This is a genomic window from Meridianimarinicoccus aquatilis, assembly GCF_004358675.1.
Lineage (GTDB): Bacteria > Pseudomonadota > Alphaproteobacteria > Rhodobacterales > Rhodobacteraceae > Meridianimarinicoccus > Meridianimarinicoccus aquatilis.
In genome coordinates, this window is sequence record NZ_SMZO01000019.1 from 1 (window position 1) to 56316 (window position 56316).

The 56316-nt window shown below is 58.5% G+C and carries 57 protein-coding genes, 4 tRNA genes and 1 pseudogene (1 of these 62 only partly in view); 16 read left to right on the forward strand and 46 right to left on the reverse strand.

Features of this window, described 5'->3' with window-relative positions:
- Positions 1-28: 28 nt before the first annotated feature.
- The 16 genes from tnpC to E2L05_RS09950 form a co-directional block, all read right to left on the reverse strand.
- Positions 29-1627, reverse strand: a complete 1599-nt coding sequence (gene tnpC / locus E2L05_RS09875) for an IS66 family transposase (RefSeq protein ID WP_133342750.1) — start codon at positions 1625-1627, stop codon at positions 29-31.
- A gap of 62 nt (positions 1628-1689) precedes the next feature.
- Complete coding sequence (tnpB, locus tag E2L05_RS09880; protein WP_208016246.1) at positions 1690-2037, reverse strand: IS66 family insertion sequence element accessory protein TnpB; 348 nt, start codon at positions 2035-2037, stop codon at positions 1690-1692.
- The gene (tnpA, locus tag E2L05_RS09885) at positions 2034-2402 is read right to left on the reverse strand and encodes an IS66-like element accessory protein TnpA (protein WP_133342751.1); all 369 of its coding nucleotides are present in this window, start codon (positions 2400-2402) and stop codon (positions 2034-2036) included. The genes tnpB and tnpA overlap by 4 nt, the downstream gene beginning before the upstream one ends.
- A gap of 95 nt (positions 2403-2497) precedes the next feature.
- Positions 2498-3301, reverse strand: a complete 804-nt coding sequence (locus E2L05_RS09890; RefSeq protein WP_133342752.1) for an alpha-glutamyl/putrescinyl thymine pyrophosphorylase clade 3 protein — start codon at positions 3299-3301, stop codon at positions 2498-2500.
- A gap of 11 nt (positions 3302-3312) precedes the next feature.
- Complete coding sequence (locus E2L05_RS09895) at positions 3313-4389, reverse strand: thymidylate synthase (RefSeq protein ID WP_133342753.1); 1077 nt, start codon at positions 4387-4389, stop codon at positions 3313-3315.
- Positions 4390-4474: 85 nt separating this feature from the next.
- Positions 4475-5620 carry a Shedu anti-phage system protein SduA domain-containing protein gene (locus E2L05_RS09900; RefSeq protein ID WP_133342754.1) on the reverse strand — a complete coding sequence of 382 codons (1146 nt, stop codon included), beginning with the start codon at positions 5618-5620 and terminating at the stop codon, positions 4475-4477.
- 123 nt (positions 5621-5743) lie between these two features.
- A tRNA-Phe gene (locus tag E2L05_RS09905) sits at positions 5744-5818 on the reverse strand.
- 76 nt (positions 5819-5894) lie between these two features.
- Positions 5895-6086, reverse strand: a complete 192-nt coding sequence (locus E2L05_RS09910) for a DNA gyrase inhibitor YacG (protein ID WP_133342755.1) — start codon at positions 6084-6086, stop codon at positions 5895-5897.
- Positions 6083-7117: a ribonuclease E/G gene (locus E2L05_RS09915; RefSeq protein ID WP_133342756.1), complete on the reverse strand. Its 1035-nt coding sequence runs from the start codon at positions 7115-7117 to the stop codon at positions 6083-6085. Before E2L05_RS09915 ends, E2L05_RS09910 begins: the two co-directional genes overlap by 4 nt.
- Positions 7114-7740: a Maf family protein gene (locus E2L05_RS09920; protein WP_133342757.1), complete on the reverse strand. Its 627-nt coding sequence runs from the start codon at positions 7738-7740 to the stop codon at positions 7114-7116. Before E2L05_RS09920 ends, E2L05_RS09915 begins: the two co-directional genes overlap by 4 nt.
- 10 nt (positions 7741-7750) lie before the next feature.
- Positions 7751-7969 (reverse strand): translation initiation factor IF-1, encoded by a 219-nt coding sequence (gene infA, locus E2L05_RS09925; RefSeq protein ID WP_011455993.1) that lies wholly within the window; start codon positions 7967-7969, stop codon positions 7751-7753.
- A gap of 114 nt (positions 7970-8083) precedes the next feature.
- On the reverse strand, positions 8084-8545 hold the full coding sequence (locus E2L05_RS09930) for a UPF0262 family protein (protein ID WP_133342758.1): 462 nt from the start codon (positions 8543-8545) through the stop codon (positions 8084-8086).
- The gene (gene hisD, locus E2L05_RS09935; protein ID WP_133342759.1) at positions 8542-9852 is read right to left on the reverse strand and encodes a histidinol dehydrogenase; all 1311 of its coding nucleotides are present in this window, start codon (positions 9850-9852) and stop codon (positions 8542-8544) included. The genes E2L05_RS09930 and hisD overlap by 4 nt, the downstream gene beginning before the upstream one ends.
- A gap of 73 nt (positions 9853-9925) precedes the next feature.
- Positions 9926-10405 (reverse strand): DUF2948 family protein, encoded by a 480-nt coding sequence (locus E2L05_RS09940; RefSeq protein ID WP_133342760.1) that lies wholly within the window; start codon positions 10403-10405, stop codon positions 9926-9928.
- Entirely contained in the window at positions 10402-11667 is a 1266-nt protein-coding gene (murA, locus tag E2L05_RS09945) for a UDP-N-acetylglucosamine 1-carboxyvinyltransferase (RefSeq protein ID WP_133342761.1), read from the reverse strand. Before murA ends, E2L05_RS09940 begins: the two co-directional genes overlap by 4 nt.
- Before the next feature lie 5 nt (positions 11668-11672).
- Positions 11673-11852 carry a hypothetical protein gene (locus E2L05_RS09950; protein ID WP_133342762.1) on the reverse strand — a complete coding sequence of 60 codons (180 nt, stop codon included), beginning with the start codon at positions 11850-11852 and terminating at the stop codon, positions 11673-11675.
- Between the two features lie 204 nt (positions 11853-12056).
- Between E2L05_RS09950 and E2L05_RS09955 the strand changes: the two genes are divergently transcribed.
- Positions 12057-12131 (forward strand) — tRNA-Thr (locus tag E2L05_RS09955).
- 253 nt (positions 12132-12384) lie between these two features.
- On the opposite strand, the gene E2L05_RS09960 is transcribed toward E2L05_RS09955, so the two are convergent.
- Complete coding sequence (locus E2L05_RS09960) at positions 12385-13305, reverse strand: GNAT family N-acetyltransferase (RefSeq protein WP_165971729.1); 921 nt, start codon at positions 13303-13305, stop codon at positions 12385-12387.
- A gap of 92 nt (positions 13306-13397) precedes the next feature.
- Here E2L05_RS09960 and E2L05_RS20760 point away from each other — a divergent pair, with 92 nt between their 5' ends.
- Positions 13398-13556: a hypothetical protein gene (locus tag E2L05_RS20760; RefSeq protein ID WP_165971730.1), complete on the forward strand. Its 159-nt coding sequence runs from the start codon at positions 13398-13400 to the stop codon at positions 13554-13556.
- 18 nt (positions 13557-13574) lie between these two features.
- Here E2L05_RS20760 and tyrS read toward each other — a convergent pair whose 3' ends face one another.
- The gene (tyrS, locus tag E2L05_RS09965; RefSeq protein WP_133342764.1) at positions 13575-14828 is read right to left on the reverse strand and encodes a tyrosine--tRNA ligase; all 1254 of its coding nucleotides are present in this window, start codon (positions 14826-14828) and stop codon (positions 13575-13577) included.
- Between the two features lie 50 nt (positions 14829-14878).
- Here tyrS and E2L05_RS09970 point away from each other — a divergent pair, with 50 nt between their 5' ends.
- Positions 14879-15997, forward strand: coding sequence for an anhydro-N-acetylmuramic acid kinase (locus tag E2L05_RS09970; protein ID WP_133342765.1), 1119 nt, complete (start codon positions 14879-14881; stop codon positions 15995-15997).
- Positions 15998-16056: 59 nt separating this feature from the next.
- On the opposite strand, the gene E2L05_RS09975 is transcribed toward E2L05_RS09970, so the two are convergent.
- The 6 genes from E2L05_RS09975 to gltX form a co-directional block, all read right to left on the reverse strand.
- Positions 16057-16683: a VPLPA-CTERM sorting domain-containing protein gene (locus E2L05_RS09975; RefSeq protein ID WP_133342766.1), complete on the reverse strand. Its 627-nt coding sequence runs from the start codon at positions 16681-16683 to the stop codon at positions 16057-16059.
- A 221-nt stretch (positions 16684-16904) separates the two neighbouring features.
- Positions 16905-17951 carry a flagellar motor switch protein FliG gene (locus tag E2L05_RS09980; protein ID WP_243721934.1) on the reverse strand — a complete coding sequence of 349 codons (1047 nt, stop codon included), beginning with the start codon at positions 17949-17951 and terminating at the stop codon, positions 16905-16907.
- Positions 17952-18076: 125 nt separating this feature from the next.
- Positions 18077-18235: a chitin-binding domain-containing protein gene (locus E2L05_RS20765; protein WP_164686466.1), complete on the reverse strand. Its 159-nt coding sequence runs from the start codon at positions 18233-18235 to the stop codon at positions 18077-18079.
- A 70-nt stretch (positions 18236-18305) separates the two neighbouring features.
- Complete coding sequence (gene purB / locus E2L05_RS09985; protein ID WP_133342767.1) at positions 18306-19613, reverse strand: adenylosuccinate lyase; 1308 nt, start codon at positions 19611-19613, stop codon at positions 18306-18308.
- Between the two features lie 202 nt (positions 19614-19815).
- Positions 19816-21111 carry a citrate synthase gene (gltA, locus tag E2L05_RS09990; protein ID WP_133342768.1) on the reverse strand — a complete coding sequence of 432 codons (1296 nt, stop codon included), beginning with the start codon at positions 21109-21111 and terminating at the stop codon, positions 19816-19818.
- An 89-nt stretch (positions 21112-21200) separates the two neighbouring features.
- Entirely contained in the window at positions 21201-22604 is a 1404-nt protein-coding gene (gltX, locus tag E2L05_RS09995; RefSeq protein ID WP_133342769.1) for a glutamate--tRNA ligase, read from the reverse strand.
- 140 nt (positions 22605-22744) lie between these two features.
- On the opposite strand from gltX, the gene E2L05_RS10000 reads away from it, so the two are divergent.
- Positions 22745-25084 carry a ComEC/Rec2 family competence protein gene (locus tag E2L05_RS10000; protein WP_243721935.1) on the forward strand — a complete coding sequence of 780 codons (2340 nt, stop codon included), beginning with the start codon at positions 22745-22747 and terminating at the stop codon, positions 25082-25084.
- Here E2L05_RS10000 and lexA read toward each other — a convergent pair.
- The 6 genes from lexA to E2L05_RS10030 form a co-directional block, all read right to left on the reverse strand.
- Positions 25048-25740, reverse strand: a complete 693-nt coding sequence (gene lexA / locus E2L05_RS10005; protein WP_133342771.1) for a transcriptional repressor LexA — start codon at positions 25738-25740, stop codon at positions 25048-25050. The two genes, E2L05_RS10000 and lexA, sit on opposite strands and share 37 nt — an antisense overlap.
- Before the next feature lie 104 nt (positions 25741-25844).
- Positions 25845-27020 (reverse strand): molybdopterin molybdotransferase MoeA, encoded by a 1176-nt coding sequence (locus E2L05_RS10010; RefSeq protein WP_133342772.1) that lies wholly within the window; start codon positions 27018-27020, stop codon positions 25845-25847.
- A 4-nt stretch (positions 27021-27024) separates the two neighbouring features.
- Positions 27025-27513 (reverse strand): cyclic pyranopterin monophosphate synthase MoaC, encoded by a 489-nt coding sequence (moaC, locus tag E2L05_RS10015; RefSeq protein WP_133342773.1) that lies wholly within the window; start codon positions 27511-27513, stop codon positions 27025-27027.
- On the reverse strand, positions 27513-28313 hold the full coding sequence (gene trpC, locus E2L05_RS10020; RefSeq protein WP_133342774.1) for an indole-3-glycerol phosphate synthase TrpC: 801 nt from the start codon (positions 28311-28313) through the stop codon (positions 27513-27515). Before trpC ends, moaC begins: the two co-directional genes overlap by 1 nt.
- Positions 28310-29332, reverse strand: coding sequence for an anthranilate phosphoribosyltransferase (gene trpD / locus E2L05_RS10025; RefSeq protein ID WP_133342775.1), 1023 nt, complete (start codon positions 29330-29332; stop codon positions 28310-28312). Before trpD ends, trpC begins: the two co-directional genes overlap by 4 nt.
- On the reverse strand, positions 29329-29910 hold the full coding sequence (locus E2L05_RS10030; protein WP_133342776.1) for an anthranilate synthase component II: 582 nt from the start codon (positions 29908-29910) through the stop codon (positions 29329-29331). The genes trpD and E2L05_RS10030 overlap by 4 nt, the downstream gene beginning before the upstream one ends.
- Positions 29911-30030: 120 nt before the next feature.
- Here E2L05_RS10030 and E2L05_RS10035 point away from each other — a divergent pair, with 120 nt between their 5' ends.
- On the forward strand, positions 30031-31188 hold the full coding sequence (locus E2L05_RS10035; protein ID WP_133342777.1) for a hypothetical protein: 1158 nt from the start codon (positions 30031-30033) through the stop codon (positions 31186-31188).
- Between the two features lie 18 nt (positions 31189-31206).
- Here E2L05_RS10035 and trpE read toward each other — a convergent pair whose 3' ends face one another.
- The 5 genes from trpE to fabI form a co-directional block, all read right to left on the reverse strand.
- Positions 31207-32712 (reverse strand): anthranilate synthase component I, encoded by a 1506-nt coding sequence (gene trpE, locus E2L05_RS10040; RefSeq protein ID WP_133342778.1) that lies wholly within the window; start codon positions 32710-32712, stop codon positions 31207-31209.
- On the reverse strand, positions 32709-34550 hold the full coding sequence (locus E2L05_RS10045) for a peptidylprolyl isomerase (RefSeq protein ID WP_133342779.1): 1842 nt from the start codon (positions 34548-34550) through the stop codon (positions 32709-32711). Before E2L05_RS10045 ends, trpE begins: the two co-directional genes overlap by 4 nt.
- A 79-nt stretch (positions 34551-34629) precedes the next feature.
- Positions 34630-35130 (reverse strand): xanthine phosphoribosyltransferase, encoded by a 501-nt coding sequence (gpt, locus tag E2L05_RS10050; RefSeq protein ID WP_133342780.1) that lies wholly within the window; start codon positions 35128-35130, stop codon positions 34630-34632.
- A 13-nt stretch (positions 35131-35143) separates the two neighbouring features.
- Entirely contained in the window at positions 35144-35758 is a 615-nt protein-coding gene (locus E2L05_RS10055) for a LysE family translocator (protein WP_133342781.1), read from the reverse strand.
- Positions 35755-36561 carry an enoyl-ACP reductase FabI gene (gene fabI / locus E2L05_RS10060; protein WP_133342782.1) on the reverse strand — a complete coding sequence of 269 codons (807 nt, stop codon included), beginning with the start codon at positions 36559-36561 and terminating at the stop codon, positions 35755-35757. The genes E2L05_RS10055 and fabI overlap by 4 nt, the downstream gene beginning before the upstream one ends.
- Before the next feature lie 131 nt (positions 36562-36692).
- Here fabI and pdxH point away from each other — a divergent pair, with 131 nt between their 5' ends.
- The 5 genes from pdxH to E2L05_RS10085 all read left to right on the forward strand — a co-directional run bounded on the left by pdxH (position 36693) and on the right by E2L05_RS10085 (position 38955).
- Positions 36693-37298: a pyridoxamine 5'-phosphate oxidase gene (gene pdxH / locus E2L05_RS10065; RefSeq protein WP_133342783.1), complete on the forward strand. Its 606-nt coding sequence runs from the start codon at positions 36693-36695 to the stop codon at positions 37296-37298.
- A gap of 149 nt (positions 37299-37447) precedes the next feature.
- Complete coding sequence (locus E2L05_RS10070; RefSeq protein ID WP_394346549.1) at positions 37448-37996, forward strand: cold-shock protein; 549 nt, start codon at positions 37448-37450, stop codon at positions 37994-37996.
- The gene (locus tag E2L05_RS10075) at positions 37993-38463 is read left to right on the forward strand and encodes a DUF192 domain-containing protein (protein WP_133342784.1); all 471 of its coding nucleotides are present in this window, start codon (positions 37993-37995) and stop codon (positions 38461-38463) included. Before E2L05_RS10070 ends, E2L05_RS10075 begins: the two co-directional genes overlap by 4 nt.
- A gap of 46 nt (positions 38464-38509) precedes the next feature.
- Positions 38510-38586: transfer RNA gene (locus E2L05_RS10080), tRNA-Pro, on the forward strand.
- Positions 38587-38871: 285 nt separating this feature from the next.
- Positions 38872-38955 (forward strand) — tRNA-Leu (locus E2L05_RS10085).
- 216 nt (positions 38956-39171) lie between these two features.
- On the opposite strand, the pseudogene E2L05_RS21080 reads toward E2L05_RS10085, so the two are convergent.
- Positions 39172-39966: pseudogene (locus E2L05_RS21080) on the reverse strand (helix-turn-helix domain-containing protein); the annotation flags it as partial.
- A 494-nt stretch (positions 39967-40460) separates the two neighbouring features.
- Between E2L05_RS21080 and E2L05_RS10095 the strand changes: the two are divergent.
- A complete protein-coding gene (locus E2L05_RS10095; protein ID WP_133342786.1) occupies positions 40461-41255 on the forward strand; it encodes a DUF2189 domain-containing protein in 795 nt (264 codons plus the stop codon).
- Between the two features lie 521 nt (positions 41256-41776).
- Here E2L05_RS10095 and E2L05_RS10100 read toward each other — a convergent pair.
- Complete coding sequence (locus E2L05_RS10100; RefSeq protein ID WP_243721936.1) at positions 41777-42070, reverse strand: class II fructose-bisphosphate aldolase; 294 nt, start codon at positions 42068-42070, stop codon at positions 41777-41779.
- Positions 42071-42811: 741 nt separating this feature from the next.
- Here E2L05_RS10100 and E2L05_RS10105 point away from each other — a divergent pair.
- Entirely contained in the window at positions 42812-44917 is a 2106-nt protein-coding gene (locus tag E2L05_RS10105) for an amidohydrolase family protein (protein WP_243721937.1), read from the forward strand.
- Between the two features lie 263 nt (positions 44918-45180).
- Positions 45181-45618 (forward strand): hypothetical protein, encoded by a 438-nt coding sequence (locus E2L05_RS10110; protein WP_133342788.1) that lies wholly within the window; start codon positions 45181-45183, stop codon positions 45616-45618.
- Positions 45619-45624: 6 nt separating this feature from the next.
- On the opposite strand, the gene E2L05_RS10115 is transcribed toward E2L05_RS10110, so the two are convergent.
- From E2L05_RS10115 to E2L05_RS10150, 8 genes are all read right to left on the reverse strand, one after another.
- Complete coding sequence (locus E2L05_RS10115) at positions 45625-46176, reverse strand: hypothetical protein (RefSeq protein WP_133342789.1); 552 nt, start codon at positions 46174-46176, stop codon at positions 45625-45627.
- Between the two features lie 112 nt (positions 46177-46288).
- Positions 46289-47587, reverse strand: coding sequence for a branched-chain amino acid ABC transporter permease (locus tag E2L05_RS10120; protein WP_133342790.1), 1299 nt, complete (start codon positions 47585-47587; stop codon positions 46289-46291).
- The gene (locus tag E2L05_RS10125) at positions 47584-48594 is read right to left on the reverse strand and encodes a branched-chain amino acid ABC transporter permease (protein ID WP_133342813.1); all 1011 of its coding nucleotides are present in this window, start codon (positions 48592-48594) and stop codon (positions 47584-47586) included. Before E2L05_RS10125 ends, E2L05_RS10120 begins: the two co-directional genes overlap by 4 nt.
- On the reverse strand, positions 48594-48959 hold the full coding sequence (locus E2L05_RS10130; protein WP_133342791.1) for a hypothetical protein: 366 nt from the start codon (positions 48957-48959) through the stop codon (positions 48594-48596). The genes E2L05_RS10125 and E2L05_RS10130 overlap by 1 nt, the downstream gene beginning before the upstream one ends.
- Complete coding sequence (locus E2L05_RS10135) at positions 48959-49351, reverse strand: hypothetical protein (protein ID WP_133342792.1); 393 nt, start codon at positions 49349-49351, stop codon at positions 48959-48961. Before E2L05_RS10135 ends, E2L05_RS10130 begins: the two co-directional genes overlap by 1 nt.
- 3 nt (positions 49352-49354) lie before the next feature.
- Positions 49355-50068: an ABC transporter ATP-binding protein gene (locus E2L05_RS10140; protein ID WP_133342793.1), complete on the reverse strand. Its 714-nt coding sequence runs from the start codon at positions 50066-50068 to the stop codon at positions 49355-49357.
- Positions 50069-50141: 73 nt separating this feature from the next.
- The gene (locus E2L05_RS10145) at positions 50142-50930 is read right to left on the reverse strand and encodes an ABC transporter ATP-binding protein (RefSeq protein WP_133342794.1); all 789 of its coding nucleotides are present in this window, start codon (positions 50928-50930) and stop codon (positions 50142-50144) included.
- A 76-nt stretch (positions 50931-51006) separates the two neighbouring features.
- On the reverse strand, positions 51007-52197 hold the full coding sequence (locus E2L05_RS10150) for an ABC transporter substrate-binding protein (protein WP_133342795.1): 1191 nt from the start codon (positions 52195-52197) through the stop codon (positions 51007-51009).
- Positions 52198-52369: 172 nt separating this feature from the next.
- On the opposite strand from E2L05_RS10150, the gene E2L05_RS10155 reads away from it, so the two are divergent.
- On the forward strand, positions 52370-53479 hold the full coding sequence (locus tag E2L05_RS10155; RefSeq protein ID WP_133342796.1) for a PQQ-dependent sugar dehydrogenase: 1110 nt from the start codon (positions 52370-52372) through the stop codon (positions 53477-53479).
- 100 nt (positions 53480-53579) lie between these two features.
- Complete coding sequence (locus E2L05_RS10160; RefSeq protein ID WP_133342797.1) at positions 53580-54161, forward strand: hypothetical protein; 582 nt, start codon at positions 53580-53582, stop codon at positions 54159-54161.
- On the opposite strand, the gene E2L05_RS10165 is transcribed toward E2L05_RS10160, so the two are convergent.
- Entirely contained in the window at positions 54158-55147 is a 990-nt protein-coding gene (locus tag E2L05_RS10165; protein ID WP_133342798.1) for a GlxA family transcriptional regulator, read from the reverse strand. The two genes, E2L05_RS10160 and E2L05_RS10165, sit on opposite strands and share 4 nt — an antisense overlap.
- 257 nt (positions 55148-55404) lie before the next feature.
- Here E2L05_RS10165 and E2L05_RS10170 point away from each other — a divergent pair, with 257 nt between their 5' ends.
- Positions 55405-56316, forward strand: partial view of a class II 3-deoxy-7-phosphoheptulonate synthase gene (locus tag E2L05_RS10170; RefSeq protein WP_133342799.1) — the 5' portion only. 459 nt of this gene lie beyond the right edge of the window; the window shows 912 of its 1371 coding nt (coding positions 1-912); its start codon is at positions 55405-55407; its stop codon lies off the right edge, out of view.

Below are 56316 nucleotides of genomic sequence, written 5' to 3' on the forward strand. Positions count from 1 at the left end.
AGCGTAACCGCCCGATTGATACCACGGTTTAGGCTGACCCCCAGTTCCAAGGCATCAGTTCGTCGATCCGGTTGATTTTGTGATCGTGGATGCGGTCGAGGACGTCGGCAAGGTAGGCTTGTGGATCGATGGCGTTCAGCTTTGCGGTTTCGATGATCGTCATCGCACGCGCCAAAGTTTCCGCCCCGGTGTCAGCACCCGCAAAGAGCCAGTTTTTGCGCCCAATCCCGATCGGGCGCATGGCACGTTCTGCCGCGTTATTATCGATAGCCACGCGACCATCCTCAAGGAACAAACAGAACGACGGCCAACGGCTCAGACCATAACGAAAGGCTTTCGCCAGATCGCTCTTGCCGGGGATCCGCGTCAGCTGTTGTTCGGCCCAGAGTTTGAAGGCCTCAACCTTCGGTTTGCTCAGCTTTTGGCGTGCTGCAAGGCGCGTATCAGCTGATTGACCTGCGATTTCGCGCTCGATGTCATAGAGCTTCCCTATCCTGTCGAGGGCCTCACGAGCGATCTGTGACTTGTCCGACGCCCATACATCATGGAAGTCGCGACGCAGATGCGCCCAACAGGCGGCCTCCTTGAACTGACTGTTGCCGTCAGGGCCTTTCTCATACAGCGCATTGAACCCGGCATAGGCGTCTGCCTGCAAGATACCGCTACTGTTTTGCAGGTGCTGGCGGACATGTTCGCCTTTTCGGTCAGGGGCAAAGTAATAAACCGCCCCCGGCGGCGCTGTGCCCGCCCATGGTCGCTGATCACGGACATAGGCCCAGATACGGCCCTGTTTCACGCCTTTACCCAACCCCTTATCGCGTCGCGCACGGTCCAGCACCCGGATTGGCGTGTCATCTGTATGCAGCAGATCACTTGCCATGATATGCGCCTCGACCCGCTCAATGATGGGCCGGAGAACCTGCATCGCGCGCCCACACCAATCGACCAGCGTACTGTCTGGAATGTCAGCCCCCATACGCGCGAAGATTTCGTTCTGTCGGTAAAGCGGAAGATGATCGTCAAATTTCGAGACCAAAACATGCGCCAGTAGATTGGGCCCCGCCATGCTGCCCGGGATCGGGCGGCTGGGTGCGGGCACCTGCACCATCTTTTCGCAGCGGCGGCAGGACTTCTTGATGCGGGCAATCTCGATCACCTTGAGCTGCGCTGTGATCATATCGAGCAGTTCACTGACATCCTCACCAACGATCCGCAGATCACCGCCGCAATCGGGGCACGCGGCACCGGGATCAAGCTCGCGGCGCTCACGCGGGGTCGTGTCCGAGACACGCGGGCGACGGCGGGGTTTATTCTCAACCGGCTCGGATGCAGCAGAAGATGGTGCGTCAGCCTCATCTTCATCAAGCGGTGCGTCTTCCGCCTCAGCGACCGCGACCAGTAGGTCTTCCAGCGCCAACTCAAGCTGTTCAATCTCGCGCTCGATCTTTTCCGAGCTTGCACCAAACGCCTGTTTCTGCAGCTTTGCGATCCGCAGCCGCAAGGCCTGTACCAATTGATCATGGGCCCGCAGTGTCGCCGATATCTTGGCATTCTCCGCCTGCAAAGTCGCAATCATCGCCTTCAAACGAACGGGGTCATCTGGCAGGTTTTCAGTATCAATCAGCATGGCGCAAATTACCAAAACTTACAGTAAAACACTATATAAATAAGCAATATCAGATAGATAAATCAACCAACGCGGGCCGGTGGCGCACCCCAATCTGGCCTACGCCAATCGATCCCCTCCCACAGCATCGCCAGTTGCGCCGAGGTCATCCGCACAGCCCCATCCTGGGCGCTTGGCCATGGAAACCGCCCCCGCTCCAGAACCTTGTAGTAAAGACAAAAGCCCTGACCATCCCAGTACAGCAGCTTTAACCGATCACCCCGTCGTCCACGAAAGGCAAACACCGCGCCACTTGCTGGCTTCTGGCGCAACACGTCCTGCGCCAAGATCGAAAGGCCCGCGATGCCCTTCCTCATATCCGTCACCCCACAGGCCAGATAAACCCGAACCCCGGTTCCCGGACCGATCACGCGGCTTCCACCGCCCGGATCAATCGCGTCAGCGCGGCTGCTTCCACGCCAGTATCAAATCGCAAGCAACGTCCATTGTTCAAGGAAAGCTCCACCGCAGACGGCGGTGTGGGCTCCGAGGCTGATGACACTACGTCTGCAACATGGAAATCAATTGGTAGAAAAACTGCGCCCTCGCCGGTGGGCCAAAGCCCCTTCTTCTTAAGCTCATGCCGCCATCGGTAAATCTGCTGGCGCGTCACATCGTGCCTATGCGCAACATGCGTGACCGTCGCCCCGTCAATGCCGACGGATGAAACAATCGCCAACTTGTCATCATCATTCCAGCGCCGCCGCCGCTCAAAACCAAGGACCTCGCCCCGCATGACACCCTCCGCATAAGACACGTCACTAACGACGTCGCTATGCACGTATCTTAAACCATCACGCCAAAATTAGGCAGGCGGTGCCAATCGGGCGGTTACGTTATAGCATGTTCTCGATCACCAAAGAACAAGAACCGCGCCCCTGCCAACGGCCCCGTCGCCTTGTCCAAATAAACACTTCCGGGGGCAATTGGGGCCAACTGAAGCTTGCCCAGCATCGTGAGAAAGTCGAACCTACCAAGTCGTCCACCGCCGAAGCCAAAAACACTTGTCATGGATTTGTATAACGCATCGAATGTTGCGTGAGGCTCTTGCCCAACTCTTGCATGGGTGGCTACCAATCGGTCTTGAAAACCCCCAAATTCGGTTTGCCACTGATAGTAAGTACGAAATGTCCTTGCTATCGCATCCGGCCTTTTACTTTGGAATTTTCGGTGATTTGAGAACTTTCGAGTAGCAATACCACCTGCGTTTGCCACCAGCATGTTTTCGAATGCTACTGGGTCGGCACCATAAGTTGCAAATGACCAAACAGGTCCCGCTTGGAATGATCCATAAACATCTTGGGCAAACGCCCATTCGTCCACCGAATGTTTGCCGAAGTGAGTAAGGATAAATGTTAGCCAAATCGCTTCATCAAGCTGCCCTTGTCGATGGTAGTGAAGTGATCCTCTAACTGGGTCGAAAATATCCGAATGAGGATCGCATCTGGCCGGACTAACTCCCTGCATTATCAAGGTTTCAGTATATGAAATTCGACGAAGACTAGAAATGATCTGTTGTGCCCAACAATGTCTCCGCTGGGCAGTTGCTATGCCGGGAAGGGGGCCAAACTGCGCATCAATCTCCGCTATTTTCCCAACAAACTCATTGATTCTGTTTTTGTGAATGCCGTTCATGCTTGGCTACCTTAACTTAGGTTCTCAAAAAGATCCCTAACGGGAGATTGTTTTTTATCGAGCCTGCCAAGGATGTATATTCGGTAGGTCGGTGAAATGTCCCTCATCATCTTTACAACTTTGCGTAGCTCAGACCTCTCGGTGCTGAGATCATCTCCGCGTTTCCTCATTTCTTCAAATATCTTGTGAATTCTGAAAAGCTCAATGAAGTCGCGCCAGTACGGATCGAGGTCAGCCGGTGCGGTGTGGTCGATGTTTCCGGTTCGGATTTTTTGCTCTGCGGCTTTTACGTGCTCTATACTGGACCAAGGGCTTCCAAGGGGCATCTCAGGCATTGGTGAAAAATCATGAAAACCCTCTCTGTAATAGGCTTTGGCACCTGACGTTGAGATGTTCGCCGGACGATCCTCCGTTGCTGTACAGTCATGATATAAATGTAGACTGGTCACTGAATGAGTGTACCTACCTAACCCAAAGCCCAGCTCGCGCGCTGCGATCTCTTGTAACATCGTAAACGCGAAAATGTCATGCGGAAGGCCGAAAAATGCATCGTTGGAACGCATGTGTGTGTGCATGAACAACTGCTTGTTCCTAACCGCGAATTGAATGGTGCAGGTGCACGGCTTGTCCCCGTTTTTCGGCTTTGCATCTGAATTGTCATATATCTGAACTAGGGCGTTTCTTGACCCTTCCCGTTCGCGCAGCGTACGGATTACTCGATCCCATTCACTGACACCATCGAGCTTCGCTTGAGCATTTTCACCGAATATTCTGGGCCCATAGGCACCGCTTGCTTTCACCTCATCTTTGATCATTTTGGGATAGTTAGGGATGTAGTGTTTGATGAAATCGACGCTATCACTACCGGACAAATACCAAAACAATTCACCAAGCGGACTAAAGGCTTTGGCCTTCGAGAATGAACGACTTAACCGCGCTCGTGGGTTCTTAAGCTCCAACAGCGCGCCAAAGGCCTCCGTACTATTGCCTTTGCTAGACTCGACCTGAAAGTTCCCTCGCCCATTTAGTAGCTGCTTAAAAACAGCCCTCATCAAATCATCAAGGCTATCTTCGCTTGCGTGGAACAATTTTACCAACCTCTTCTTAGGGTTGAATTTCTGCTTTGTTCCGCACAATTTCAAGAGGTAACTAAAGCAATTCCGTACCGTTGGCTCATGTCATTCTTTTTACACTTACGATCACCCCGTGTTCAGATACATTTTTCGAGACTCTTTTTGCTCGCTCCAAAAGCCAATCGAACCCAACAACCTTTATGCGGTGACGTGCTTCGTTTAGTGATGCCAATACCAACTTTTGGTCAGGCGTCAGAGTGTTCTCCAAGCCAACGATAACCAAGCAGTCTGGACTCGAAAATCCGGGAAACACGTTTCTCACGTTTCCGATATGGTCCAGCATGTATTTTCGATAGTCCGTCACTTGATGTTCAGCGTGAGTAACATCCGCAGAGGGGTGACCTGCTTTTGTGATCAGATTCTTGCTTGGACATTCGATCTCAACAACAAGATAGCTTCCGTCTGATCGCTTCACCACAAAATCCGGCTTCCGAGAGCCAAACAGATTTGGCTCTGGCCAAACCTCTATCGCCATAGGGTCTAGGAGTTGTGGGTTTGCCTCAAAGAAGGTTTGAAACACAGGTTCGCAGGAGCCGCAGTCATCAATCAAGTCCTGAAACTCGCGTAGCGTCTTTTCTCCAATTGAAAACCATCGACTCGCGACTGCTCTCACTATTTCCTTTGCGGCTTTGACGCTATCTGGTGACACCTGATGCCGAAAGAAAACTTGTGCAAGAGATGCCGCAAGATCATCTTCTCTTTCAATGGATAAAACCAATTCAACCAATTTCTTTCTGGCAGCCTCTTGTACACCACATGACGTTCCTCCCGCATCAATTACCCGTTGCCACAGTTCAGAACCCGACCCAACTTTCATTCTCATTGAAGGCGAAGCTGATGCTGCGGACGAGAGCACGTCAAAGGCGATAGTATGGTTCGAAAGGTTGGAAAGGTTCACAGCGGCCTGAGCTATTTCTTCAATTCCTTGCTCGCTCCAAAAAAGTAAGGCAGCAGCGGCGGGCTCCTTTAGTTCCCACTTATAGGTGATACCGCCATAGTCATCTTCAAAAAGGCGGCGAACCAAATTCATTGCCTGTGTCGTTCCTTGGTCCATACAACGGTTCAACAACGAACTTAGGGTTTGCGGGTTAGCCCCCCTTTCAATGAAATCATTGACTTCGTCTTCGAGCAAACCTGTGATCTCCCAAGAAGTGGCAACTTTGTTGACCGCGAAATACGCCAACATCTGAACACGCTATCCGACCTAGGGAAGAATGGGAAATGATACCCTAATGATACCCACGACAAAATCAGTCGTGCTTCAGGCGATCAAAATCACGCCTATTATATTGTTTTATTTATATAAAAGTGGTGCCCGGGGGCGGAATCGAACCACCGACACGAGGATTTTCAATCCACTGCTCTACCCCTGAGCTACCCGGGCATGGGGAACGATTATCGTTCGGGTCTGGGCGTTTTAGGCGGTCCCCGATCAGGTGTCCAGAGTACAAATCACAAAATCAGTGCCGTTTTTTCATGTCGTCGGTTTCGGTCGCCGCAACAATTTCATCGTCGTCTTCGTCGGTATGCGAGGCGGGGATGGAATAGCCGCCCGTAAGCCACTTCCCGAGATCTATATCCGCACAGCGGCGGCTGCAGAAGGGTCGGTATTGCTCTGCTGCTTCGGCTTTGTTGCAGATCGGACAAATCATGAGAGTGTCACACTGATTGGCAGTCGCTCGCGCTTCCGGCTCAGTTCGAAATGCCCCAACGGCGTCCAGCCGACAAGTGCGGTTTCAACGGGGCATGTGCGCAGGGCGGTACGGATGGTTTGCTCGAAGCTGCGTCGGTCCTTCTTTGCCATGGGAGCGAAATCTATGACGATCTGGCCACCAAGGCCGAGCAGGCGCAACGCGCGGGGCAGCTCACGGATCGCTGCGATGTTCGTTTTAAGGCCTGCGGCAAGGCTGGTGTCGTTTCCGGTATTCACATCCACGGCTACGAGCGCGCGGGTTGGCTCCACGTACATGTGCCCGCCGCCGGGAAGGGCGACCCGAGGCTGGCGCAATTCGTCAATAGCCTCTGCCGCGCCGTGCGTGTCAAAGCACCCAGGCTCCAGAATGACGTCGCTTGCGGCTACGTCTGACCAGTCCCGCCATGCCAAAAGGTCGGGCGTTGGCCCATCCAGCAAAAGCTCGGGACCGCCCTTCGTGGCGCCGCTTACCTGTAGGGCCAGATCAAGCGTATCGGCAAGATCGTCGGCGAGTGCGTCATCCTCGGCGGTTTGCGCGGCCGATCGAAGGATCACGCCGACCCCTTCGGGAAATTCAAACTCGTCCAGAACACTGCGTAGCCGTGCCCGCGCGTCTTCATCCTTGATGCTGCGGGAGAGATTGATGCCCGGTGCACCTGGCGTCACGATGCAATACCGGCTTTTGAACAAGACTTTGAGGGTTACAGGCACTGCTTTGCCCGGTTCAGCATAGCCGGTGACTTGCACCAGAACAGATGCACCTGCTGCAAGGTCTTGGCCCTGACGGGCAAAAGCGCTGCCCCCCGGAATCGACAGCATGCGCCCGCCAAGACCTTTCATAGGTCTGTCCACGCGCGCCCGATATATTGCGCCGGGGCGAGGGACGTCATCCGGCGGATCGATCAGGAGGTCGTCAAGCTGCCCGTCACGCATCAGCGCAGCAGCAGGTCGTCCCGCCAACGTATCGATCAGAATTTGAGATCCCTTCATGCCGCCACCCGTTGCCATACAGGAAAACCCGCCGCCGTGAGCAATGTGGCAGTTTCAGCCAAGGGCAAGCCAACGATTGCGGTGAACGATCCCGATGTCCATGGAATGAAAGCGCCGGCAGGGCCCTGAATACCATACCCGCCCGCTTTGCCCTGCCAGTCACCGGAGGACAGATAGGCGTTCAGTTCTTCGTCAGATAGAGATTTCATTTGCACTCGGCTTTCCACTTCGCGCTGCCATATGCGTGCGCCACGGCGAACACACACAGCAGTGATCACCCGGTGTCTTCGTCCCGATAGTGCCAAGAGGAACGACGCAGCTTCGCCAGCGTCAGCGGGCTTGCCCATGATGCGGCGTCCCATGGCCACGGTGGTATCAGCGCACAGAATGATATCGTCAGGGCCGGCGATCACAGCGGCGGCTTTCTCGCGGGCGATGCGCGCGCAATACACGCGAGGCACTTCGCCGACGCGCGGGTCTTCATTGATGTCAGGCGGTGTTATGGCGTCGGGCGTAATCCCAAGAACGCCCAGCAGTTCAAGACGTCGCGGGCTGCCGGAACCAAGAACAAGACGCGGTGCGACAGCCCCATCGGGCTGGGCCGGGGGCTGCAAGTCGCTCATCACGGCGCCTTTACTTGAAGCGATAGTTGATCCGGCCCTTGGTCAGGTCATAGGGGGTCATTTCGACCTGCACCTTGTCACCTGCCAGAACACGAATCCGGTTCTTGCGCATTTTTCCTGCCGTGTGTGCGATAATCTCATGGCCGTTCTCAAGCTCGACCCGGAATGTCGCGTTGGGCAGGAGTTCCTTCACGACGCCGGGGAATTCGAGCATTTCTTCCTTGGCCATGGTCACTCCGTTCTAAATCGCTCGCCACGCTGCGAGCACGCGACTAGATGCGCCAACGAGCGCAAATTTTCAAGGGGTAAAGCGCATAAACGCCAGATCCTGCAAGGATCAGGTTTATGCCGCCAGTGCGCAGACCAGCGTGAACAATCGCCTTGCTGTATCCTCGTCCAGCACTGCGTAATCGTCAAGGACAGTGATCAAGGTTCGGGCGCCCTCCAGATGGATTGCGCGACGCGCCTCGTCCAGCACTTCGATTTCGGCCGGCGGCTTTGAGCGCACTGCTTCATAATAACTTGCGCAAATCTGCGTGTAGTCTTTAACGATCTGCCGCAATTCGCCCAAGGTAACGGTGAACTGTGTCGCGGCAGAGCCATCTTCGCACTTCAGGTCAAACGTCAGCCGACTTCCAGCAAGTCCAAGGGCCAGTTGGTAAGGGCCGGCAGGGGCATGTTTCAACGCAAAATGATTTTCTTCGATCAGGTCAAAGATCGCGACATTCTGTTCCTGTTCAATTTCTGGGCTGGGCGCACGGCCGTCGCTGCTTTCAAGCGTGATCTGTGACAGTCTTTCGGTCATTCGGCGGCCTCGTTTAAGCGATTCAGTCTTGCGCGCACCGATAGTGCGTGCGCTTCAAGGCTCTCTGAAACAGCAAGCCGTTCAGCAGCCGGGCCGATGGCTCTCAGCGCGCCGGGTGTCATTCTTGCCAAAGTCGTCCGTTTGATGAAATCCATTACCGATAGCCCGCTCGAGAACCGGGCAGAACGCGCAGTTGGCAAGACGTGGTTTGGGCCGCCGATGTAATCACCAATGGCTTCAGGGGTCCATGCGCCAAGGAAAATCGCTCCGGCATGGGTGATTTTGGCGGCAAGCGCGTCGGGGTCAGCAACGCACAGTTCCAGATGTTCGGGGGCGATCCGGTCGCTAAGTTCAGCGGCCTCGGTCAAGTCGCGCACGGTGATAATTGCCCCAAAGTCGCGCCAGCTTTTACCGGCGATTGCTCGCCGTTCCAGTGTCTCAAGTCTGCGCGTGACGGCATCCGCAACAGCTTGGCCAAAGGCGGCATCGTCCGTGATCAGGATCGACTGGGCGCTTTCGTCGTGTTCGGCCTGACTCATTAAATCAACGGCGATCCAATCGGGATCATTGTCTGCATCGGCGATGACAAGAATTTCGGACGGGCCGGCGATCATATCGATGCCAACCTTGCCAAAGACCCGCCGTTTCGCAGCGGCGACATACGCATTGCCGGGGCCGGTTATTTTGTCGACGCCTTTGATCGTTTCGGTGCCATAGGCGAGGGCTGCAATCGCCTGCGCGCCGCCGATTCGGTATACGGTATCCACACCCGAAAGCCGCGCCGCTAACAAGACCAGCGGGTTTGAAACACCATCCGGGGTTGGCGCACAGATCACCAACCGGGGAACGCCAGCCACGCGGGCTGGTATCGCGTTCATCAGAACTGAAGATGGATAGGAGGCCAACCCGCCGGGCACATAGAGGCCAGCAGCCCCAACGGGTGTCCAGCGCCAGCCAAGTGTTGCCCCGCAAGCATCGGTCCAACTTTCATCCTCGGGCACTTGGCGCGCGTGATAGGCATGAATCCGATCAGCGGCCAGATGCAGCGCGGCACGATCATCATCGCTTACCTTGGCACAGGCTTCATCAATTTCGTCTTCTGAAAAAGCGAGCGTGTCCGGGGTCAATTCCAGCCGGTCAAATTTCGCGGTCAGTTCAATCACGGCGGCGTCGCCGCGGTTTCTGACATCTGCGATAATTTCGGCGACAGCGTCATCTACGTCCGGCGCATCTTCGCGTTTTGCCGTCAAAAGAGCGGCAAACTCCGTTTCAAACCCAGTATCCGAAGTGTCCAGAAATTGTGGCATGTGTTTTCCCTTTGCGCGGTGTTAACGCCCCGTTGCCGAAGGCTCAAGGGACGCGTTGCCGTAAGCTAGGCTTTCACCCGGTGTGGTTCGGGGCTTTTCCCGATGGGGCAACATAGGGTCGTGTGACGTCTGTCAACGTCATGTCCACACATTCGACCGACAGGCGGATCGCCCCGTCGCCCGCGAGGGTCAAGATAATGTCGCCAGCGCCATCTTCACCCGGCTCGTACGAGATGGATAAGAGCGAGAGCACCAAATCGCGATCAGCCCGGTCAATGCCAGTAGACGCGACCCGCAGAACATCGCCGATAACCAAAACAGACTGTACTCGTTCATACGCGCGCTTATGTTTCTCTGCACGTGGGCGATCTTCCCAACGGAAGCGGTTGAGCAACAGGGCAAAGCGCCGGGCGGGACGGTCCCAGGTCATTTCAGTGGATGGAAACACCGCATCCTGAACCAACGCCGAAACAATGGGCAAATCATCAGGGCCTTGCGCGATCAGGCGCAGGGGCGCTTCGGCACCATCTTCAAAGGTCGCGTCACCAGTCATTCGCTCACCCGTTCGATGCGCGCCCCGCACGCGCCCAACTTGTGCTCCACCCGTTCGTATCCGCGATCAAGGTGATAGACCCGGTTGACGACTGTCTCGCCCTCTGCGGCCAGACCGGCAAGGATCAGCGAAACGCTGGCGCGCAGGTCGGTTGCCATAACCGGAGCCCCCTTGAGGCGAGGGACGCCTGTGACCGTCGCGTGCCCCCCTTGCACGTCGATCAAAGCGCCCATGCGCATCAGTTCGGGGGCGTGCATGAAGCGGTTTTCAAAGATACGTTCTTCGAGGACGCTGGTGCCATCTGCGGTGCACATCAGCGCCATCATTTGAGCCTGCAAGTCGGTTGGGAAGCCGGGAAATACCTCTGTCACCACGTCGACGGCTTTGACCCGTCCGTTCTTGCGCGACACCCGAATTCCTTTTTCGGTTTCAACTATCTCGACGCCTGCTTCGTCCAGCTTTTCACAAAACGCCGTCAGCAGGCCCATTCGGCCACCGATCAATTCCACGGATCCGCCAGCAATTGCTGGGGCCAGCATGTAAGTGCCCAGCTCGATCCGGTCCGCGACGACCTGATGGGTTGCCCCATGCAGGCGGTCGACGCCTTCGATTGTAATGACCGGCCCGCCAGCGCCTTCGATCTGGGCACCCATGGCCATCAGAAGCTCGGCCAAGTCCACGATTTCAGGTTCTCTTGCGGCGTTTTCGATGACCGTTGTGCCCTTGGCGAGAACGGCCGCCATCAAGGTGTTCTCGGTGGCACCAACAGACGGGAACCGCATGGGAATCCTTGCGCCTTTCAGCCCGTTTGGGGCCTCGGCATGCAGATACCCATCGCGCAGTTCGATCGTGGCGCCGAGCGCCTCAAGTGCGGTGACGTGAATGTCCATTGGCCGGGCCCCAATCGCGCACCCCCCCGGAAGCGACACTACAGCCTGACCAGCGCGCGCCAGCAACGGACCAAGCACAAGATTGGAGGCGCGCATCTTTCGCACGATTTCATAGTCCGCGACATGGCTTGTCAACGCGTGGCTCGACAGTGCGACGACCTTGCCATCCTGCATTCGGGATACTTCGACGCCCAGCGACGCCAACAAATCGCCCATGGTGGCGATATCCGAAAGTCGCGGAGCGTTGGTCAGCGTCAAAGGCTCATCCGACAGCAATGTCGCAGGCATAAGGGCAAGGCACGCGTTTTTTGCCCCAGCAATCGGGATCGAGCCCGACAATTCGGCGCCGCCATGCACCACGATCTTGTCCATAGTGTTCAGTCCTTTGGGTCGGGAGTGGGGCGTCGTGCCCTGCGTTGCGACTTGCGCCGTGCGAGATTGGCGCGCAGCGCGGCTTTCAGCCGTGCGTCGCGGGCCGAGTGTTCCGGGGCTTTTGCGCGCGGTGGCGTTGGTTCGTCCGCCTCGTTGAGTGTATCGTCGTCCGGATCCTTCGTCATGACACTGTCCCTACCGCAGGGCTGCGCAGGGGTCCAGATGCTGCTGTGCAAGGTGCAATTGTGCGGTCACGCTGCCACGGCGGCGTGCAGTGGACTGCTGTCAGCACCGGATGCCTGAAAAATCCGATTTCCCGGTCATCGGGGCCTTGCACGGGCTGCGCTTTGCGTCTATCAGCCCTGCCACACCCGCCGATCAACGGCATGGCCGCAGTAGCTCAGTGGTAGAGCGCGTCATTGGTAATGACGAGGTCGGGAGTTCAATCCTCCCCTGCGGCACCATTTTCCAAAAATTTCAATCCAACGGTACATTAGTTACCATTGATTTGCTTATCTTCTCAGCAATTTGTCCACCTTTTTGCCTGAAGTCGGGCGCGTCATTGAACCATCTGATCTAGGGGGCATGGCGGCGCCCCCAAACACATCACGTTGTTCGGCAATCCACATTGCATGCACGAAGAGGAGCCCGACCAGGGTAAGGGAAGCCGCCCCCGCCTAAGGTCAGAAACGTCGCCTCAGAAACTTGTACGCCAAGCTAATGCCTCAGAAGGTGACGAAACCCTCTGTCTTCAAGGCCCATCGAAAGGGTCCCCATTAAACGAGTGCCGGGCGCGCTGATCCGCGTCGCTCCAAGCTGAACTGGTTTTGCCCCGGTTCCTAATTTGAAACGGGCGAGACCGGGTTGTGACTGTGTGTCGATCAGGTCGAGATCCATTGAGGTCACGCCCTGCCGTGCATGGTATTCCATGGCGTGCCACATCAGCAAATTATGAGCGTTCTTTGCTCGCGCTGTGTCGTTGGACCACCCGACATGATAACTTGCGCATGAGCCGTGGCGCAAAAATAGCATGCCCGCGATACGATCGGTCCCGATTTTTGCTGTAAAGACTGTTGCTGTGCCCGGCGAAGCGGCAGCCCAAGCGGCGGCGAAACTTGGTGGCAAGCGTCGATATCGACGTTCCCGCGACTGCGCAGCTTCTTCTTGTAGAAGCCAATGAGTGGTGTCCGCCGGTAGGGGGGATGCAGTCACGTCGAGGCCCCCGGCTTCGGCGCGCACCAGACGGTTGCGCCATTTTCCATGCAGGCTTGCCCGGCGGTCTGCGGGTGTGCCGCTCAGACACAGACGGGCCAGCGTCATTGGCGTCACCATCGGCAGAAGGTCTGTACCTTCCAAAGGATCGCCGCCCGCGACCGGATCTGGTGTCATGATGACAAAACTGTGGTCTTTGCGCAGATGTTCTAGCAAGAGCAAAAGGGCAGTACGGCGATCTTGGGAGGATAGGTTGCTGTGCCAAACCGGTCCGCGTGACACAAGCGCGGCACGGCCAAAAACGGGCCAGCGGCGCGACAGAACAAGCGCGCTTGCAAGCGGAGCGTGAGGTGCGCCAAGGGTCACCCACCGCGTTCGCCGACCAAGCGCGGCGCAAGCCAGTGCATAGGCCGGGTGTTGTTGCATTGGCACCGTGCCGGTCAAGTGCTGGTCAGGGCAGGGGCTGTCGTGCCATTCCATAGACTGGATTAACGCGATGCTTACTTAAGGTTGCGTTAATGACCGCTATGAAACGCAAAATGCCCCCCGTCCTCGGCGTGCGTGCCGCCCCACCACGGCCGACACTGGCAGGTACAATCTGGCTTGCTTGCCTGATTGCACTGCCAGTTTTTATTGTGCTTATGGTGGTGGAATGGATTGTACGTTGGCTGATCTGACTTGACCAAGCCGTCCTGCTATCCTTCGCGTGTCACCATTGCATGGCGCTTGCGTCCGGCGCTCAGTTTGATCGGGCTTGCAAGGGCACCTGCGTCAAGGACAAGCCCCGCGTCTGTCAACGGTGCATCGTCCATCCGCGCCCCGTTTTCCGCGATCAGGCGCTTGGCATCCTTGCCTGATTTCGCAAGCCCTGACCGAACCAAAAGCTGCACCACGGAAATACCATCGCCAATATCGGCCGCGCTGAGGGTGAGCGTTGGAAGATCGTCGCCCACACCGCCCTTTTCAAATACTTCGCGGGCGGTGGCCTCGGCCGCTTCGGCGGCGTCGCGCCCGTGCAGCAAACTGGTCACTTCGTTTGCGAGCAGGATCTTCGCGCCATTGATTTCAGCCCCTTCCAGCGCACCAAGACGGTCGCATTCATCCACGGGCAGCTCTGTATAAAGTTTGAGGAAACGACCCACATCCGCGTCGGTTGTGTTGCGCCAAAATTGCCAGAACTCGTATGGCGAAAGCATCGCGCTATCCAGCCAAACAGCGCCGCCAGCAGATTTGCCCATCTTGCGCCCGTCCGACGTGGTCAGAAGCGGCGAGGTCAGGCCATAAATCTCATTGTCCAGCACGCGGCGGGTCAGGTCGATCCCGTTCACAATGTTGCCCCACTGGTCCGACCCTCCCATCTGCAACCTGCAGCCGTAGCGGCGGTTGAGCTCAAGGAAATCATAAGCTTGCAAGATCATGTAGTTGAATTCGAGAAAGCTGAGAGACTGTTCTCTGTCGAGGCGTGACTTCACGCTCTCGAAACTCAACATGCGGTTGACGCTGAAATGCCGCCCAATGTCGCGAAGAAATTCGAGGTAGTTCAGGTTATCCAGCCACTCGGCATTGTTCAGCATCAGCGCGCCGGTGTCGCCTTCGCCGTAGTCGAGGTAGCGCGCAAACACGCGGCTCATACCATCGATGTTTGCGTCAATCTGTTCCGGCCCTAAAAGCGGGCGTTCGTCCGACCGGAACGACGGATCACCGACTTTGGTGGTCCCGCCCCCCATCAGCGTGATTGGCTTGTGGCCGGTCTTTTGCAGCCAGCGCAGCATCATGATGTTGAGCAAGTGCCCGACATGCAGCGAGGCCGCCGTGGCATCATAGCCGATATAGCAAGGGACCGTACCCTTCATCAGCGCGGCATCCAGCCCCTGCATATCTGTGCAGTCGGCAAGGAAACCGCGCGTGACCATCACGTTAAGAAATTCGGATTTCGGGTGGAAGGTCATCGGCGATCGGTCCATTCAGAAAAGGTGTCGCGCTTATAGGAGGATCGGGCATGAAGGGAAAGGCGTTGTTGGACGGCAAAAAACCAGTCTGGGCGGTGGGCACCATGTCCGGCACATCGTTGGACGGTGTGGATGCCGCGGCCATTCTGACCGATGGTGAAACGGTGACAGAGTTTGGACCAAGTGCCTACAGGGCTTATTCAGACAACGAACGTGGTGCTTTGCACGCAGCGCTTGGGGCGTGGCAGGGCGCACCGGGCGTCGATGCAGCGGCGGAAATTGTGGAAGCAGCCCACCGCGACCTGCTGCTGGACTTGCCGGGCGAAATGATCGGATTTCATGGGCAGACGTTGGCGCATGACCCCGGCGGGCTTGGAACTCATCAGGCGGGGGATGGGGCCGCTTTGGCGCAGGCGCTTGGGCGACCGGTTGTTTGGGACTTTCGGAGCGCGGATGTGGCGGCTGGCGGTCAGGGCGCCCCGTTGGCCCCGGCTTTTCATTTTGCCTTGGCTAAGTGGATCGGCGCACGCGGACCAATTGTGTTTTTGAATCTTGGTGGTGTCGGAAATCTGACATGGATTGACCCAACCTGTCCTGGTCCGTTTGAGCCGGGCGCCCTTTTGGCGTTTGACACGGGTCCGGCCAACGCGCCCCTAAACGATTTGATGAGGACCCGGCGCGGAGGTGAGATGGACAAGGACAGTGCGCTTGCTTTGCAGGGGATGGTGGATGACCGGGTGCTAAGCGCCTACCTGGCAAATCCATTTTTCAAACGGGTGCCGCCGAAAAGCCTTGATCGCGATGATTTTGGCGCGCTCCAAGAGGCTGTGTCAGAGCTGTCTGATGCGAATGCAGCAGCCACGCTGACTGAGGCCGCAGTGCAGGGCGTGTTGCGCGCAATGGATTGGTGTCCCCGTCCGCCCGGCCGTGTTTTGGTGACGGGTGGTGGGCGGCGCAATCCGTTGATGATGTCGCGACTGGGGGCCAGTCTCGTTTGCCCCGTCATCCCGGTCGAAGATGTTGGTTTGGACGGCGATATGCTTGAGGCGCAGGCTTTTGCGTTCTTGGCCATTCGTGTTGCTCGCGGGTTGCCCACATCAGGGCCGGGTACGACCGGGGTCGATCAACCCATCTGTGGTGGGCGGGTGAGCTTGCCGCATCAGCGTTGAACACAAAAACGGCCCGGCCGCGACGCGACCGGGCCCTTGAGCGTCGAAAGAAGACGCTTCTACGATTTGCGGCGCATGCGCAGGGCGATCGGTGCGGCAAGTCCGCCAAGCAACATCATGCCCGACATTGGCAGAGGCACGGCGCTTGTCTGCGGCGCTGGTACGCCAGCGTTGCCACTGAACAGAACGTCGCCGGATGTGTCAAAAGACAGGGCCCCAAGGCTGGTTGCAATATTGTTGAACTGGTTCAACGCAAACACTTTTGTACCTACCTGCGGTACGAAATCATCCTTCAGACTGCTCACAGCAGTTGAATCCACGAAGAAATCAAAGAGATCACCGCCTGTGGCTTGCCCAAAGAAGACCGCGTTGTTGCCGAAATTGTATCCGATACGGGTTTCGATTTCGAAGATTGCTGTGCCGAGAGAACCGATAGTGACCTGAGCTTTGTCCAGTGGGTTGAAGTTTTCCCCGCGACCGTAGTTGGAATAGTTTGAGTCGTCGCCGAAAAGCTCAATCAAAAACTCTGTGTCAGAGAAAGCTTTTCCGTCCAATGTCCCGGAACCGGTTCCCGAGATGGCAAAGTTGGCTGATGCGGCTTGGGCGGCCGGGGCAACCGCGGCGATTGCGATTGATGCGATTGCGACGGTTTTTGCGATGCGCGAAACAAAGGATGCGAAGATCATTGGAGTGTCCATTCCGTATTGTGAGGGTCGGTATGCAGTCACCCTAACGCATGCGCAAATATTGTATAACTCCCTATAAAGAAGACAAAAAATATAAATTAGGCAGGTTCTGTATGCGAAAGTACAGTGGGGCAATTCCTTAGGGGACGGGGGCTCTCAGCAATGGAAGTTCGAAAAATCAGATCATATGGAAATGCAGCCACACCCTAACCACAGAGGGTTCAGTCTTCTTGTTCGACCAAGCTTAACTCGCCGGCCTGTTCAAGATCTCTTATCGCGGCAATGACTTGGGCTTTCGCCTCTTCGCCCTCGGCAACCTTTACCTTGCCGCGGTCGCTCATATCTTCACGCAGTTGCGTGGCCATCCGTTGCGACATGTTTGCAAGGATGAAATCCGCGGCATCCCCATCAGTTTCATCGACGGATGCAAGTGCCGTAATCAGGACGGCCTGATCAATGGCGCGGGTCACTTTTGGAATGTCCCGCGGCTCAACACGTTCAGAGATATTTGCAAACGTGAAGATCGTCTTGCGCACTTGCGCCCCCAAATCTGCGTTCTCTTCGGTCAGGGCGGTCAGCATTCCTTCGCGCGTGTCCGACCGGGAAGAGTTCAAAATCGCGCCGATCCGGTGGACCGGGGCATCGTCAAAGGCGCGTGGGCTTTCTTCCGCGACCTGTGCGGCGATGGCATGGCCAATTGTGCGCACAGTATCCGGATCTGTGGTTTCCGTTCCAGACACGGCCAACGTGATCTGGCGGGCAAGGTCATTGGGGATCATGCTGAGCAGAACTGCCGACGTCGCGACGGGGAGCTTTGACAAAATGACCGCCGCGATTTCGGCGCTTTCACGCTGCAGGATGGCCGTCAAATCTTCCATCGGCAAGCGAGCGATCATCTCCCATGGGTCACCTTGAATGACGACACCAGTCTCGCGTCGGATCCGGCGTAAGTTGGTCGCGCTGAGGGCGCCATCAAGCATTTCCAGTGCCCCTTCAAGCCCGCCCGGAAAGGCGGCGCCCAGATCATTTACTTCTGCCATGAATTCCTCGATCACACTGTTCAGTGTCTCGCGGTCAATCGTGCGGATCGCGCCCATTTCGTGGGTCAGTTCAATCTGCATGGCCTCTGGCAATGCATCAAGTTGCAGTTGTGCGCCTTCTTTCAGCATAAGCCGAACGATGATCGCGGCCTTTTGCCGACGCGACAGGCGGGGTCGATGGGCGGCAACCGGAGTGGCGGGCGGCATGTTTGGCGTGGACTGGTTCAAGGGACTCTCCGCATTCTGCTGATACGGCGACGATGGCCTGAGTCTGTTTAACTGCCCGTTACCCTGAAACAAAAAACACCCCATCCTATCCGGATGGGGTGCTGTAATCCGAAATTGCGGATATTTTAGCCGACGGTTTGAACTTCGCAGCGTTGGGTATCGCTGTCCCACGCCGATCCCGGTGCACAGGAGGCGGCTTCGGTCTTGCCCCAGCTACAGGAAGCCAAGGCAATGCCCGGCGAAGCGGCCAGCACGAATGCCGTCAGTACGATCTTGGCCTTCATCTTAGTCTCCCTCTCGTTGTGTTGCCGTAACGAAAAGATAGCACAGAGCCGCCACCGGGCAAGTATGATGTCAGGACGTTCCGAAAACGCGCGCGAAAATCGTGTCGACATGCTTTGTATGATAGCCAATGTCGAACTTATCCTCGATTTCGGCAATGCTCATGGCGGCAGTCACGTCGGGATCCCCTTTCAGCTCTTCCATGAAGTCGCGGCCTTCTTCCCAGACCTTCATCGCGTTGCGTTGCACAAGTGTATAAGCATCCTCGCGGCTTACACCCTTTTGCGTCAAGGCGAGCAGCACGCGCTGGGAATGCACGAGGCCGCGGAACTTGTTCATGTTCGCGATCATCGTGTCGGGATAAATGACCAACTTGTCGACAACAGACGTCAGGCGAGCCAATGCGAAGTCCAGCGTAACGGTCGCATCGGGCCCGATGGCACGTTCTACCGAGCTGTGCGAAATGTCCCGCTCGTGCCACAGGGCGACGTTTTCCATCGCTGGCACCACCGACATGCGGACCAGCCGGGCAAGACCCGTCAGGTTTTCGGTCAAAACCGGGTTGCGCTTGTGCGGCATCGCGCTTGACCCCTTTTGCCCCTTCGAGAAAAACTCTTCGGCTTCAAGAACTTCGGTGCGCTGCATGTGGCGAACTTCAATCGCGATATTCTCGATGCTTGATGCAACCACGCCCAGCGTTGCAAAGAACATGGCATGACGATCGCGCGGGATCACTTGGGTCGAGATCGGCTCGGGCCGCAAGCCCAGCTTCTTGCAGACATGGGCTTCGACGGCGGGGTCGATATTGGCAAATGTTCCGACTGCACCGGAAATTGCACCGGTGGCCACCTCGTAGCGCGCTTTTTCCAAACGGTTCCGGTTCCGCTCCATTTCGGCATAGAAGCGTGCAAAGGTGAGGCCCATCGTGGTCGGCTCTGCATGGATGCCGTGGCTCCGCCCGATGCGGATCGTGTCCTTGTGCTCCATCGCCCGGCGCTTGAGCGCGGACAGCAACGCATCCATATCGTCGAGCAGAATGTCAGCCGCGCGCACCAGTTGGATATTGAAGGTTGTGTCCAGAACGTCAGAGCTGGTCATGCCCTGATGCACAAAGCGCGACGCATCGCTGCCGATGATCTCGGCCAAATGGGTCAAAAAGGCGATGACGTCGTGTTTTGTGACGGCTTCAATCTCGTCGATGCGGGCCACGTCAAAGGTCGCATCGGCAGCTTTCCAGACTTCGGCTGCGTCTTCTTTAGGAATCACGCCCAGATCGGCCTGTGCATCGCAGGCATGTGCCTCGATCTCGTACCAAATGCGGAACTTGGATTCCGGGGACCAGATTGCGACCATGTCGGGGCGGGAATAGCGAGGGATCATCTGGGCTGCCTTGTTTTTGTGAGAATTGCCGGATCGCGTCAGGTCTTATGCGGCAGGGCTTGCACGGGCAAGGGTGCGAAATGTCCTGATATGCGAACCTGTGGTACATTTAAGGTGACGCGCGCTTGGGGGCGGACCACCGGGTATAGAACGGAAAAAGCCCCGGCGTTGGCCGGGACTTTAAAAATGGCAGTGCTGTGGCTCAGCGGTTTTCGACGTCCACATAGTCGCGCATCTCTGCGCCCATATACAACTGACGAGGGCGACCGATCCGTTGTTCGGGGTCGATCAGCATCTCTTTCCACTGTGAAATCCAGCCGACTGTCCGCGATACGGCGAAGATCGGTGTGAACATCGATGTCGGGAAACCCATCGCTTCGAGAATGATGCCCGAATAGAAATCGACGTTCGGGAACAGTTTCTTTTCGGCAAAGTAGGGGTCTGCAAGCGCTGCCGCTTCCAGTTCTTTGGCAACCTGAAGGATCGGGTTGTTTTCAACACCAAGCAGGTCAAGCACTTCGTCCGCCGACTCTTTCATGACTGTCGCGCGCGGGTCGAAGTTTTTGTATACCCGGTGGCCAAAGCCCATCAGGCGGAAAGGATCGTTCTTGTCTTTTGCACGGGCGATATACTCTGGGATTCGGTCAGGCGTACCGATTTCCTTAAGCATTTCCAGGCAAGCTTGGTTTGCGCCGCCATGTGCCGGCCCCCAAAGGCAGGCGATACCAGCCGCGATGCAGGCAAACGGGTTTGCGCCGGACGACGATGCAAGGCGCACGGTCGATGTGGAGGCGTTCTGTTCGTGATCGGCATGCAGTGTGAAGATCCGGTCCATCGCGCGCGACAGAATTGGGTTCACTTCGTATTCTTCTGCGGGAACGCTGAAACACATGCGCATGAAGTTTGACGCATAGTCCAGATCATTGCGTGGATACACGAAAGGCTGACCTACGTGGTATTTGAACGCCCACGCCGCAATGGTTGGCATCTTTGCGATCAGGCGGATTGACGCGACTTCGCGCTGCCACGGATCAGAGATGTCGGTGCTGTCATGGTAGAAAGCAGACATCGCGCCAACAACGCCGACCATGATGGCCATTGGGTGCGCATCGCGGCGGAACCCGCGGAAGAAATGCTGCATTTGCTCGTGCAACATCGTGTGTTGCGTGATGCGGCGTTCAAAGTCTTCCAGTTGCGCGCCCGTCGGCAGTTCACCGTAAAGGAGCAAGTAGCATACTTCGAGGTAGTGCGATTTGGCCGCAAGTTGGTCGATGGGATACCCGCGATGCAGAAGCTCGCCTTTGTCACCATCAATAAACGTGATTGTGGAGCGGCACGCAGCAGTTGATGTGAAGCCGGGGTCATACGTAAAGACATCACCTTGCGCGTAGAGCTTGGAAATATCTACGGCATCAGGTCCAATTGTCGGCGAGTGAATTGGCAACTCGAGCGTCTTTTCCCCGAAAGTAAGTGTCGCTGTTTTGGTAGGGTCGGCCATGGTTATTTTAGTCCCTCATCTGACGCGCGGCGTTTTGAAATCCTGCGCCGCGCCTAAACGTCAATGGAACAGGCCGATTGATCCCGGCCTCATTCCGTCGCATCCGCCAGCCGGGCCAAAGTTTCATCCCGGCCAAGAACAAGCATCATGTCAAAGACACTGGGGGAAACCGACCTGCCTGCAAGTGCCGCCCGGATGGGACCAGCAAGCTTGCCAAGCTTCGTCTCATGCGTCTCCGCTACAGCGGCGACGGCTTCCTCCAGAGCGTTCCGGGACCAATTAGCAGTTCGCAGGTGCGGCGTCAATTCTGCCAGTATACCACGGGATACTGTATTAAGTGCTTTAAGCGCTGCAGCATCCGGTTCGATGGGCCGCTTTGTCAGCACAAAGTGACCCTTTTCAATGAGTTGAGGAAGCGTCTTTGCCCGGTCCTTGAGGCAATAGAGCGCATTAGAAATGCCAGTGCTCTGGGCGTCGGTCAAAGCGGGGGCGCCCGTCGCTTTCAAAAAACCCTGTATTTCATGCAGCAGTGCAGCATCGTCCATCATTGCGATATGCTGGCCAGATACATTTTCCAGTTTCTTGAAATCAAACCGCGCTGGCGCTTTGCCGATTCCGTCAAGATCGAACCAGTCGAGCGCTTGTGCGGTTGTGAACACTTCGTCGTCACCATGGCTCCACCCGAGCCGCGTCAGATAATTGCGCAAGCCCTCAATCGGGTAGCCCATTGCGCGATACTCTTCGACACCAAGTGCGCCATGGCGCTTTGACAGTTTCTTGCCGTCCGGTCCGTGGATCAGCGGAATATGCGCCCAAACCGGAATATCCCACCCCATCGCGTTGTAAACGAGCATTTGCCGCGCCGCGTTCACCAGGTGGTCGTCGCCGCGAATAACATGGGTGACGCCCATGTCATGATCATCAACCACCACCGCAAGCATGTATGTCGGGGTGCCGTCGCTGCGCAGGATCACCATGTCGTCCAACTGATCGTTGCGAACGGTCACGTTCCCCTGAACCTTGTCGGCCACAATCGTTTCACCGGTCTGCGGCGCTTTGATCCGGACAACAAAGGGATCATCCGGGTGGCTCGACGGGTCTGCATCCCGCCAAGGTGAACGGAACAGCGTCGAGCGGCCTTCGGCCTTGGCAGTTTCGCGAAACGCGGCGATTTCATCCTGCGTTGCAAAGCACTTATAAGCGGTGCCCGCGGTCAACATCTGATGGGCGACCTCTGCATGGCGCGCTGCCCCTTCGGCTTGGCTGACGGCGTCACCGTCATGATCCAGGCCAAGCCATGCCAACCCATCCAAGATGGCCTGTGTGGCTTCTGGCGTTGAGCGCGCCCGATCCGTGTCTTCGATCCGAAGCAAGAACTTACCGCCCCGGCCGCGTGCATATAGCCAGTTGAACAGCGCGGTGCGCGCGCCGCCAATGTGCAGAAATCCGGTGGGCGAGGGGGCGAAACGGGTCACGACCTGTTGGTCTGTCATGGGGCGGCTCCTGTTGTTACCGGCTGCTTAATGCGGCGGAGGGGCGGGGTAAAGCCGGGGACATGCTGCGCGGCTTTAACCCTTTCGAAACTCTATCGAAGCAGGTTGGTCTAGCCACTTGTGCGCCAAAAGGCATCACCGTGAATGTGTCAGACCCGCTTAACCGCTTGATCGGTCTCCAGCGCGGGCACCTGTTTGCTTGGGTGCCCGTTTGCCTTGGCGTTGGCATAAGTCTCTACTTTTCGCTGCGCTGGGAGCCCGGACTGACGGTATTCCTTATAACCGGGGTCGTCTGTGTCGTGTCTTTGTGCGGGGTGAGGTGGTTGCCTGAAACAGCTGGCCCCTTTGCGGTGGCGCTTGCACTGGTTGCCGCCGGTTTTTTGCTAGCGGGCCAACGGGCGCATCTTGTGGCCGCTCCGGTTCTGGAGTTTCGGTATTACGGACCGATTGAAGGGCGCGTTGTTGCCGTTGACAGATCCCAAAGCGAAAAGTTGCGGGTTACGTTGGACCGGGTTGTACTTTTGCGCGTCTCTCCGGGCAGAACACCCGCTCGCGTGCGCGTTTCCATGCATGGCGATCAGGTGTTCACTAATCCTCTTCCAGGCCAAACTGTTGCCGTTACAGGCCATTTGACCGCCCCGTCTGGACCAGTCGAACCACGGGGCTTCGATTTTCAGCGTATGGCCTGGTTCGATAGGATCGGTGCCGTGGGCTATGCCAGAACTCCGTTGGTCCTCATTGCGCACGCTGAAAGAGGGGAGCCGCTGGCCGCACTCAACCGCTTTCGGCTTCGCCTTTCGGCGGCTGTGCAAGGCGCATTGCCCGGCCAGGTTGGGGCGTTCGCAGCAGCAGTCACCACAGGTGACCGCTCAGGGCTGAGTGGCCCTACGCTAGAGGCCATGCGCGCGAGCAATCTGGCGCATCTTCTCGCCATTTCCGGGCTGCATGTGGGGTTATTGACCGGGTTTATCTTTACCACACTCAGGGCTGGAATTGCTTTGGCGCCTCGCGTTGCGCTCCGGGTGCATAGCAAAAAATGGGCTGCAGCATTCGCTTTGTTAGCCTCAGCCGCTTACCTCGCTTTGTCGGGTGGGAATGTCAGTACGCAGCGTGCATTTATCATGGCCGCTGTGATGCTGGTTGCAGTCCTTCTGGATCGGCGTGCTCTGACGCTGCGGTCGGTTGCACTCGCCGCTGTGATTGTCTTGGTCTGGCAGCCGGAATCGCTGTTTTCGCCTGGGTTTCAGATGTCTTTTGCGGCAACAACGGCGCTGGTCTGGGTCTTTGGCGTGATGCGCACGGCAGCCTGGCGCCCGCCTAGATGGGCCAAGGGTCTCGTCGGTTTGACCGTTTCCTCGGCAATCGCGGGACTGGCGACTGCCCCGTTTGCGGCTGCCCATTTCAACCAGGGGGCAAATTACGGTCTGATTGCAAATCTGGTGTCTGTACCGGTGATGGGAGCGCTTGTGATCCCAGCGGCGGTTCTTGCGGCCGTTCTCGCACCGCTCGGATTGGCGCAGATCGGGCTGTGGGCGATGGGGCTTGGCATCGCATGGATCTTGCAGGTCGCGGAAACCGTGGCTGGGCTAGATCACGCGGTGCGGTATATTCCGCAACCTGACCCGATTGTAATGCCAGTGTTCATTTCGGGAGCGTTGCTTGTGATGCTCTGGCAGGGACGGCTGAAATGGGCGGGACTAGTTCCGCTTGTCGCAGCGTTCGCGTTCTGGTCGGGATCTGAACGACCGACCTTGCTGGTGGCGGACAATGCAGCGCTTGCCGGGGTCATGACCGAGGATGGACGCGCCCTTTCAAGGGCACGGGGGCATGGGTTTATCGCCAAAAGTTGGTTGGAAAACGATGGTGGCGATCGCGACCGCGACGCGGCTTCACGAAGAGCGGCGCAGTTTGCGACTGCTGACGACGCCCCGCTCTCGTTTCGTGTCGGGCAGAGGCGCGTATCTGTTTTCTTTTCGGCAGATTTAGAAACGGTTGAAGCTGCGTGTCGGCGAACCCCGGTCATAGTGACCAACCGCGACACCGATGCACCGCTGCTTGGGCCCTGTGTGATCCTTGGGCCAACCGAAATGGCGCGCACCGGGGGCATGGCAATTCGATTGGATAACACTGACGTAAGGGTGTCGACTGTGCGCGGCGTGCATGGGTTTCGCCTTTGGAATCATTCGACAACGCGCGCAACGCCAATGTCGCATCTGCCCATCGCCGCCGTCCCCAAAGGGTCGCTACTTGGTTCTAAACGCTTGGAAAAAACTCTCCCCAGCGGTCAGTCAACAAACGCCGTTGCGCTTGGCGGCAATAACCAGGCTCGAAAGCACCTTGATGCTGTGACCGATCCGCTTGACGAGGTTACAGCACTTGAAAAGCGCGTAGAACATGCCCTCGGCCGTCCCCGAACTATGCCGGAGCAACTGGTCTCTCGGACTCAGTATGAGCGGATCAATCCGACCAACTTGCCCTGAATTTCCACCTGATCCGCTGGCAAGACTCGCGTTTCATAATCCGGGTTGGCCGCTTCAAGCGCGACACTGCTGCCTTTGCGGCGGAACCTCTTCAACGTTACCGAGTATTCGTTCTGATCATGAAACGCGGCGACCACGATTTCACCGTTATCCGCAATATGACCTTCGCGGATAACGACAACGTCGCCATCGTTGATCCCTGCATTGATCATCGAGTCCCCGCGCACTTCAAGCGCGTAATGATTGCCTGATCCAGCAACCATGGCCGGGGGGACAACGATGTTTTGCTGAACCTCGGCAATCGCGGCGATGGGTCCGCCAGCTGCAATCCGGCCCAAAAGCGGCACGGCCAACGATGTGGCCTGCGTCATTTCAGGCACGCCAGCGGTGTCGGGCAAATCCCCATCAACCACTCGCGGTTCAAAGCGGCCGCCACCCAGCGCATCGGGCAGCTTCACGATTTCCAGAGCACGGGCTTTATGAGCCAGACGGCGGATGAACCCCCGTTCTTCTAGCGCGGTAATCAGCCGGTGAATTCCCGATTTTGACCGCAGATCCAGCGCTTCTTTCATTTCATCGAAAGATGGCGGAACCCCGTCGCGTTGTACCCGTGTGTGAATGAACTCCAGAAGATCGAGCTGTTTCTTCGTCAGCATACACTTTGCTCCACCAGCGTTGCCCACTACTCAGGGCCTTGTTTCACTTGTGTTCTAGTCTTGTTCACCGTTTGTGTCAACGAATCGCGCAACGACAAAGTGACTCAAATTTTCACGATTTCCACGGTTTCACCGATGCTGCGCGGCAGATCACCGACTGGGCGTACGATGAGCGCGTCTGCTTCAGACAGAACTTTTTGCAAGCTGCTGTCTTGTCTGTCGGCCGCGCGCACTCGGCCGTCGGGCAGGAGCATCGCGCGCATGTAATGTTCGCGAGGCCCGTTTTCGGGGAGCGGCGCGGCAAGACTGGCAAGGCTGCGCGGGGCAGGCGCCGCGGCGTGGCCGCCAAGGAACCGGAGAGCGGGCTGCATGAAAATCGTCCCGCAGACCATGGTCGACACAGGATTTCCGGGCAGTCCTATCATGGGCGTTCCGCGCATACGCCCCGCCATCAGTGGCTTACCTGGCCGCATGGCTACTTTGTAAAAAGCCTGATCCAAGCCAAGTTGCTTTGCCGCTTGAGCCAACAAGTCGTGATCACCGACCGAGGCGCCGCCACTGGTCACCACAAGATCAGCCCCTTCGGCCAGCGCAAGGCAGGCCTCCAGGCTTTTAACCGTGTCGCGCGCCAAGGGCAGAATGCGGGCAATCGCACCGACGCTTTCGGCCAGTGTCGCAAGCCCAACGGCATTGGATGCAATGATCTGGTCCGGCGCTGGGCACTCGCCGGGCATCACCAATTCGTCGCCGGTGGACAAAATGGCAACGACCGGTCGGCGAACAACCGGCACTTCGGGGATGTTCATGGATGCCAACAACATCAGGTCAGCGGGGCGCAAGACACGCCCCTTTGGTACATGGTCCCCAATTGCGAAATCGCCGCCCTGTTTGCGGATATGGCGTGATCGATCGGCATTGCCCGAGACGGTCAGCATCCCGCCTGACAGGGCCGTGTCCTCTTGCATAACGACGCGATCTGCCCCTTTGGGCACCGGCGCGCCGGTAAAGATACGCACGGCTTCGCCCGGCCCGACGAGGCCACCAAAGGCGTGACCGGCGGCGGCTTCACCGATAATTTTCAAAGGGGCACCTGCCTGCAAATCGCCATCGCGCAGCGCATACCCATCCATTTGCGAGGCATCGAATGGGGGCTGGTCGCGGCGCGCAGTGGCATCGGCGGCCAGAACCCGGCCCGATGCGTGGCGCAGCGCCACACTTTCCGACCCGAGCGGGGTCAGCAGCGCAAAGATCTGGTCAAGCGCCTGCGCGACAGAGATCATCGGGTCACTCTTTTGATCCAGGTGCCTCAAAGCGGCCTGACTTGCCGCCTTCTTTCAATTCCAGCCGGATTTCGCCGATCACCATCGTCTTCTCGACCGCCTTCACCATATCATAAAGGGTCAGTGCAGCCGTCGAAACGGCGGTCAGAGCTTCCATCTCAACGCCGGTTTGACCAGCTGTCTTGACGGTTGCCGAGATCCGCACACCGGGCAGTTGAGGGTCCGGCGCCAGGTCCACCGCGACCTTGGTCACGGGCAGCGGGTGGCACAGCGGGATCAGGTCAGAGGTGCGTTTCGCCCCCATGATGCCGGCCAAGCGTGCCACGCCCAGAACATCGCCTTTTTTGGCGCGACCCTCGGTAATCAACGCCAGCGTTTCCGGCGTCATGCGGACATAGCCAGAGGCCACGGCAAGCCGCGCGGTCGCCGCCTTGTCAGACACGTCCACCATATGCGCATGGCCGGACCCGTCAAAATGCGTCAGCTCAGCCATCAGACGACCGGGTCAGACAAAAGGGTTCGCGTGGCATTTTCCACATCGTCTTGGCGCATAAGACTTTCGCCAATCAGAAAGGTGCGCACGCCGTGGCCAGCCATCTCGGCCAGATCAGCGCGAGAGTTCAGCCCGGACTCAGATACAACCATCCGCTCCGGCGGCACCTTTGGCGCAAGCTGGCGCGTGGTGGCCAACGTCGTCTCAAAGCTGCGCAGGTCGCGATTGTTGATGCCGATCAGGGGCGATTTCAAAGCCAGCGCACGGTCCAGTTCGGCAGCGTCATGTACTTCGATCAGCACATCCATTCCCCAATCCATCGCCGCTGCTTCCAGTTCTGCTGCCTGTTCGTCAGACACGCTTGCCATGATGATCAAAATGCAATCCGCTCCAAGTGCCCGCGCCTCGGCCACCTGCCACGGATCATACATGAAATCCTTGCGCAGCGCAGGCAGGCCCGTGGCCGCCCGCGCGTCTCGCAAATAGTCATCTGCGCCCTGAAATGACGGGCCGTCGGTAAGCACCGAAAGGCACGCTGCGCCGCCTGCCTCATACGCCCGTGCAAGCGCAGGCGGGTTAAAATCGGCCCGGATCAAGCCTTTGGATGGGCTGGCTTTTTTCACTTCGGCAATCAGGGCGTAGCCGTTCTTGGCCTTGGCGCGCAACGCTGCCGCAAAGCCGCGCGGCGCATCGGCACAACTGGCGCGCGCTTCGATTTCAGCGAGGGAAAGACGGGCCTTCCGCTCTGCCACTTCTTCCAGCTTATAGGCCTTGATCCGGTCAAGAATGGTGCCGCTCATTGTTGTCCCTCTGTGCTGAGCCGTGCAAGCGCGGTCACTTTTCCAAGCGCGGCGCGGCGGTCGATGCTTTCGGCCGCCATGGCGACCCCTTCGGGCAATGATGCGGCTGCATCCGCGATGACCAGCGCCGCCGCGGAATTCAGTAACACCGCGTCGCGGTAAGCCCCAGCTTCGCCGTTGAGCAATGCCAGCAACGCGCGCCCGTTCTCAACGGGTGCCCCGCCCAAGAGCGCCTCGAACGGATGCACGGGAAGCCCCGCTTCTTCGGGATGCAGTTCGCGTTCCGTGACGACGCCGCCGGTCAGTTCGGCCACATAGCTCACCCCCGCGATGGACAGCTCATCAGTTCCGTCCCCGCCATGCACGAGCCATGCGCGGTCACTGCCAAGCGCTGCCAGCACCTCAGCCATGGGCCGGATCAGGTCTCGCGTGTACGCTCCGGTCAGCTGTCGGCGCACCCCGGCCGGATTTGTCAGCGGGCCAAGAATGTTGAAAATCGTCCGTGTGCCAAGTTCGGTTCGGGCTGGCATGACGTGCTTGATGGCCGGGTGGTGCATGGGCGCCATCATGAAGCACATGCCAATCTCGGCCAGTGCACGCTCGGCAAGATCTGCGCCGCGCATCACCGCAATGCCCATCTCGCCCAACGCATCGGCTGCACCTGATTTACTGGACAGGTTGCGGTTGCCATGCTTGGCGACAGGAACGCCCGCGCCCGCAACGACAAAGGCCGTTGCAGTGGAAATGTTCAACGTGCCTTTGCCATCGCCGCCAGTGCCGACAATGTCCATCGCGCCCTCCGGGGCAGACACCGGCACACATTTTGTCCGCATCACAGCCGCCGCGCCTGCGATCTCGTCGACGGTTTCGCCGCGTGTCCGCAGGGACATCAGAAAGCCGCCAATCTGTGCAGGGGTCGCGTCGCCCTCGAACAGGATTCCAAACGCCGTGCGGGCCTGCTCTGTGCTGAGCGGGCCGTTCGCGGCCGCATCGATCAGGGGTTTGAGACGATCACTCATGCCACCACCTTCATGGTATCCACAAAGCGGCGCAGCATTTCGTGGCCATGTTCGGATGCAATGCTTTCTGGGTGAAACTGAATGCCTTCGATAGGCAAAGTGCGGTGGCGCAGACCCATGATGGTGCCATCTTCAAGCCACGCAGTGACTTCCAGGCAATCAGGCAATGTATCGCGGTCCACGACCAACGAATGATACCGTGTCGCCATCAATGGGCTTGGCAGACCCGCAAAAACGCCTTTGCCCTCGTGATGCATCGCGCCCAGCTTGCCGTGCACGATCTCATGGCACCGGACCACGGTGCCGCCAAAGGCCTGCCCAATGGTCTGGTGACCAAGGCAAACGCCCAACAGCGGCGTGCCCGTTTCCGCAGCAGCGGTGGTCAGCGCCAAGCATATCCCGGCCTGATCCGGATCACACGGACCCGGGGAAAGCACGATCCCTTCGGGCCGCAAGGCCATCGCGGCCTGAACATCAATCCGGTCGTTGCGGTGGACCTGCACATCGGCCCCCAGTTCGCCCAGATAGTGGACAAGGTTATAGGTAAAGCTGTCGTAGTTATCGATCAGCAGCAGCATTGGGCCGCCTTCCGTCACATGGATTTAAGTGCGGTCATGTGTTCAGGTCAGGGCCGGGTGGTCAAGGGGCCAACAAGACGATACCACCGTCAAAACGGACAGAAACGGGGCAGGCGGACCATGTGGCGCGGTCTATTGGCAGGGGCATTCTGGGGCGGCTTGGTTGGTGTGCTCGTGCTGGTTGTGGCGGCACTGACGCTTGAAGGGCGCAAGGGTGCAGATGCACCGCAGGCTGTGACTGATACCCCAGCGGTGAATGTACCGCTTCCGCGCTCGCCAGACACTGCGCCGCCTTTGCCGGGGGCGCACGCAAAGCTTGCCGATCAAGCAGCAGATGATGTGGCAGTTAGCCATTTGACCCGACCTGATCTGCGCGGTTTGCTTCCCCGGCCGGGCAAACCAGCTTTGCCCGATCTTATCGCCGCGGACCCGCCCACTAAAATGGCAGAGGCGCCCCCTGAGCTGCCTGAGCCAGCGCTGCCAGCCCAATTGCCCGCGGGCCTTGAAGTGGCTGCCAGCATCCCGACCCTTGCGCCACCGCCGGCGCAGCATGGCGGTACCGCAGCATTGGGTGCGCCGAAGGATCCAGCCGCTTTGCGCCCTCCACCCGGCAAACCGGGCACCGCTCTGGCAACGTCACTGCCTGCGCAGCCCAATGCGCCGGGTCCACTGATTGCTGCCGTTGCAACGCCCCAAGGCTCCCAACCACCGGCCGAATCCGGGTTGCCCGAGGGCATAGTCCCAAACTTTGAGTTGCTTCCTCGTGCGAACCTGCCTGAGCATCCAGTCGAGGTGGGAATAACCGCGCGCCTGCCGATACCACACCAAGCTGCGAGCGCACGCATTCTGGCCAGCCCTTTGCGCGCCGGCCCGCGCATCGCCTTTATTCTGACAACAGACACGGCACTGGGCCGGCCTTTGCCAGACTGGATAATGACCGACCACGGCAGTGGCGTTGCACCGTTTCAGGCCGTTCTGTGGACCGAGGCGACCCCAGAAACAGACCTGCCGCAAGTCTTCGCCGTGGGGTCAGGCCGCGCCTTTGCCGAAGTGCGGGCAGACGGTCGGCACGACGCGTTGCTGGCCTATGCACGCCTAGACAGCGCCGCCGACGCTACGCAGCAGATACTGCGCCGCATTGCTGCCCGCGCACGGCGCGATGGCGATGTAAGTGTATTGGTCGGGAGCGACCCGGCCCTGTGGGCTGTTCTGGAAAGCTGGCTTGGCGATCAGGCGCAGGATCTGGTTCCCATGCCTGCCGCCGCGTTACTGCCTTGACCCCGTATCCTGTGCTGTTCAGGTGTTGCCGCCCTGAAAGCGCCCTGCATCTGCGGCGGCTTTGCGAATCGCTTGGGATTTATTGACCGTCTCTTGCCATTCGGCTTCGGGGTCACTGTCGTATACGACCCCTCCACCTGCTTGAATGTAGAGCTTACTGTCCTTGACCACGGCGGTCCGTAGCGCGATGCACATATCCATGTCGCCATTGGCCGCGAAATAACCGACGCCGCCACCATAAACACCGCGTTTTTCCGGCTCAAGTTCGTCGATAATCTCCATCGCGCGAACTTTCGGCGCGCCGCTGACGGTCCCGGCGGGCAAGCCAGCTAGAAGGGCAGACAGGGCGTCATGCTCTGGCGACAATTCGCCCACGACATTCGACACGATATGCATAACGTGGCTGTAGCGTTCGATGATGAACTGCTCGGTCGGGCGCACAGTGCCGATTTTGCTGACGCGGCCTGTATCATTGCGGCCCAGATCCAGCAGCATCAGGTGCTCTGCCAGTTCTTTGGGGTCTGCCAGCAGATCCGCCTCAAGGGCGCGATCTTCTTCCGGGGTTGCCCCGCGGGGGCGCGTCCCGGCAATCGGGCGAATGGTGACCTCGTTCCCGAACACCCTCACAAGGATCTCGGGGCTTGCCCCAACAACCTGAAACCCGCCGAAGTTGAAAAAGAACATGAAGGGCGACGGGTTCGTCCGCCGCAGCGATCGGTACAACGAAAAGGGAGGCAGTTCAAAGTTCTGCGTCCAACGCTGTGCTGGCACGACCTGAAAGATGTCGCCGGCGCGTATGTAATCCTTCGCCTTTTCGACTGCCTCAAGATACGCGTTCTTGGTGAAGTTAGACACTGGGGCTGCATCCGCGCGGGCTTCGCCCAATTGACGCGCTTCGGCGGCGGGCTGGCGTTCAAGGTCGCGCACGGCGTCCATCACCCGTTCGGCTGCTTGCGCGTAAGCCGCGCGCGCGGAAAGCCCGTCGCGCACCCACACAGGCGCGACAACGGTAACCTCGCCTTTCACCCCGTCCAGAACCGCCACAACAGAGGGTCGCATCAGCACCGCGTCGGGTAATCCCAAAACATCCGGGTTCACATCGGGCAAATGCTCGACCAGACGGATCATGTCATAGCCAAGATACCCGAACAGCCCTGCCGCCGAGGCGGGCAGATCGTCGGGCATGTCAATCCGGCTTTCCGCGATCAGGGCGCGAAGGCTTTCGAGCGGGGGCAGGGGCTCTGTTTCAAAGGTTTCCCTGTCAAAACGCGCCTGCCGATTTAACCGTGCCTCATCGCCATGGCATTCCCACACCAGATCCGGCTTCAACCCGATGATGGAATACCGGCCGCGCACTTCGCCGCCGGTGACCGATTCCAGCATGAACGTGTCGGGCTGTGCCGACCCAAGCTTGAGCATCAGCGACACAGGCGTGTCGAGATCAGCGGCAAGCCGGGTAAAGACGACCTGATTCAGACCGGCGTCATAGCCTGCGGCGAATGTTTCAAAAGGTGTCAGGCTCATTGGATTTGCGTATGCACCGCGTTGAGAGCGGCCTGATTGATCGAAATCCCAGCCTCAGCTTCGATGGTGCGCACCAGAGTGTTCAAGACGTCCTGCGCCATAGCCTGGCTGGCCTGCTGGTCCATTGCATCGCGCAACGCTTGGGCATCGGCGGCGCCTTGATCCGGTTTGGTGGCTGTCTCAAGCCGCACAATCACAACTCCGGCGCCGTCTTCCAGAACCGTTGCTGCGCCCGGTGTCAGATTGAAAATCTCTGACACGGCAACTGCGGGCAACCCTTCGACCGCGCTGCGCCGGGTGATACCGTCGCGGGTTACCGGCTCCAGCCCCAAATCGCTGAAATCTGTGCCGTTTGACAGTTGCTCCGCCATCGTTTCGGCGTGGGCGGTCAGGGCGTCGCGGGTTGCGGCGGCGTGGGCAGCGGCGGTGACGTCCTCGCGAATATCTTCCAGCGGCGGAACCACTGCCGCGACAGTGTCGTCCAGCCGCAACGCGAAAATGCTGCCGTCTTCGGTGACCAGCATTTCCGGGAAATCATCGTCGGTCACGGACTGGGCCGCCGCATTGAAGGCATCATAAGCGGCGATCCCGTCTTCCGGGCCGCGCCAGTCTACGGTGCCAAGCTCCATCTCGCTTTCGGCGGCCAGATCTTCAAGCGTGGCGCCACCTGCCAGCAAATCGTTCAGCGGTTCCATCTCGTCCGCGATGACCTGCTCGGCCCGGTCGCGGGCCAGTTCTGCGCGCAGACTGTCGCGCGCCTCTTCAAAGGTTGTGGTCCGGGCAGAGATGATCGCATTCACACGAAACAGCGCCGGCCCAACGGGCGACGGAAGCGGCCCGACAACCCCGGTATCTTCCAATGCGAAAACATCAGCGCCAGAATCGCCAAGGCCGCGCTCAGTGACAAAGCCAAGGTCAACGTCATCAATGGTCAGACCGCGATCCGCCAGCAATGTGTCAAAATCCGTCTCGCCAGCCTCAATCGCGTCGCGGGCGGCTTGTGCGGCGGCCTCATCGGCGAACCCAAGACGTTCAACCAATCGCTGTGCCGGGGTGTTGAATTCGGCGCTGCGGGCATCATAAGCCTCGCGCAACAGGTCTTCGTCGATGTCGATGGTTTCCAGCATCATGTCAGGCGTCAGCCACGCATAGGTGATCGCTTTGAAACCGGGTACCTCAAACAAACTGCTGTTTTCGTCGTAAAAGGCTTGGACGTCTTCGTCGGTCGGCGCAGGGACCGGGGCGTCCAGCAGATCAGGGCCGATTTCGGCAAAGCTGATCGCCCGTGTTTCGCCGAGGAAGTCATAAATGGCTTCGGAATACGCAGGCTGGGGCATGACGCCCTGCGCAACCGCAACCTGCAAGAGATTGCTCGCCAATTCTGCCCGGATTGAATCTTCGAAGTCCGGTACGTTCAAACCTGCGCGGTCCAGTGCAAATTCATAAGCCTCGCGGTCGAACTGGCCGTCAATGCCTTGAAATCCGGGGATCGACACGATTTGCTGGCTGACGCGGGCATCCCCAACGCTCAACCCCGCAAGGCGCGCCGCTTCTTCCAGCGTGGCTGCTGCCAACAGGTTTTGCAACACGGCCGTATCGATGCCCTGCGCTTGCGCGTCGGCCATTGTCACCTGCGTCCCGGTTTGGTTGCTCAATCCGGTCAGCTCCTGCTGCAACGCACGGGCATAAGTGTTGATGCTGATCTCGGTCTCACCGACCGTGGCCACGTTGCGCACTGTCCCACCAAAATTGCCGGTGCCGAAACCCGCGAGCCCGACAATCAAAAGCCCGAGAATAACCCAGACCACGATATTGGACGCCTTGCCCTTTTTCGCCATGCGATGTGCCTTTTCGTTCGATTGATGGGGTCAGTGGATCAGATCGGTCAGGGCCGCACAGGCCCAAGTGCCGAACGCGTCAACTGCCGCGATAGGGTTCAACGTATTGCAGGGCCATGTCCCATGGAAAAAAGATCCATGTGTCTTGGCTGACTTCCGTGATGAATGTGTCCACCTGCGGCCGACCCTTTGGCTTGGCATAGACTGTGGCGACATGCGCCTTCGGCATGGTCGCGCGGACCACTTCCAATGTGCGGCCCGTATCGACCAGATCGTCCACAATCAGAACCCCGGTGCCGTCACCAATGATCGCCATGTCGGGCGATTTGATGATCCGCGGCTCGCTTTGGGTTTGGTTGTTATAGCTTTTCACCGAAATCGTATCGACCGTGCGAATGTCCAGCTCGCGGGCGACGATCATCGCCGGGGCCATGCCACCGCGCGTGATCGCAACAACGGCTTTCCAGCCGCCATCTTCCGGCCCATGGCCATCCAACCGCCAAGCGAGCGCGCGACTATCGCGGTGGATCTGGTCCCAGCTGACGTGGAACCCTTTTTCATGCGGCAGTCTATCAGTCATGTCCTGCGTCCTCTCAGCCGATTGCAAGTTTGGCGGCCAGAGCCGCAAGAAGCCCGCCAAAGGCTCTGTCGATGCCGGATTTCAGCCGACTATACGCATCCCGAGCGCGCGCCGACGAAAAAAGTCGGCCCACAAGGATATACCACAAGGCTTCGTTCAAGATGATCACGACCAACAAGGCAGCAATCACAAACAGGGGCGTGCCTTGCGGAACCAGCCCGGCGAAAACTGCGCCAAAAAAGACGGCCGGCTTTGGATTTGCAAGTTGTGTCAGAATGCCAAAGCGCAAGGCAGAGCCAATGCTGCGCGGGATCGCATCCAGCTCGACGGGGGGCAAAGGGTCGCTTGCGTGGCGCCACATACCAATCGCCAGCCAGATCAGGAACAGCGCACCGCCAAGTTTCAACGCGGTCAACGCGGCCGGAGCAACAGCCAGCACAGCCGCAAGCCCTGCCAACGCCGCTGCCGCCCAGACGGCTGCCCCTAGTCCCAGCCCGAACGCCAGCCCGATCGCGGGGCGAAACCCTTCGCGCACAGCCACACGCACGGCCACCACAAAGGCCGGGCCGGGGCTGATGGCGGCAAGCAGGTGCAGCGCCGCAACAGACAGGAACAAACCTGCGGTCATCCTTTGGTCATATCCGGTGCGTCGACCGCTTTCATGCCCACCACGTGATACCCGGCATCAACATGCAGGTTCTCACCGGTCGTGCCCGACCCCAGATCAGACAGCAAATACACGGATGCTTTGCCAACTTCATCTTGTGTCACGTTGCGGCGCAGGGGCGAGTTATACTCGTTCCACTTCATGATGTACCGGAAATCGCCAATGCCGCTGGCTGCGAGTGTCTTGATCGGCCCGGCGCTGATCGCATTGACGCGAATGCCCTTTTTGCCCAGATCTTCGGCCAGATACATCACCGACGCTTCCAATGCGGCCTTGGCGACCCCCATGACGTTATAATGCGGCATGACCTTCTCGGCGCCGTAATATGTCATGGTCAGGCAGGATCCGCCTTCTGTCATAAGCTTTTCAGCCCGCTGAACTACAGAGGTGAAGGAAAAGACAGAAATATCCATTGTCGTGCGGAAGTTCTCCGGGGATGTGTCCACATACCGGCCGCGCAATTCCGCCTTGTCTGAAAATCCGATGGCGTGAACCACAAAATCCAGACGGCCCCAAACGCGCTCCAACTCTGCAAACAACTCATCCAGCGACGCTGGATCGCTGACGTCGCATTCAACCAGAATGTCGGAGCCGAGCTGCGCCGCAAGCGGTTCGACGCGCTTTTTCAACGCTCCGCCTTGATAAGAAAAAGCAAGCTCTGCACCATGCTCTGCACAGGCCTTGGCGATACCCCAAGCAATCGACTTGTCGTTCGCCAACCCCATGATGAGGCCACGTTTCCCACTCATCAGCGTAGTTGACATTTTTCTTTCCCCGCGCACCATAGATTTTAGGTCGTTTAGGCCATTGCTGAGCCAGCATCAAGACATGGCACCTGCCGACGAAACGCGATATTGGTCGGAAAAATTGAATGTGTTTACGCAGGGGGGTGAGTATGACCGAAAGAACGGGTATCTTCGCAGGAGATGATCCCTTCGCTTTATCACGCCGATGGCTTGAGGAAGCGGAAAAGAGTGAACCAAATGATCCAGATGCAGCAGCCTTGGCGACGGTGGATCGCAACGGCATGCCAAATGTCCGTGTCGTTTTGATGCGCGGGGTTGAAGACAACGGATTCGTTTTCTACACGAATTACACCAGTGCGAAGGGGCAGGAGCTTGAACAAGCGGGCTCGGCAGCTTTCGTCATCCACTGGAAATCGCTTCGTCGCCAAATCAGGGTGCGCGGTCCAGTTGCGCGCATTGATCCAAGCCAGTCGGACGCCTATTTCAACGCGCGTCCGGTTCAAAGCAGAGTGGGGGCTTGGGCGTCTCGACAATCGACACCTTTGCAAAGTCGTGAGACACTGATCGCAGAAGTGGAACGCCTGACTGAAACGCTGGGGGATGCGCCGCCGAGACCGGAACATTGGGGGGGATACCGTATCACTCCGTTGGAAATAGAGTTCTGGGCAGACGGTGAATTTCGGCTACATGACAGGTTTCGCTGGACACGGGCTGACAGAATGTCAGGCTGGACCATAGACAGGTTGTTTCCATGAGGGGCTTACACCGTGCTGTCTTGGTCCGGAAAGATGCCGCCAAAGTGGTCAGCGAACGCCAATTGGCCGACCCCACAACACGCGGCGGGGCAAGCAGTGATCAATACACGCAGCTCTTGTTTACTGCGCGATAGCGAAGAGAATTTATTTTGAATAATGTTGATGAAATTGACGACGAAATCCCCGAGATCCTGAGTGGTCAGGTCAAGTGGTTTGATCCTGCAAAAGGGTTCGGGTTTATCGTTTCGGATACCGGTGGGGCTGATATCCTGCTGCATGCAAACGTGTTGCGTTCCTTTGGGCAAAGTTCCGTCGCGGACGGTGCAGTCGTGGAAATTGCGGTCACAGAAACGCAGCGCGGACGGCAAGCCGTTGAAGTGCTGCGCATTGATCCGCCACGCCCTGATGAAAGCGATACAAGCTATTTTGGCGAAGATGTCGACATCAGCACCGCCGGTCCACTAGAAGCGGCACGGGTCAAGTGGTTCGACAAGGGCAAGGGCTTCGGCTTCGCAAATGCGTTCGGCAAACCTGGCGATATTTTCGTCCATGTCGAAGTGTTGCGCCGGTCCGGCCTTGCCGATTTGCAGCCTGGCGAAGCGATCTGTGTGCGCGTGGTTGAAGGGCGGCGCGGCCTGATGGCCTTGCGCGTCTACGCCTGGGAACAATCGCTCTATCAGGACGAGATCGAAGAATGAGGCACCTCTTTGGCGCTGCCGTACTTGCGCTTGCTGCCTATGCGGCGGGCCCTGTTCTGGCGGAATGCGCGCCGGACAGGGTCGATTTGCGCGGCGACTGGGGCACGGCCCGGTTTAGTGTCGAAGTCGCGGATACCGCAGACGAACGGTCGCAAGGGCTCATGCATCGCGAGTCGATGCCGCGCGGGGCAGGGATGCTGTTTGTTTATGACAAAGAGCAATCGGTGTCTTTCTGGATGCGCAACACGCTGATTCCCCTCGATATGATTTTCGCTGATTCGGCAGGGATTGTCCGACGCGTTCACGAGAATGCGATTCCTCTGGATGAAACGGGGATTCGCGGCGGATCGAATATTCAGTACGTTTTGGAAATTAATGGCGGGCTTTCGGCCAGATTTGGCATCAATCCGGGCACTGAATTGCGCCACATAGCCCTTGGAGACGGCGCTGCGTGGCCGTGTGAGTAATTTCGCACTTTCCTTCGCCGTCGCACATCGTTAGAGACACGGCAGTCGGGGCGTAGCGCAGCCTGGTAGCGCGGCGGTTTTGGGAACCGTAGGTCGTAGGTTCGAATCCTATCGCCCCGACCACTTCAAATCCAGTTAGTGGCGGCAAAGTGAAAACCGGGACACGCCCGTAGTGGCTCGCTGAACTTGATTTGTCTGAAATGTCAGCCTTGAAGGTCGTGCGACGTCGGCGGCCCCGTCTCGAAGTGCATTTCTCGCCCGCCCACAGATTGCATCCTTACTCAGCAACGACTTGTATGCTCTGCGTCGGGACGTTTTGGCAAATTCCTGCAATTTTTCTGTCTTCGACCATATCCCCCCCTTGCGAGGGGGCGCAGTTCCTGCCAAAAGCTGCCGAGCCCAAACAGGGCCCGAGTGGCGGAATGGTAGACGCAGGGGATTCAAAATCCCCCGCCGCAAGGCGTGCCGGTTCGAGTCCGGCCTCGGGTACCAATGGGTTAGCGGATACGCACATTCATTGCGTATGGCGTGCCCCACCATTGCAGCACACCTTTATATTCCGTTTTGCTCTCGTAAGGTCTGAGCATCGTTCGACATGACACGTTCGCTCGGCGAGAGTCACCGCAGCGTCGGTTTGGAACCGCCTTGCAGCTCTTGAGTGTCCGTCGTCAGGGTTTTCGGGCCAGATGGCAGCCCGAGGTAAGAGAGGGTTTGCCACAGCTCGTTTGGCCGTGTGGTCTTGTCCTTGACCTCATCGGCTGCTGACAGCACCACATAGGCCGGGCTGGTTATCAGGTTGTAGGACTTGAGAATGCGATAGGCGGAAGCCTCTGACACAAAATACGTTTCCGTGTCGGTGAGCCGCAAGGCCAACTCACCGGGCGACAGATCGCTTTCCTTCAGTGCCAGGTCTTTGATCTCCTCCCGCACCGGTTCGGGAATACGGTTCCAGACGCGGGATGGCCTCGGGCTACGATCTTCAAGCGCTTCGGCGCCGCCTGACAGATATCGGTCATATCAGCGGTAGAAGGTCGTTTGGCGAGTCCCGAGCTTGTCCAACGTGCGTTTGGTCGGCAGATACGATCCTTCGGCGCGGCGGATGATCTTCAGCTTTTCGGATGCAGGGTATCTCATTCGTCGTCGCCCCCATCCGCGATCATGCCTTTTTGAGCAGCCGCAGTTAAACGGCCTGTTCGGCCACGACCGTTTTCAAATCACGGGATTCTCTGCGCACGTCTTTAACTTCGGTCGAGGTCGCTGCGCGGGCTGTGTCACCCGCCAGGCGCTTCTTCCCAGCTTCAAGGAACTCCTTGGACCAGCTGCAATACAGGCTTTGCGCAATACCTTCGCGGCGGCACAGTTCGCGATGCTGTCCCCGCCCTTCAGGCCGTCCAACACGATACCGATCTTCTCTTCAGCAGTGGACTGTTTGCGCGTTGCACGGCTGATGTCCTTCACGACATTTTCACCGTGGCTCTTACGTGGTCCGGGTTTCTGCCTCATCTCCACTCCCCGGCGGTTAAGATGTGCCAGAAACCGTCTCTTATCCAATCACCCTAAACGGTCCCATTGGTGCTGACGTCAGACAGTCTTCAGGCTTTTGGATTGAGCATGCTAGCCTTGCAGTGCGGCTTTCCGCCTAAGACCGTTCCGTCCGGGAGCTTCGCAACCCAATCGTGCTGAGCAAGGATGGCCAATGCTTGGTCCATCGTTTGCTTGTATCGGGTCCTGTCAGGGCCATTTTGTAACATCCTATCCGTTGCGAAGCCACTGCCGGGTGTCAGATTGCTTTTGAGCCAGTCGGGACGCTTCTGGGCGTGACCGACCGCTTCACTACCTAAGTCAAAGCCGCAGCGAAGGCTTAGCCGACATGCACCGCCTCTTGCCCGAATGCCCCACCTGCTACAAACTTACATGTGGAAGAGACGTGTCTGTTTGACCGTCGGGTCTGTGGTCAACGGATCAGGGAGTTGCCGTGCTTTTGGGAGGAGCGTGTCATGACATCCAAGAACACATCATCGGAAAATCAGACGCCGCCGCAGGGCTTGCCCAAGGTCAATCAGGTCACTGCGGATGATATCAGGGCATCGCTCAAGGCGGGGTTTTCCGACTTTTTGGCGCGTCCGGTCATGAGCGGATTCTTCGGCCTGTTCTATGCGGTCTTCGGGATCCTGCTGATTTTGTGCCTGGTCTGGCTCAGCAAGATCTGGATGATCATTCCGGCCCTTGTCGCCTTCCCGTTGGTGGCACCTTTTGCCGCTGCCGGGCTTTATGAAATTTCCCGCCGGTTGCAGACGGGAGAGAGTTTTGGCTGGCATGAAATTCTCACCGTTATGGTCAATCAACGCAAGCGCGAGATGGGCTGGATGGCCTTTGTCACCCTGTTCATCTTGTGGGTCTGGTTCTATCAGTTTCGCACCGTGCTGGTGATTGTCCTGATGGATTCATCCTTCTCGGATTTTGAAGGCTTCTTGAACGTCGTGTTCTTTACAGCGGAGGGCTGGACCTTCCTTGCTATTGGCACCTGCGTCGGCGCTTTGCTGTCTGCAGTCCTGTTCTCGGTGACCGTCATTGCCATGCCCATGCTGCTTGACCGGGAAATGGATTTCGTTTCCGCGATGCTCACCTCTATTGCCGTCGTTAAGAAAAGCCCCGTGGTCATGCTCGCTTGGGCGGCGATCATCTCGATCACCATGCTATTGTCGATGGCTCCGGCATTCATGGGCTTGATCTTAACGCTACCGATCCTTGGCCATACCACATGGCATCTCTATCAGCGGGCAGTGGAGTGAAGTCGCGACCGAGCGGGCGGCGGATCCACGTTGAAGAACTTCAAATCGAACGTCGCACCATTCCTGACCCCCTTGCGAGGGTTTTCGGTTACGCCTATGCGCAGCGCAGCGCAGAGCGGCGTCCTGTCCAAGCTGGGTTGCCAATGGATACAGGGACGGCCCTGAGCGGACCTTGAGCAATGTGTCCAAATGCTTCGGTCGCAGCCCTCATTGTCGCCTTTCGCTGCGAAAGCACAATCGGCGTCTAAGCCAACTCACAGTTCGCTGACCTTTCTGCCGTTCTCTGCACCTGATTGTTTAATGCTGTACGCGCGGATGCTCCGACAGTTGGGCGGACAACCCAAATTCGCCGAGAAAGCGACGTGCGAAACCCAATACAATGTAAGCCGACGGAGTTGATGTGCTGATACAAAAAATGACGGCACTAAATGGTCTCAGCGCGCGCTGCATTTGCCGCGCGCCCGAAGCATGCGATGGCGACCAAGACGGAGGCGTCGGGCCTTAGCAACCGAAAACCGGCCTCAAGCGTCCGGATTGGTATCGTTTGGCCATGTCCGAGAGCGGAATGACCCAGATATTGACGCCATTCCAGCGCAGCCGGACCGATCAAACCGGTCGAAACAGACCGCCGACATGGCTTCCACGCCCGGTGCCAGGTATTTGCGCGGATCGAACTGACCATTGTCCTCTGCCGGCACCTTGCGGATCGTGCCAGTCAAAGCCATTCGCAGGTCTGTGTCGAAGTTGACCTTGCGCACCCCGTGCTTGATGCCCAGTTCGATCTCTTCCAAGGGCACACCCCAAGAGGGAACCATTCCCCCGCCATACCGATTAGATGACAATCCCGGAGCGAAATGGATCAAAGAACCGGTGGAATAGTCCCCAACGGCTGGTGTCTGGCAGGCGCCTTGGCGCGTGACCGCATCGCAGCCGTTCAAAGACCCGCTTTGCGGTGTGCCGTTGCTTCTTCAGGCGGCCTTTGTCGTTCTCCAGTATCTGGTCGATGACCGGAACGAAGCGATCGAGCGTCGGTCGGACCGGCGGTTTCGACCGTCGATAGCCTGTTGGCACCGAGTGCTTCAGGAGCTTTGCAACCGTCTTGCGGTCAAATCAGAACGCCCGGGCCGCTTCGCTCTGGCTCATCCCTTCGATATGGCACGCCCGGCACGCCCGGTTGTAAAGTTCCACAGAATACATCTCCCGCCCTCAGCTCGCTCGCCTCGGGCCCAAGATGCGGGTTTTTCTCCGCGACGGTCAGATCACCCGACCGTTTCTGCTGTCCATTTTGCCTCCGGGATTCGCATCATGTGTGTCCGGCTTAAACCGTGCCATGGGCGGGCAAGCCTGTCTCCTTTTCTCTCCCCGCGACCCTTCAGATTGCGTCTCGTTCACGCCGAAAACTGCTGCGCCCGGTGGGTATGACGGTTGACAGAAGAACGCGGAATTCCCGATCATGAGACGACTGAGGCTTTTCACGACACCGCACTGAACGCTTGGTTTTTGCCCCTGCAAGATCACGTCCCTTCGCCCTTAATCAACAGACAGGCATAATGAAAATGCGCCGTTTCCTTTCAGTTCCCTTCAGCGTGATCGCGGTGTGTCTTGCGACGGCCACAGCCGCATCGGAAATCGCCAACCCTGCTGCCACGTTCTGCGCCCTGCAAGGCGGCGCTTACGCCATCGTGCAGAACGCTGAAGGCCAGCGGGGTATCTGCACCCTCACAGACGGGCGCGAGGTCGATGCCTGGGAGTATTTTCGAGAGCAACACACCGCCACCTCTCAAAGCGATGCGGGGGGTGTTCTGGCTGACCGTATCTGGACGGGAGGCCCAATCCTGACGATGGTTGATGGCGCCATGCGGGCCGAAGCCCTGGCAGAAAAAGACGGTGTGATCATCGGGGTCGGCGATGCGAAAGATGTCATGGCCTTGCAAGGCCCGGGCACCAACGTCATCGACTTGGCTGGCCGCACGATGATCCCCGGATTTGTGGATGCCCATGGCCATGTCTTCATGATTGGCATTCAGGCGCTTTCGGCCAACCTGTTGCCCGCTCCCGATGGCACGGTCAACGACATCCCAACACTGCAACAAGTTCTACGCGATTTCGCCGCCGCCCAGCCAGAGCGCGTGGGGGCGGCGGGCTTGATCCTTGGTTTTGGGTATGACGATGCGCAACTTGCCGAACAGCGCCACCCGACACGAGACGAGCTTGACGCGGTCTCGACCGAAATCCCCGTCTATGCGGTGCACCAGTCCGGCCATCTGGGCGTCGCCAACTCAAAGGCGCTGGAACAAGCGGGCATCACGGCTGACACGCCGAACCCGGTGGGCGGTGTCATCCGCCGACGCCCGGCAAGCACAGAACCGAATGGCGTGCTCGAAGAAAATGCGGCGAATGTCGTGATCGGGCAATTGCTTGGCGGACTGGACGAGGTCGCCAACCGCGCGATTTTCCGGGCTGGCACCGAATTGATTGCCTCATTTGGCTACACAACCGCGCAAGAGGGGCGCTCTTTTCCAGTGACTGCCGACCTGATGCAAGCCGTTGCAACCGAAGAAGGGCTCGACATCGATGTGGTGACTTATCCGGACGTGCTGGTGGACCGCGACTATATCTTGGAAAATCAGTCGCGCGACTATACCGACCGCTTTCGCGTGGGCGGGGCAAAGCTGACCATAGATGGCTCGCCCCAAGGTTTTACCGCACTGCGCGACCGCCCGTATTACAAGCCGCCAGAAGGGGTTCGTTCCGACTACGCGGGGTATGCCTCCGCCACTAATGATCAGGTCTTTGACGCCGTGGACTGGGCGTTTGAAAACGATGTGCAAATCCTTGTGCATGCCAATGGCGAAGGGGCATCCGATATCCTGATCGGGGCAATTGATACAGCGACCCAAACCCACGGAGTGACAGACCGTCGCCCCGTTTTGATCCATGGGCAATTCCTGCGCGAAGATCAGGTTGACGCCTACAATCGGTTGGATGTCTTTCCATCGCTGTTTCCCATGCACACGTTTTATTGGGGCGACTGGCACCGTGACCGCACTGTCGGACCTGCGGCCGCTGACAACATTTCGCCCACGGGGTGGGTGCGCCAGCGCGGTATGATGTTCTCAAGCCACCACGATGCGCCGGTGGCGTTTCCCGATTCCATGCGCATATTGGATGCCACCGTGACCCGCCGCTCGCGGTCGGGCGACATTATTGGCCCGGCGCAGCGCGTTGATGTGCTGACCGCGTTGAAATCCCTCACGATCTGGCCTGCCTACCAACATTTTGAAGAAGACCAAAAAGGCTCACTCGCACCCGGAAAGCTGGCCGACTTGGTTATTCTGTCCAAAGACCCGACAGCGATAGACCCCGAGACACTCGACAGCATCAAAGTTCTGGAGACGATCAAGGAAGGCGACACGATCTATCGGGCGGGCATGCGCGACGGGCGATTGAATTATCAGCCGCGCGGCGATGGGCGCGATCCCTATGCCGGATTCTTGCGCGCCTTCGCGGCATCCCACGAAATGCAGACCAGCCGCAGGTCGTTCACGGCCCTGCCTGCGTCAGCCTACGCCAATGCACAGCATTCCGGTGCTTGCGTGGCGCGCACGCTGAGTGGCCTCATAACCGCGTCTCTCGTTGTGACAGACTCAGGCACAGACTAGCCCGAACAGTGTGACAAAGCACAAAATTGGCTGGGGTGGGTCGCGCCCCAGCCAGCCAAGCCGAAACCTGTGTGCAGTCGGCCGAACGGGCCGCAAATGCGGCTGTTCACTCGGTGTTGCAACGGGGTGGCCGTTTCCGTCGCCGCATTTGCGCTGCATTGGCCACGGTCCGATCTCTTGCAGCCCCCCGCGTCACCTTGCGGCTGGACATTGACGCCCTGTCTGGCACACCTTGGTACACACATTCAGACGCGGAGCCTTCGATGACACCCACGACCAAAGCCCCTTGGCACCATTGGCCCATCGCGGTCCTGACGCTGGCCTTTTATGCGCTGGCGGCGCTTGATTACTCGCTGAGCAAGCTCGGGGTGCAGGCCTATCTGGGGATGTTCCCGCCGGAAGTCGCGACACTTGTTGGCGGGCTGTCCGTGTGGGTCAGCGCGATCTGGGCGATTGGCGTCTGGGGCGGTTTGGCCGGGGCGTGGCTTTTGTGGAAGCGCAACCGCTGGTCCGTGCTTTTGCTGCTTGCTGGCGCGGCGTCGACCGTATTCCTCACCGTATGGATGAGCCTGTTCACCCGCCCTACGATTTTTGGCGCAGCAGGGTTTTCGGGGTTCTACCTGCTGGTCGGATCGGCAGCGATTGCTGTCTTGATCTATATCTATGCCCGTTGGGAACGTACCGAACTCAAACTGGGGTGAGCGGCTTCAATACGGTTTGAAGCGAAAATTCGGCATGTGGCGTTGGCGCGGCGCGCGCCCGCTGCGCCGTGGCGCTGGGGCAGAGGCCATTGTGCCATGCTCGCCGGCGCGGATCATTGTGGTATCCTCAAGCCCTAATTCGTCGACAAAGTACGCGTCCAAGGCCTGTGTGACCGCGGCCTCGGACACCGGAAACTGGGTTGCAATGCTGCGTATGGCGGCTGCGCGCGCGTCGGCGTAACTCCATTGGTTGCCGACCTGCGACGCCGCCAGTTCAATCGGGTCAAACACAGCATGGGCCAGCCCGTGATTGCGAGACTTGCCGCCGTTATTGTCTGCGCTCAGAATGATCACCGGCGCAGCCGCCGTGGTATAGCCGCGCACGTTGGGACACAGAAAGCCAGAAAGGTCGCCTTTGCCGCGCAGCCCCGAAGTGTAATAAAAACAGTGGTCGGGAATAATATGGTGCCCTGTCAGCGTGCCGTTATTGGCCAACACGCCCGTTGCCGCACCGTGTGATCCTTGATCGCCATAGGCGCAGATGTCGAATTCGGCCATACCATCGTCCTCTTTTGGTCGCGAACACTTGGCTCAGGCCGCGTTTGCCCAACCCTGACCTGCGCGCTCCGTTCGGTCAAGGACGGGGCACCCTGCCTTGTGCACAGCGCGCCTAGCGTTCGGGCATCAATCCACGCGGGCTGAACCGCAGCACCAGCAATAGCACCAGCCCCATGGTCAGCAGTCGCATCTGTGCCGCGCCGTCCAGCAAATGCCCCTTGAGCCAAGAGCCGTCTGGCATGGGGGCTGTGATCACGCCTAACAACCATTGACCCATCGGCTCGACCTGCACCCACAGGAACCAGATCAGCATCCCGCCCAGAACCGCGCCGAAATTGTTGCCCGACCCGCCGACGATCACCATCACCCAGATCAGGAACGTATAGCGCAGGGGCTGATAGCTGGATGGGGTCAACTGGCCGTCCAGCGTGGTCATCATCGCCCCTGCCAAACCGCACACGGCAGAGCCAAGCACGAAGACCTGCAAATGCCGGGCGGTGATGTTCTTGCCCATGGCATTGGCGGCGACCTCGTTGTCGCGGATCGCCCGCATCATCCGCCCCCAAGGGGACCGCAGCGCCAGTTGCGCCAGCACCAGCACGATGATCAGCACGACAGCAAACAGAACCCCGTAGGCCGCTTTCACATAAAGCGTCGAGGCCAGGACCGGGTCCAGACCCAACCCATCGGCCCGCGCCACGAACTCCGCACTTTCTTGCAGATCAATCTCGTTCGGAACCGGGCGAGGCAGACCGTTGACGTTTTTGACGCCGCGGCTCAGCCAATCTTCATTCTTCAAAACGGCGATGACGATCTCGGAAATGCCCAGCGTCGCAATCGCCAGATAATCCGCCCGCAGCCCCAAGGCCGTTTTGCCAATCACCCACGCCGCACCTGCGGCAAGCAGCCCGCCCACAGGCCATGCGACCAGCACCGGCAACCCCATACCGCCCAGATACCCGGTCACCGCAGGATTAACCGCTTCTATGGCGCCAACGGCAGGGGCCATCACGGCCCGGTAAATCAGAAATCCGCCAACCAGTATGCCGGTCATGGCCAGCGCCCTTGCCCTGCCACGGGGCATCCGCCGCCATGCTGTAATCGCGGCGAAAACCGTCGCGGCCCCAAACACCAATCCGGCCAAGGCGCGTCCGCCCCCAGCGGCCCAAGCCTCGCCCACGGGGGGCATCGACACGATCACAACCGCCAATCCGCCAAGCGCGACAAAGCCCATGACCCCCACGTTGAACAGTCCGGCCAGCCCCCATTGAAGGTTCACGCCCAAGGCCATCAAGGCCGACACCAACCCCATGTTCAGAATCAGCAGGGCAGAGTTCCAGCCCTGCACAACCCCGGTGCCCACAATCAAAAGCGCCACAAGCGCAAACAGTCCCGCCTCGCGCCGCGTCATGCCGAAGCCCCCTTATACAGTCCGGTTGGCTTGAATATCAGAACCACCACCAAGATCGCGAAACTCACCGCGAATTTGTAATCCGTGCCCAAAAGCTGCACCAACCCCGTCGGCTCAAGCCCTTCGGGCAGCAAATATCCAAGCACCCGCTTGAACGCATAGGTCACGCCGACCTCGGAAAAGGCGATGACAAACCCGCCGATGATCGCCCCCACCGGGCTGCCAAGCCCGCCGACGATCGCCGCCGCGAAAATCGGCAGCAAAAGCTGGAAATAGGTGAACGGCTTGAACGACTTGTCCAACCCGTAAAGCACACCGGCAATGGTCGCCAGCGCGGCCACAAGAACCCACGTGATCATCACCACCCGCTCGGGGTTGATGCCAGATAGCAACGCCAGATCTTCGTTGTCGGAATAAGCCCGCATGGATTTTCCCGTGCGCGTGCGCTCCAGAAACCAGAACAGGGCCGCGACCACGATGATTGCTGTGACAACCGTAATCCCCTGCGTCGTGCGGATCGCCAGCCCCTCGTCCAGACCTGTCATCGTCTTGAATGTACGGGCGCTGATGATGAACCGTTCGCCATCGGCAAAGCGTTGATCGTCCACGCCAATGATGAACCGGACCAACCCGTTCATCACGAACATCACCCCGACCGAGACGATCAGCAACATCACCGGCGCCACTTTCTTGGCCCTGTAGAACCGATATATAAGCCGGTCGGTGCCAAGCAAAAGCAAGGCCGTGACTGCGATCCCGACCGGCAGGGCAAGCAGGGCAGTGGGCAATGGGCCAAGGCTTATCCCGGCGTTTTGCAGGCCCCATGTGGTGAAAATCGTGGCCATGGTGCCAAAGGCCATCGTGTCGCCATGGGCCATGTTGGTGAACCGCAAAATTGCAAAGATCAGCGTGACGCCAAGCGCGCCAAGAGCCAGTTGCGCGCCATACGCGACGGCCGGCACGATCACGAAATTGGCCAACACCACCAAGGCGTTCAGGGCATCTATCATTCGTCTTCCTCACAGATCCCGGTATAACTGATCATGGCAGGGCCATCGGTCAGATGCAGAGTGTAACGGGCGGTTTCATCGGGTCCGATGGTCAGCAATTGCATGCTGGACTGGCTGCGTGCCACGACCACGCGCGAACCGCTCTGCGCGGTGCCAATCCGGCCGCGAATATCATCCACCGGGCCGCCAAGTCGCACATGACCGTCTTCTTCGCTGTCACGCACGTCCAGAACAAAGTCTGCTTCATCGCATTCCTCTGCTTCATAGCATTCCACAGTGAAATGGCAGGTCATATCCAAGGCGGCGGCCGTGTGCGGCAGCAGCAAGGCAAAAAGGCAAAACGCGATTATCCGGGGCGTCATCACCGGCGCTCCGCGACGGCGGTGCAGGTGCCATTACGGCTGACCATTTCTGTGGCTGTGCCCGGCTCTGACACGATAAGCACGGCCAAACCCTCGCTTGGCCCGGAAATTGCAAAATCCAGAATGGTAACGCGCTGGTTGTGATCTTCGTCCGGGTCCGTGCGCAAACTGAGCCACACACCTTCCTGCCGGATCAGGGCCAACTGCGGGTCTTCGCCGCCAAGGTGCAGCATGGCCAGTTCGGGATGCCCGTTCAGCGGGTCGGCGCGCGCAGTCAATACACTGTCAAAGGCCGAGCGGCCATCAATGCTTGCGCTGTCAAAGGTGCACTCCAAGCCGTCCACGGGAAACATGGCGACAAGCACGGGGATAATCGTGGGAAGGGCAGTCATGGCTCAGCCTCCCAGAAAACTGCGGCGCACATCGGGGTTCGCCAGCAATGCTTGCCCCGTGTCGGTGTACCGGTTCGCGCCCTGCACCAGAACGTATCCGGTATCGGCGATCTCAAGAGCCTGCCGCGCGTTCTGTTCCACCATCAGAATGGAAATGCCGGTGCGGGCAACTTCAATGATCCTGTCGAACAATTCATCCATCACAATGGGGCTGACCCCGGCGGTCGGCTCGTCCAGCATCAAAAGGCGGGGCTTGGTCATCAGGGCGCGGCCCACGGCGACTTGCTGGCGTTGCCCCCCCGACAACTCGCCTGCCGATTGGTGCCGCTTGTCGCGCAGGATCGGAAACAGGTCATACACCTGATCAATGGTCCCGCTGATATCATCGCGGCGCAGATAGCCGCCCATTTCAAGGTTCTCTTGCACGGTCATCGACGGAAAGATGTTTCGGACCTGCGGCACGAACCCCATTCCCCGCGCCACCCGTTCTTGCGGGCTCAGTCGGGTTATGTCGTCGCCATCCAGCAACACGGCCCCGGACCGCAACGGCAGCATCCCAAAGACCGCTTTCATGGCAGTGGATTTGCCTGCGCCGTTCGGGCCGACGATTACGGCGATTTCACCGGTCGCAACGGTCATGGTCAGATCGTGCAGAATATCCGCCGCGCCGTATCCGCCAGTCATGCCGCGCGCTTCCAAAAATGGCGCGCCCGTCATCGGGCTGCTCCGCAAAGCGGCATATGAGAGTCATACAAAAAACCTACAGGATTCTTACAGTGCGGACAGGCGCTCATGACACCGTCTCCAGCTTGGCTTTGTTCTTCAGGCCGGTGCCCAGATATGCCTCTATCACAGCGTCGTTTGATTTGATTTCCCCAATCGTGCCCTCGGCCAAAACCTTACCTTCGGCCATGCAGATCACGGGATCACACAGGCGGCCGATGAAATCCATGTCATGTTCGATCATGCAAAAAGTATAGCCTCTTTCGGTGTTTAGCCGCTGGATTGCGTCGCCGATCGTGTTCAGAAGCGTGCGGTTAACGCCCGCGCCGACCTCGTCCAGGAAGACGATCTTTGCCTCCACCATCATGGTGCGGCCCAGCTCAAGCAGCTTCTTTTGCCCGCCGGAAAGGTTGCCGGCCTTCTCATCGGCCAGATGGTCGATGGTGAGAAACTCGAGAACCTCGTCAGCCTTCTTGGCCAGCGCCCGTTCTTCGCGTGTTATCAATGCCCTACGGAACCACGCGTTCCACAACGCCTCGCCCGATTGGTGGCCGGGAACGACCATCAGGTTTTCGCGCACGGTCATGCTGCTGAACTCGTGGGCGATCTGAAAGGTTCGAAGCAATCCCTTGTGGAACAACTCATGCGGCGGCAGGCCGGTGATGTCTTCGCCCGCCATGGTCACCCGTCCGGATGTAGGGGGCAGAACGCCAGCTATGACGTTGAAAAGCGTTGTTTTTCCGGCACCATTAGGCCCGATTAAACCGGTGATCGTGCCTTCGCCGATCTCAAGCGATGCGCCATCAACAGCGTGAAAACCGCCGAAATGCTTGTGCAGATTTTCTACCGCAATCATTGTTGCTCCGACTTGTTAAACCGTCAAAAAACAGGGGCATGGCGCATGAAGCACACCATACCCCCATCCCGCAGGATCAGCGGAAGCCGACCGTTTTCAGTTCGCCGCCGTCGATCTCGACTTCCTGATAAACGCCCGAGGCCTCGCCGGGTTCGATCAGCTCGACCGCGCTGGCGCCGACATAGTCAATATCGCCGCCTGCCGCGAGGATCTCCAGAGCTTGGGAGAGATTGCCGGGCAAGATCTTTTCACCAGGAGCGTTGGCGACGGCCATGATATGTTCTTTGAGGTCATTGGAGTTGCTGGACCCGGCCGCCTGCATCGCCAGCAGGATCAGGGCGGCTGCGTCATAGGCTTCCTTGGAATAAACGGATTCGCCATTCACTCCGGCTGCGGCGGCCATTTCTTCGTACATCGCAGCGCCATCGCTGTTGGAGCCGGGGTTCTGCCCGAATGAGCCGTCAATGTCGGACCCGAAATTTTCGGTCAACGCGGCGCCGACCATGCCGTCAGGGAAGACAAACATATCGAATGCGCCGGTATCCAACGCAGCCTGCACCATGCCGGATCCGCCTTCGTCTACATAGCCCGCAACGACGAGTGCGTCGCCGCCTGCCGCAGCCAATGCGCCGATTTCGGCGGAGTAGTCGGCTTTGCCGTCTTCATGAGGGCTAGACAGTGTGACGGTCCCACCGGCTGCGTCAAATGCAGCTTGGAAGCTGTCGGCAAGACCCTTGCCATAGTCGTTGTTGGTATAAGTTACAGCCACGGAGGAAAGGCCGCGCTCCATGATGATGTCTGCCATGACCACCCCCTGCCGCGCGTCGGATGGCGCGGTGCGGAAGAACAGCCCGTTGTCTTCAACGGTGGACAGGCCCGGGGATGTTGCCGATGGCGAAATCATCACAATGCCGTTCGGCACAGCCACGTTAGACAAGATCGCGCCGGTCGCGCCCGAGCACATCGCGCCCATGATCGCCGAAACCCCTTCAGACGTCACAAGCCGTTCGGCTGTTGCGGTGGCAGCAGCGGCATCGACACAGGTGCTGTCGCCGCGCACCGCGCTGACAGTCGAGCCACCGAGTAGAAGCCCGCTGCCCGATACTTCGGCAATCGCCAATTCCGCGCCGTCGGCCATCGGGCCTGCCAGCGTTTCAAGTGGACCCGTAAAGCCCAGGACGACACCAAGCTTGATGTCTTCGGCTTGCGCGAAGCTTGCCCCGCAAAGCAGTGCAGCCGTGGCAGTGGCAGTTGCAAAGGTTTTCATGAGTTCTTCCCCGTGTTGGACCTGTTGATGGTTTGTTACACATAAGCAACGCTAGTGCGGCCTGAGGTGAATGAAAAGCGGCCTCGCACGCGAAAAACACGGTTTCGTTCATCGCCAAGCGGGAATTTCGATCTAATCGTTACACGAACGGTTAAAGTCGAAAGGATGATCAATGAGACAGCTTTGGCAGATCACGGCAGCGGCTCTGGTGGCAGTTTGGGCGTCATCTGGAACACAAGCCCAGAGTTTGGACAGCGACGCTGGCTCATTGCGTATACAACAAATGGTTGGCGGATTGTCTGAACCTTGGTCCTTGGGCTTTTTGCCGGGCGGCGGGCTGATCATCACGGAACGCGGCGGACGGTTGTTGGTTGTCGAGGGGGGCGCATCGCGGTCCATCGCTGGCGTGCCGAAGGTGGCAGCATCAGGGCAGGGCGGATTGCTTGATGTCTTGGTTCCAAACGACTTCGCTCAGACACGCGAGATATATCTGAGTTTCGCCAAACCCCAAAGTGGCGGTGGCGCTGGAACGGCTGTGGCGCGCGCCGTGCTATCGCAGAGCGCAACTCGCCTGGAGGACGTGCGCACGATATTTGAAATGACCCCCGGGGCGTCGGGTGGGCGGCATTTTGGGTCGCGTCTGGTCGAAGGGCGTGACGGGATGATCTACGTCACCATCGGCGAACGGGGTGATCGGCCCGCCGCGCAGGACCTGTCCCGCCACGAAGGCAGCGTGGTGCGCATCGCCCGAGATGGCAGTGTACCGGCGGACAATCCATTTGTCGGGCACTCAGGGGCGCAGCCTGAGATCTGGAGTATTGGCCACCGCAATCCGCAAGGGGCAGCACTTGACGCAAATGGTCGGCTTTGGGTGGCGGAGCATGGGGCCCGCGGCGGCGACGAAGTGAACCTTGTGAAGAAGGGGCAGAACTATGGTTGGCCGGTCATTTCATACGGTCGGCATTATTCCGGCGCGCGGATCGGCAAAGGCACGGCGCAAGCGGGAATGCAACAACCGGCGCACTATTGGGACCCGTCTATCGCGCCTTCGGGCATGGCGATTTATTCAGGCAAACTTTGGCCGGAATGGCGCGGGGACTTTTTCGTCGGAAGTCTCAAGTTCAGCCTGATCAGCCGGATCGACGGCGACACGATGGCCGAAGCGGAACAGATCGAAGGCCCGCAAACCGCACGGGTCCGCGACGTGCGCGAAGGGCCGGACGGCGCGATCTGGTTCATTTCGGAAAACAACGGGGCGGTATACCGGATGACACCGGGCTGATGCGGTCCCCGCACAGGGCACGGGGCGGGTTTTCCGGACTTCACTGTTGATTGATGATTAACCAAAGGTAACCAACGTCATCTTTGGTGGGAGTTTTCAGATGTTCAAACGTACCCTTGTTGCCGCTCTACTGCTCGGATCGCCCCTGATGGCGGCGACGGAAGATTTCGAAACCTTTACGACGCAGAATTTTCCGATGCCCGCTGGCCTGAGCACCGGGGGGTTCCTTTTCACGTCAATTTCCGCCGGGTCGAACCCGAACGTGCGCATCTTCGATAGCGCGACACTGTCGTCCTATGTTCTTTCCTGTGACTTCTCAGTCGGCGGCAACGCGTGCGAGCAGACGTTGCACATCTTGTTCCCTGCCGCGACCAACAGCTTCAGCCTGGATATACTTGCGTTCGACACTCTGGGCAGCACGGCGACCTTCGAATTTGACACGCCGGGGGGGGTGGACATCCGCACCTATACACGGGTCGGCACCGAAACCATCGCCAGCGCAAGCTTCGTCGGTCTTGGCGGCGCAACGAGCGTGTCGATCTTTTCGAACGATCTGGCGGGGCTGGGGTATGACAACATCTCTACCGATCCGGCGACGCCTCAAGTGCCGCTGCCCGCGCCGCTGGCTCTTTTGGCGGGTGGGATTGGTGCACTCGGTCTGACCCGCCGCCGTCGCGGCTAACGCGACTGCCGGTCTGCGGCCATGGCGCCACGCTCGCGATAGGGCGTGGTGTCGTACTGCGCGCGATAGCATTTCGAGAAATGCGAGGGCGAAGTGAAGCCGCAGGCCAGCGCGACATTGATCACGCTCATGTCGGTTTGCATCAACAGATTGCGGGCTTTGGACAGGCGCAGTTCCATGTAATATCGCTTGGGTGAACGGCTCAGGTAACGGCGGAACAAACGTTCAAGTTGCCGGGTGGACAGGCCGACGTCGCGGGCAAGAATCGCGGGGCTGATCGGTTCTTCGATATTTGATTCCATCTGCTTGATCACGGTCGCTAGCTTTGGATGGCGCACGCCGATGCGCGTTGGGATCGACAATCGCTGCACATCCTGGTCGGTTCGGATGGACGAATAGATCAATTGGTCCGCCACGGCGGATGCCACATCTTCGCCAGCTTGCCGGGCGATCAGCTTAAGCATCAGATCGATTGAGGCCGTCCCACCTGCGGTTGTGAACCTCGGGCCGTCCATCGTGAAGACGGACTTTGTGAGCATGACATCTTCAAACTGTTCTGCAAAACTGTCTTGATTTTCCCAGTGGATCGTCGCGCGCTTGCCGTCCAACAGACCGGCTTCGGCCAGCACATAGGCGCCTGTACACAAGCCACCGATCGGGCAGCCACGCCGCGCTTCGCGTCTGAGCCAGTTCAGCAGGCGCTTGGTCGTCGCATCGTGCACATCCAGTCCGCCACAAACGATAATATGGTCGTCGCGCGCCAACTCGATCAGATCACCATTCAACCTGATTGAAGTGCCAGACGAACTTACCGCCTCTTCGCCACTGTCACCGATAATCGTCCATTCATAGATCGCGCGGTCTGACATGCGATTTGCCACTCGAAGGGCTTCGACCGCAGCCGAGAACGCGAGCAGACTGAACCGCGGGAGCAGCACAAACACGAACCGGATCGGTCTTGGCTGCGGGGTGCTGACGGGCTTCATATGATCACCATGGCGAGTTGTACTGCTCGTTGCGGTTCAAGGTCTGGTATGCAGGCCTGCGCCGGTCAGAGCGGTCCAAAACCCGTAGCCCACGGATCGAGCCGGGGGAAGGGGCGGCTTGCAGATTGATGAAATTCACAAAATGCCCACGAAAGCAGCAGCGCGGGCTGTTAGCGCGACCGCTTTGACTTGACAGGGCAGCCCTAGGTGAGCAATCAACCCCAACTCCCCACGCGGGACAATGATCGGAGGATATTATGGCATCGACTTGGAATAAATCGGACTGGCGCAGCAAACCCCGGATCCAGATGCCCGACTATACCGACCCCGCTGCCTTGGCTCAGGTTGAAGCACGTCTGTCATCGTTCCCTCCGCTTGTGTTCGCAGGCGAGGTTCGCACATTGAAGGACGAGCTTGCGAAAGTTGCACGTGGTGAAGCGTTCTTGTTGCAGGGCGGCGATTGTGCCGAAAGCTTTCAGCAGTTCAGCGCCGATTCCATTCGCGACACGTTCAAAGTCATGCTGCAGATGGCGATGGTTCTGACCTATGCCGCCAAGGTGCCTGTGGTAAAAGTCGGGCGCATGGCCGGGCAATTTGCAAAGCCGCGTTCCGCACCCACAGAGACGTCGAACGGAGTTGAGCTTCCGTCCTATCGCGGCGACATCATCAACGACATCGGTTTCACCGCTGAATCCCGCATTCCTGATCCAGAGCGGATGCTGCAGGCTTACACGCAGGCGGCGGCCACACTGAACCTGTTGCGGGCGTTTTCGTCTGGCGGCTATGCCGATATGCACAAGGTACACGCTTGGACGCTCGGATTCACCGAGCATGAAAAAGCCGATCGTTACCGTGAAATGGCGAACCGGATCGCCGATGCGCTGGACTTCATGAAGGCGGCAGGCGTGGACCCACGTAGCGCGCACACGCTGCAAGAGGTGGATTTTTACACCAGCCATGAAGGCCTGTTGCTTGAGTATGAAGAGGCGCTTTGCAGGATCGACAGCACGTCGGGCAAGCCTGTTGCTGGCTCCGGTCACCTGATCTGGATCGGAGATCGTACCCGCCAGCCTGATGGCGCACATGTGGAATTCTGCCGTGGTGTCCAGAATCCCATTGGCCTGAAGTGCGGACCAACCACTACAGCGGACGACCTCAAAGTTCTTATG

Coding starts and splice junctions, on each gene's coding strand:
- E2L05_RS10145 (WP_133342794.1), bottom strand. CDS start 50,930: ATGATTGCGGTAGAAAATCTGCACAAGCATTTCGGCGGTTTTCACGCT.
- E2L05_RS20760 (WP_165971730.1), top strand. CDS start 13,398: ATGACCGCTATGAAACGCAAAATGCCCCCCGTCCTCGGCGTGCGTGCC.
- E2L05_RS10075 (WP_133342784.1), top strand. CDS start 37,993: ATGAGGCACCTCTTTGGCGCTGCCGTACTTGCGCTTGCTGCCTATGCG.
- E2L05_RS09930 (WP_133342758.1), bottom strand. CDS start 8,545: ATGACCGAAAGACTGTCACAGATCACGCTTGAAAGCAGCGACGGCCGT.
- E2L05_RS10100 (WP_243721936.1), bottom strand. CDS start 42,070: ATGGTTCCCTCTTGGGGTGTGCCCTTGGAAGAGATCGAACTGGGCATC.
- purB (WP_133342767.1), bottom strand. CDS start 19,613: ATGATCCCTCGCTATTCCCGCCCCGACATGGTCGCAATCTGGTCCCCG.
- E2L05_RS10130 (WP_133342791.1), bottom strand. CDS start 48,959: ATGACGCCCCGGATAATCGCGTTTTGCCTTTTTGCCTTGCTGCTGCCG.
- E2L05_RS10110 (WP_133342788.1), top strand. CDS start 45,181: ATGACACCCACGACCAAAGCCCCTTGGCACCATTGGCCCATCGCGGTC.
- E2L05_RS10155 (WP_133342796.1), top strand. CDS start 52,370: ATGAGACAGCTTTGGCAGATCACGGCAGCGGCTCTGGTGGCAGTTTGG.
- E2L05_RS10055 (WP_133342781.1), bottom strand. CDS start 35,758: ATGACCGCAGGTTTGTTCCTGTCTGTTGCGGCGCTGCACCTGCTTGCC.
- E2L05_RS10045 (WP_133342779.1), bottom strand. CDS start 34,550: ATGGCGAAAAAGGGCAAGGCGTCCAATATCGTGGTCTGGGTTATTCTC.
- E2L05_RS09940 (WP_133342760.1), bottom strand. CDS start 10,405: ATGACTGGTGACGCGACCTTTGAAGATGGTGCCGAAGCGCCCCTGCGC.
- E2L05_RS10160 (WP_133342797.1), top strand. CDS start 53,580: ATGTTCAAACGTACCCTTGTTGCCGCTCTACTGCTCGGATCGCCCCTG.
- E2L05_RS09970 (WP_133342765.1), top strand. CDS start 14,879: ATGAAGGGAAAGGCGTTGTTGGACGGCAAAAAACCAGTCTGGGCGGTG.
- E2L05_RS09960 (WP_165971729.1), bottom strand. CDS start 13,305: ATGCAACAACACCCGGCCTATGCACTGGCTTGCGCCGCGCTTGGTCGG.
- E2L05_RS09900 (WP_133342754.1), bottom strand. CDS start 5,620: ATGTTGGCGTATTTCGCGGTCAACAAAGTTGCCACTTCTTGGGAGATC.
- E2L05_RS10150 (WP_133342795.1), bottom strand. CDS start 52,197: ATGAAAACCTTTGCAACTGCCACTGCCACGGCTGCACTGCTTTGCGGG.
- E2L05_RS09915 (WP_133342756.1), bottom strand. CDS start 7,117: ATGAAGGGATCTCAAATTCTGATCGATACGTTGGCGGGACGACCTGCT.
- E2L05_RS09950 (WP_133342762.1), bottom strand. CDS start 11,852: ATGACGAAGGATCCGGACGACGATACACTCAACGAGGCGGACGAACCA.
- E2L05_RS09975 (WP_133342766.1), bottom strand. CDS start 16,683: ATGATCTTCGCATCCTTTGTTTCGCGCATCGCAAAAACCGTCGCAATC.
- E2L05_RS10135 (WP_133342792.1), bottom strand. CDS start 49,351: ATGACTGCCCTTCCCACGATTATCCCCGTGCTTGTCGCCATGTTTCCC.
- E2L05_RS10010 (WP_133342772.1), bottom strand. CDS start 27,020: ATGATCTCTGTCGCGCAGGCGCTTGACCAGATCTTTGCGCTGCTGACC.
- fabI (WP_133342782.1), bottom strand. CDS start 36,561: ATGTCAACTACGCTGATGAGTGGGAAACGTGGCCTCATCATGGGGTTG.
- gltA (WP_133342768.1), bottom strand. CDS start 21,111: ATGGCCGACCCTACCAAAACAGCGACACTTACTTTCGGGGAAAAGACG.
- E2L05_RS10165 (WP_133342798.1), bottom strand. CDS start 55,147: ATGAAGCCCGTCAGCACCCCGCAGCCAAGACCGATCCGGTTCGTGTTT.
- gpt (WP_133342780.1), bottom strand. CDS start 35,130: ATGACTGATAGACTGCCGCATGAAAAAGGGTTCCACGTCAGCTGGGAC.
- lexA (WP_133342771.1), bottom strand. CDS start 25,740: ATGCTGACGAAGAAACAGCTCGATCTTCTGGAGTTCATTCACACACGG.
- trpE (WP_133342778.1), bottom strand. CDS start 32,712: ATGAGCCTGACACCTTTTGAAACATTCGCCGCAGGCTATGACGCCGGT.
- moaC (WP_133342773.1), bottom strand. CDS start 27,513: ATGGCTGAGCTGACGCATTTTGACGGGTCCGGCCATGCGCATATGGTG.
- gltX (WP_133342769.1), bottom strand. CDS start 22,604: ATGACAGACCAACAGGTCGTGACCCGTTTCGCCCCCTCGCCCACCGGA.
- E2L05_RS09890 (WP_133342752.1), bottom strand. CDS start 3,301: ATGAACGGCATTCACAAAAACAGAATCAATGAGTTTGTTGGGAAAATA.
- E2L05_RS10115 (WP_133342789.1), bottom strand. CDS start 46,176: ATGGCCGAATTCGACATCTGCGCCTATGGCGATCAAGGATCACACGGT.
- E2L05_RS10105 (WP_243721937.1), top strand. CDS start 42,812: ATGCGCCGTTTCCTTTCAGTTCCCTTCAGCGTGATCGCGGTGTGTCTT.
- tnpA (WP_133342751.1), bottom strand. CDS start 2,402: ATGCGGGGCGAGGTCCTTGGTTTTGAGCGGCGGCGGCGCTGGAATGAT.
- hisD (WP_133342759.1), bottom strand. CDS start 9,852: ATGCCACAATTTCTGGACACTTCGGATACTGGGTTTGAAACGGAGTTT.
- E2L05_RS10030 (WP_133342776.1), bottom strand. CDS start 29,910: ATGCTGCTGCTGATCGATAACTACGACAGCTTTACCTATAACCTTGTC.
- tyrS (WP_133342764.1), bottom strand. CDS start 14,828: ATGACCTTCCACCCGAAATCCGAATTTCTTAACGTGATGGTCACGCGC.
- tnpC (WP_133342750.1), bottom strand. CDS start 1,627: ATGCTGATTGATACTGAAAACCTGCCAGATGACCCCGTTCGTTTGAAG.
- pdxH (WP_133342783.1), top strand. CDS start 36,693: ATGACCGAAAGAACGGGTATCTTCGCAGGAGATGATCCCTTCGCTTTA.
- E2L05_RS20765 (WP_164686466.1), bottom strand. CDS start 18,235: ATGAAGGCCAAGATCGTACTGACGGCATTCGTGCTGGCCGCTTCGCCG.
- E2L05_RS10120 (WP_133342790.1), bottom strand. CDS start 47,587: ATGACGCGGCGCGAGGCGGGACTGTTTGCGCTTGTGGCGCTTTTGATT.
- E2L05_RS10140 (WP_133342793.1), bottom strand. CDS start 50,068: ATGACGGGCGCGCCATTTTTGGAAGCGCGCGGCATGACTGGCGGATAC.
- trpD (WP_133342775.1), bottom strand. CDS start 29,332: ATGAGTGATCGTCTCAAACCCCTGATCGATGCGGCCGCGAACGGCCCG.
- trpC (WP_133342774.1), bottom strand. CDS start 28,313: ATGAGCGGCACCATTCTTGACCGGATCAAGGCCTATAAGCTGGAAGAA.
- E2L05_RS09910 (WP_133342755.1), bottom strand. CDS start 6,086: ATGATTTGTCCGATCTGCAACAAAGCCGAAGCAGCAGAGCAATACCGA.
- infA (WP_011455993.1), bottom strand. CDS start 7,969: ATGGCCAAGGAAGAAATGCTCGAATTCCCCGGCGTCGTGAAGGAACTC.
- E2L05_RS09920 (WP_133342757.1), bottom strand. CDS start 7,740: ATGAGCGACTTGCAGCCCCCGGCCCAGCCCGATGGGGCTGTCGCACCG.
- murA (WP_133342761.1), bottom strand. CDS start 11,667: ATGGACAAGATCGTGGTGCATGGCGGCGCCGAATTGTCGGGCTCGATC.
- E2L05_RS10095 (WP_133342786.1), top strand. CDS start 40,461: ATGACATCCAAGAACACATCATCGGAAAATCAGACGCCGCCGCAGGGC.
- E2L05_RS10035 (WP_133342777.1), top strand. CDS start 30,031: ATGTGGCGCGGTCTATTGGCAGGGGCATTCTGGGGCGGCTTGGTTGGT.